The 50435-nt window shown below is 30.5% G+C and carries 49 protein-coding genes and 1 pseudogene (1 of these 50 only partly in view); 8 read left to right on the forward strand and 42 right to left on the reverse strand.

Annotation, left to right across the window (positions count from 1 at the left end; translation table 11 throughout):
• The 30 genes from ACJDTP_RS14125 to ACJDTP_RS14270 all read right to left on the reverse strand — a co-directional run.
• A protein-coding gene (locus ACJDTP_RS14125) for a sensor histidine kinase (protein WP_406761574.1) crosses the window boundary here: on the reverse strand, positions 1 to 170 show its beginning. It extends 1204 nt beyond the left edge of the window; 170 of the gene's 1374 nt are visible here — the first part of the coding sequence; the start codon lies at positions 168 to 170; its stop codon lies beyond the left edge, outside the window.
• Positions 167 to 850 (reverse strand): response regulator transcription factor, encoded by a 684-nt coding sequence (locus ACJDTP_RS14130; protein ID WP_406761575.1) that lies wholly within the window; start codon positions 848 to 850, stop codon positions 167 to 169. The genes ACJDTP_RS14125 and ACJDTP_RS14130 overlap by 4 nt, the downstream gene beginning before the upstream one ends.
• Before the next feature lie 371 nt (positions 851 to 1221).
• Positions 1222 to 2625: an NADH-quinone oxidoreductase subunit N gene (locus ACJDTP_RS14135; RefSeq protein WP_406761576.1), complete on the reverse strand. Its 1404-nt coding sequence runs from the start codon at positions 2623 to 2625 to the stop codon at positions 1222 to 1224.
• A gap of 2 nt (positions 2626 to 2627) precedes the next feature.
• Positions 2628 to 4151 carry a complex I subunit 4 family protein gene (locus ACJDTP_RS14140; protein ID WP_406761577.1) on the reverse strand — a complete coding sequence of 508 codons (1524 nt, stop codon included), beginning with the start codon at positions 4149 to 4151 and terminating at the stop codon, positions 2628 to 2630.
• Positions 4152 to 6005: an NADH-quinone oxidoreductase subunit L gene (nuoL, locus tag ACJDTP_RS14145; protein ID WP_406761578.1), complete on the reverse strand. Its 1854-nt coding sequence runs from the start codon at positions 6003 to 6005 to the stop codon at positions 4152 to 4154.
• 8 nt (positions 6006 to 6013) lie between these two features.
• Positions 6014 to 6322 carry an NADH-quinone oxidoreductase subunit NuoK gene (gene nuoK, locus ACJDTP_RS14150; protein WP_173707850.1) on the reverse strand — a complete coding sequence of 103 codons (309 nt, stop codon included), beginning with the start codon at positions 6320 to 6322 and terminating at the stop codon, positions 6014 to 6016.
• Positions 6323 to 6814, reverse strand: a complete 492-nt coding sequence (locus ACJDTP_RS14155; RefSeq protein ID WP_406761579.1) for an NADH-quinone oxidoreductase subunit J family protein — start codon at positions 6812 to 6814, stop codon at positions 6323 to 6325.
• A complete protein-coding gene (locus tag ACJDTP_RS14160) occupies positions 6811 to 7200 on the reverse strand; it encodes a NuoI/complex I 23 kDa subunit family protein (RefSeq protein ID WP_406761580.1) in 390 nt (129 codons plus the stop codon). The genes ACJDTP_RS14155 and ACJDTP_RS14160 overlap by 4 nt, the downstream gene beginning before the upstream one ends.
• A 172-nt stretch (positions 7201 to 7372) precedes the next feature.
• Complete coding sequence (nuoH, locus tag ACJDTP_RS14165; RefSeq protein ID WP_012059184.1) at positions 7373 to 8407, reverse strand: NADH-quinone oxidoreductase subunit NuoH; 1035 nt, start codon at positions 8405 to 8407, stop codon at positions 7373 to 7375.
• A gap of 13 nt (positions 8408 to 8420) precedes the next feature.
• Complete coding sequence (locus tag ACJDTP_RS14170; protein ID WP_012059185.1) at positions 8421 to 9533, reverse strand: NADH-quinone oxidoreductase subunit D; 1113 nt, start codon at positions 9531 to 9533, stop codon at positions 8421 to 8423.
• Positions 9534 to 9551: 18 nt separating this feature from the next.
• On the reverse strand, positions 9552 to 9989 hold the full coding sequence (locus ACJDTP_RS14175) for an NADH-quinone oxidoreductase subunit C (protein WP_012059186.1): 438 nt from the start codon (positions 9987 to 9989) through the stop codon (positions 9552 to 9554).
• Complete coding sequence (locus ACJDTP_RS14180; protein WP_406761581.1) at positions 9982 to 10491, reverse strand: NADH-quinone oxidoreductase subunit B; 510 nt, start codon at positions 10489 to 10491, stop codon at positions 9982 to 9984. The genes ACJDTP_RS14175 and ACJDTP_RS14180 overlap by 8 nt, the downstream gene beginning before the upstream one ends.
• A complete protein-coding gene (locus ACJDTP_RS14185) occupies positions 10482 to 10838 on the reverse strand; it encodes an NADH-quinone oxidoreductase subunit A (RefSeq protein WP_012059188.1) in 357 nt (118 codons plus the stop codon). The genes ACJDTP_RS14180 and ACJDTP_RS14185 overlap by 10 nt, the downstream gene beginning before the upstream one ends.
• Positions 10839 to 11390: 552 nt before the next feature.
• Complete coding sequence (locus tag ACJDTP_RS14190; protein WP_077828919.1) at positions 11391 to 11597, reverse strand: SHOCT domain-containing protein; 207 nt, start codon at positions 11595 to 11597, stop codon at positions 11391 to 11393.
• A 68-nt stretch (positions 11598 to 11665) separates the two neighbouring features.
• Complete coding sequence (locus tag ACJDTP_RS14195) at positions 11666 to 12109, reverse strand: hypothetical protein (RefSeq protein ID WP_236897576.1); 444 nt, start codon at positions 12107 to 12109, stop codon at positions 11666 to 11668.
• Positions 12110 to 12338: 229 nt separating this feature from the next.
• Positions 12339 to 13226: a prenyltransferase gene (locus tag ACJDTP_RS14200; protein WP_406761582.1), complete on the reverse strand. Its 888-nt coding sequence runs from the start codon at positions 13224 to 13226 to the stop codon at positions 12339 to 12341.
• A gap of 497 nt (positions 13227 to 13723) precedes the next feature.
• Positions 13724 to 15424, reverse strand: coding sequence for an FAD-dependent oxidoreductase (locus tag ACJDTP_RS14205; protein WP_406761583.1), 1701 nt, complete (start codon positions 15422 to 15424; stop codon positions 13724 to 13726).
• Between the two features lie 339 nt (positions 15425 to 15763).
• Entirely contained in the window at positions 15764 to 16630 is an 867-nt protein-coding gene (locus tag ACJDTP_RS14210) for a 4Fe-4S binding protein (RefSeq protein ID WP_192898346.1), read from the reverse strand.
• 121 nt (positions 16631 to 16751) lie between these two features.
• Entirely contained in the window at positions 16752 to 17570 is an 819-nt protein-coding gene (locus ACJDTP_RS14215; RefSeq protein WP_012059194.1) for a sulfite exporter TauE/SafE family protein, read from the reverse strand.
• Positions 17571 to 18131: 561 nt separating this feature from the next.
• On the reverse strand, positions 18132 to 18914 hold the full coding sequence (gene lgt / locus ACJDTP_RS14220; protein WP_078116256.1) for a prolipoprotein diacylglyceryl transferase: 783 nt from the start codon (positions 18912 to 18914) through the stop codon (positions 18132 to 18134).
• A 19-nt stretch (positions 18915 to 18933) separates the two neighbouring features.
• Positions 18934 to 20067 (reverse strand): ROK family transcriptional regulator, encoded by a 1134-nt coding sequence (locus tag ACJDTP_RS14225; protein WP_406761584.1) that lies wholly within the window; start codon positions 20065 to 20067, stop codon positions 18934 to 18936.
• 166 nt (positions 20068 to 20233) lie between these two features.
• Positions 20234 to 21235 (reverse strand): hydrogenase expression/formation protein HypE, encoded by a 1002-nt coding sequence (gene hypE / locus ACJDTP_RS14230; protein WP_406761585.1) that lies wholly within the window; start codon positions 21233 to 21235, stop codon positions 20234 to 20236.
• On the reverse strand, positions 21236 to 22315 hold the full coding sequence (hypD, locus tag ACJDTP_RS14235) for a hydrogenase formation protein HypD (RefSeq protein WP_406761586.1): 1080 nt from the start codon (positions 22313 to 22315) through the stop codon (positions 21236 to 21238).
• Complete coding sequence (locus ACJDTP_RS14240; protein ID WP_017209200.1) at positions 22312 to 22539, reverse strand: HypC/HybG/HupF family hydrogenase formation chaperone; 228 nt, start codon at positions 22537 to 22539, stop codon at positions 22312 to 22314. Before ACJDTP_RS14240 ends, hypD begins: the two co-directional genes overlap by 4 nt.
• A 159-nt stretch (positions 22540 to 22698) precedes the next feature.
• Complete coding sequence (hypF, locus tag ACJDTP_RS14245) at positions 22699 to 24999, reverse strand: carbamoyltransferase HypF (protein WP_406761587.1); 2301 nt, start codon at positions 24997 to 24999, stop codon at positions 22699 to 22701.
• A 34-nt stretch (positions 25000 to 25033) separates the two neighbouring features.
• On the reverse strand, positions 25034 to 25306 hold the full coding sequence (locus ACJDTP_RS14250; RefSeq protein WP_238948350.1) for a hypothetical protein: 273 nt from the start codon (positions 25304 to 25306) through the stop codon (positions 25034 to 25036).
• Positions 25307 to 25322: 16 nt separating this feature from the next.
• Positions 25323 to 25796 (reverse strand): hydrogenase maturation protease, encoded by a 474-nt coding sequence (locus ACJDTP_RS14255; protein WP_406761588.1) that lies wholly within the window; start codon positions 25794 to 25796, stop codon positions 25323 to 25325.
• Between the two features lie 20 nt (positions 25797 to 25816).
• Entirely contained in the window at positions 25817 to 25963 is a 147-nt protein-coding gene (locus ACJDTP_RS14260; RefSeq protein WP_155715494.1) for a hypothetical protein, read from the reverse strand.
• Positions 25964 to 26117: 154 nt separating this feature from the next.
• Positions 26118 to 27509 carry a nickel-dependent hydrogenase large subunit gene (locus ACJDTP_RS14265; protein WP_406761589.1) on the reverse strand — a complete coding sequence of 464 codons (1392 nt, stop codon included), beginning with the start codon at positions 27507 to 27509 and terminating at the stop codon, positions 26118 to 26120.
• Between the two features lie 8 nt (positions 27510 to 27517).
• Positions 27518 to 28393, reverse strand: coding sequence for a hydrogenase small subunit (locus tag ACJDTP_RS14270; protein ID WP_406761590.1), 876 nt, complete (start codon positions 28391 to 28393; stop codon positions 27518 to 27520).
• 448 nt (positions 28394 to 28841) lie between these two features.
• On the opposite strand from ACJDTP_RS14270, the gene hcp reads away from it, so the two are divergent.
• Positions 28842 to 30488, forward strand: a complete 1647-nt coding sequence (gene hcp / locus ACJDTP_RS14275; RefSeq protein WP_406761591.1) for a hydroxylamine reductase — start codon at positions 28842 to 28844, stop codon at positions 30486 to 30488.
• A gap of 147 nt (positions 30489 to 30635) precedes the next feature.
• Here hcp and ACJDTP_RS14280 read toward each other — a convergent pair whose 3' ends face one another.
• Complete coding sequence (locus tag ACJDTP_RS14280) at positions 30636 to 31349, reverse strand: Crp/Fnr family transcriptional regulator (protein ID WP_406761592.1); 714 nt, start codon at positions 31347 to 31349, stop codon at positions 30636 to 30638.
• 270 nt (positions 31350 to 31619) lie between these two features.
• Between ACJDTP_RS14280 and ACJDTP_RS14285 the strand changes: the two genes are divergently transcribed.
• Positions 31620 to 32852: an FprA family A-type flavoprotein gene (locus tag ACJDTP_RS14285; protein ID WP_406761593.1), complete on the forward strand. Its 1233-nt coding sequence runs from the start codon at positions 31620 to 31622 to the stop codon at positions 32850 to 32852.
• Between the two features lie 195 nt (positions 32853 to 33047).
• Here ACJDTP_RS14285 and ACJDTP_RS14290 read toward each other — a convergent pair whose 3' ends face one another.
• Positions 33048 to 34238, reverse strand: coding sequence for an oxygen-binding di-iron domain-containing protein (locus ACJDTP_RS14290; protein ID WP_406761594.1), 1191 nt, complete (start codon positions 34236 to 34238; stop codon positions 33048 to 33050).
• A 421-nt stretch (positions 34239 to 34659) separates the two neighbouring features.
• On the opposite strand from ACJDTP_RS14290, the gene cooS reads away from it, so the two are divergent.
• Positions 34660 to 36588 (forward strand): anaerobic carbon-monoxide dehydrogenase catalytic subunit, encoded by a 1929-nt coding sequence (gene cooS, locus ACJDTP_RS14295; protein ID WP_406761595.1) that lies wholly within the window; start codon positions 34660 to 34662, stop codon positions 36586 to 36588.
• A gap of 157 nt (positions 36589 to 36745) precedes the next feature.
• Here cooS and ACJDTP_RS14300 read toward each other — a convergent pair whose 3' ends face one another.
• Entirely contained in the window at positions 36746 to 37501 is a 756-nt protein-coding gene (locus ACJDTP_RS14300; RefSeq protein ID WP_406761596.1) for a DUF438 domain-containing protein, read from the reverse strand.
• A gap of 284 nt (positions 37502 to 37785) precedes the next feature.
• Here ACJDTP_RS14300 and ACJDTP_RS14305 point away from each other — a divergent pair, with 284 nt between their 5' ends.
• Together ACJDTP_RS14305 and ACJDTP_RS14310 are read left to right on the forward strand one after the other, a co-directional pair.
• A complete protein-coding gene (locus tag ACJDTP_RS14305) occupies positions 37786 to 38331 on the forward strand; it encodes a flavin reductase family protein (RefSeq protein WP_023975469.1) in 546 nt (181 codons plus the stop codon).
• Between the two features lie 17 nt (positions 38332 to 38348).
• A complete protein-coding gene (locus ACJDTP_RS14310) occupies positions 38349 to 39938 on the forward strand; it encodes a nitrite/sulfite reductase (protein WP_406761597.1) in 1590 nt (529 codons plus the stop codon).
• A gap of 56 nt (positions 39939 to 39994) precedes the next feature.
• On the opposite strand, the pseudogene ACJDTP_RS14315 reads toward ACJDTP_RS14310, so the two are convergent.
• Positions 39995 to 40165 (reverse strand): annotated as a pseudogene (locus ACJDTP_RS14315) (nitroreductase family protein); the annotation flags it as partial.
• A 146-nt stretch (positions 40166 to 40311) separates the two neighbouring features.
• Here ACJDTP_RS14315 and ACJDTP_RS14320 point away from each other — a divergent pair.
• Complete coding sequence (locus ACJDTP_RS14320) at positions 40312 to 40839, forward strand: PadR family transcriptional regulator (protein ID WP_406761598.1); 528 nt, start codon at positions 40312 to 40314, stop codon at positions 40837 to 40839.
• A gap of 5 nt (positions 40840 to 40844) precedes the next feature.
• Positions 40845 to 42209 carry an MFS transporter gene (locus tag ACJDTP_RS14325; RefSeq protein ID WP_406761599.1) on the forward strand — a complete coding sequence of 455 codons (1365 nt, stop codon included), beginning with the start codon at positions 40845 to 40847 and terminating at the stop codon, positions 42207 to 42209.
• 230 nt (positions 42210 to 42439) lie between these two features.
• Here the strand turns inward: ACJDTP_RS14325 and ACJDTP_RS14330 are convergent, their stop codons facing one another.
• The 7 genes from ACJDTP_RS14330 to ACJDTP_RS14360 all read right to left on the reverse strand — a co-directional run bounded on the left by ACJDTP_RS14330 (position 42440) and on the right by ACJDTP_RS14360 (position 48452).
• Positions 42440 to 42790 (reverse strand): 1,4-dihydroxy-6-naphthoate synthase, encoded by a 351-nt coding sequence (locus ACJDTP_RS14330; protein ID WP_406761600.1) that lies wholly within the window; start codon positions 42788 to 42790, stop codon positions 42440 to 42442.
• 130 nt (positions 42791 to 42920) lie between these two features.
• The gene (locus ACJDTP_RS14335; protein WP_406761601.1) at positions 42921 to 44267 is read right to left on the reverse strand and encodes a B12-binding domain-containing radical SAM protein; all 1347 of its coding nucleotides are present in this window, start codon (positions 44265 to 44267) and stop codon (positions 42921 to 42923) included.
• Positions 44268 to 44484: 217 nt separating this feature from the next.
• On the reverse strand, positions 44485 to 44700 hold the full coding sequence (locus tag ACJDTP_RS14340; RefSeq protein WP_077307491.1) for a helix-turn-helix domain-containing protein: 216 nt from the start codon (positions 44698 to 44700) through the stop codon (positions 44485 to 44487).
• A gap of 55 nt (positions 44701 to 44755) precedes the next feature.
• Positions 44756 to 45232 (reverse strand): DUF2975 domain-containing protein, encoded by a 477-nt coding sequence (locus ACJDTP_RS14345; protein ID WP_406761602.1) that lies wholly within the window; start codon positions 45230 to 45232, stop codon positions 44756 to 44758.
• A 412-nt stretch (positions 45233 to 45644) separates the two neighbouring features.
• Complete coding sequence (locus ACJDTP_RS14350) at positions 45645 to 46940, reverse strand: IS30 family transposase (protein WP_406761603.1); 1296 nt, start codon at positions 46938 to 46940, stop codon at positions 45645 to 45647.
• A 355-nt stretch (positions 46941 to 47295) separates the two neighbouring features.
• Positions 47296 to 47994 carry a LiaF transmembrane domain-containing protein gene (locus tag ACJDTP_RS14355; protein ID WP_406761604.1) on the reverse strand — a complete coding sequence of 233 codons (699 nt, stop codon included), beginning with the start codon at positions 47992 to 47994 and terminating at the stop codon, positions 47296 to 47298.
• 2 nt (positions 47995 to 47996) lie between these two features.
• Positions 47997 to 48452, reverse strand: a complete 456-nt coding sequence (locus tag ACJDTP_RS14360; RefSeq protein ID WP_077837892.1) for a LytTR family DNA-binding domain-containing protein — start codon at positions 48450 to 48452, stop codon at positions 47997 to 47999.
• Between the two features lie 265 nt (positions 48453 to 48717).
• Between ACJDTP_RS14360 and ACJDTP_RS14365 the strand changes: the two genes are divergently transcribed.
• Entirely contained in the window at positions 48718 to 49182 is a 465-nt protein-coding gene (locus tag ACJDTP_RS14365; RefSeq protein WP_406761605.1) for a redoxin domain-containing protein, read from the forward strand.
• A 305-nt stretch (positions 49183 to 49487) separates the two neighbouring features.
• Here ACJDTP_RS14365 and ACJDTP_RS14370 read toward each other — a convergent pair whose 3' ends face one another.
• On the reverse strand, positions 49488 to 50165 hold the full coding sequence (locus ACJDTP_RS14370; RefSeq protein WP_406761606.1) for a cell wall-binding protein: 678 nt from the start codon (positions 50163 to 50165) through the stop codon (positions 49488 to 49490).
• Positions 50166 to 50435: the final 270 nt, after the last annotated feature.

Below are 50435 nucleotides of genomic sequence, written 5' to 3' on the forward strand. Positions count from 1 at the left end.
TGCTGAAAATACTCTACTAACCTTTCATTTCTTTGAGTTTGTATATTTTCCATATACCTATTAAATGTATCTGTTATAGTTTTATTTACAATTAAAGCTGATAATAATACGGTAGCTACTGCGCAAAATATTATAATAAAACTCAATCTCCCCCTAATACTTTGCTTCATACTTCATCACCAAATTTATAACCAATTTTTGTAACAGTAATTATATATCGAGGAGACTTGGTATCTTCTTCAATTTTCTTACGTAAATTTTTGATATGAACATCTATACTTCTATCTGAACCATCAAATTCGATTCCAAAAGCTCTCTCTATTATTGCTTCCCGTGTAAATACTTTTCCTTGATTTGAAGCTAAAATATATAATATATCAAATTCATTTGGAGTTAAACTTATTTCCTCTCCACTCAATTTAACTAATCTCTTATCAAAATCAATTATTAATTTGTTATTATTAAAAGAAAGTACATTTTCTTTTCTTGTTCTTACTCTTCTAAACAATGCATTTACACGCGCAGTAAGTTCTCTTGGACTTAATGGTTTTGTTAGGTATTCATCTGCTCCAATATTTAAGCCTTCAATTTTATCGCTTAATGTACTTTTAGCAGTTAGCATAAAAATATATACATCTGATATTTTTCTTAATATCCTACAAACTTCCTCACCATCAATATCTGGAAGCATTAAATCTAAAATTACAAGATCAATCTTTTCTTTTCTAAAAACTTCGATTCCATCTAATCCATTTTCGGTAGAATACACCCCATATCCTTCTCTTTCCAAATATGCTTTTACAACGTCTGATACGCTTTTTTCATCTTCAATTATTAAAATGTTGTTCATAATATTCCCCCCATATAGTTAATTTTAATATTACTTTATCATATATTTAATAATTTAACTAAAAATTATTCCTCCAATAAGTTCTTTTATTATTTTAAATTTCAAATTCTGTTACACTTAATAAAAGAAAGTACTTCAAAATGATAAAAAAATCATTTTGAAGTACATCCTTAATGGCAGCATCCTCCACCGCCTTTGAATACTCTAAAAACTATAAAAGCAACAACTGCAATTATTAATATTGTAGCAACCATTTTCCTCATCCTTCCTACTATCTATCATTTGAAAATGATTCTTATTGTACATTAAAATTATGTAGAAATTATGAAGATAATGATTATTACAAAATAGAATCTTTAGTAATTCTTATATTAGGATAAAAATGCTTTAGATACTGACAAAACTACATTTACTACTTGGCTAGGATAAATTCCAAGAATAACAAGTACTGTCATAGATATAGTTAATGCTAATTTTGTACTTATGGATACCGGAATTGATTCAAGTTTAGTAGGACTTTCCCCGAAATACATAACCTTAACAACTTTAAGATAATAATATACTGATACAACACTCATACCAATACTTAAAAATGCTAACCATACCTGTCCCTTTTCTATTATAGATAAAAATAAATAAAACTTACCTATAAATCCTGCTAAAGGAGGAATTCCTGCTAAAGAAAGTAACGATATAAGCATAACAGCTGCTAAGAAAGGTGATCTTTTAGCTAAATAAGAATAATCTTTAATTTCATCACTTCCTGTTGCCTTTGATACAGCAATTACAACTCCAAAGGCTCCCATGTTTGCAAATAGATAAAACAAACTATAAAGTAAAATTGATGCTACACCAAGACTTGAATTTGCAATAATCCCTAGTAAAAAATAACCTGCTTGAGAAATGCTTGAGTAAGCAAGCAATCTTTTAATATTAGTTTGAGGAATAGCAACTAAATTTCCAAGCACTAAAGTTATAACAGCTAAAACAATAAATAGTTCGATCCAATAGGTTGACACTGATGACATACCAATCATAAAAAGTCTTAATAGAACTGCTAGACCTGCAGTTTTAGATGCTACTGCTAAAAATACTGTAATTGAAGTGGGCGCCCCTTCATAAATATCTGGAGCCCACATATGAAAAGGAACAATGGCTATTTTAAAAGCAAAACCTGCAAGTAAAAATATCATGCCTATTATTTCTAATGGTGCTATCTGTCCTGTCCCCAGTACTTCTGCAATTTCTTTAATAGCCGTTGCTTGGGTAATCCCATATATTAAACTTAATCCATACAAAAAAATTGCAGAAGACATTGCACCTAAAATAATATACTTTAAACTTGCCTCTTTTGATTTTTCATCACCTTTATAAGCAATTAGAACACAAAAAGATATAGTCATTAATTCTAATCCTATATAGATGGTAATTAGTTCTCCAGAGGATACCATAACCATCATTCCTAGTAGTGCCGAAACAATTAATGCATAAAACTCACCCTGTTTAGAAACCAAATGATCCTTAGAAATTAACACTGTTAAAACAGCAGCTATTAAAAATAACTGTTTAAAAAAAGTACTAAATGAATCATTAACATAAGCTCCATCAAATAAAGTTTGCGGCTGACCTCCATTAAAAAAAGAAATTACTAAAATTATAAAAAGGCATATGCTTGTAAATAACCACAACTTTTCTTTACACTTCGGCAACGATAAACTTGATACTAAAAGTACAAGACATAATGCTGCAGTTAAAAGTTCAACTATATAACTCATAATTAAAATCCCCCCATAATCATTCCTATGTCTGATATCTTACCCATAAGTGACATTGCGCCACTATGAATAAGATCAATTAGTGGTGATGGGATTAAACCGAAAAATATTAATACACCTGCGAGCATCACTATAGGTATCATTTCTACTCCTTTTGCATCTTCTAAGTGATCCCATTCTTCTTTTCTTGGACCAAAGAAAGTATTTTGAATTACCTTCAATATGTAAGCAGCAGTTATAACAATTCCTAGAATAGCTATTATTGAGATTGCTTTAAAAGGTATTACTGAAAATAGTTTTCTTGGTTCATCATGAGATCCTAAAAATATTAGAAATTCAGCAACAAAATTAGCTAATCCCGGTAACCCTAATGATGCAAAACCAGCAATTATAAAACCAATAGCTACCCTTGGCATCTGGTGTATTAAACCACCAAATTTAGCAATTTCTCTTGTATTGGCCTGATAATAAATATTACCTATTAACGTAAAGAATAATGCAGTCATAATACCATGAGCAAACATCTGAGCTACTGCCCCGTCAATTCCTTCATAATTTAATGAAGCAATTCCAAGTAGCACATATCCCATATGGCTTACACTAGAATAACCAATTACAAATTTCAAATCCTTTTGGGCCATAGCAACCATAGCACCGTATACTATATTAGCTATAGATAATACTGCTATTAAAGGAACCCAGTACTTTGCACCTTCTGGAAAGAGAAATACACCTGCACGGATAATTCCATAACCACCAAGCTTCATTAAAACTCCTGCGTGAAGCATACTTACAGCTGTTGGTGCAGCTACGTGCCCGTCTGGAGACCATGTATGAAAAGGCCACATAGGTACTAATATACCAAAGCCTATTAGCATTAGGAAAAAAGCAAACTTTTGAAAACTTGAACTATATTGAATGGTACTTAGGGTTTGTATGTCAAAACTTCTTATTCCTAAATTATTAGCATATACAAAAGTTGCAATAATTCCAATTAGAATAAATGCACTTCCTACTAATAAATACAAAGTTAGTTTCATTGCTGCATAATCTTTTCTAGTACTTCCCCAAACTCCAATTAGTATATACATAGGAATAACAGCTATTTCAAAGAATAAATAGAAGAAAAATAAATCTCTTGAAATAAATACTCCAAAAACACCTGCAACTAGTAAAAGCAGGAAAATGAAAAATTCCTTTATTCTTTTTTCCATTTTCCATGATGAAAAAACACCTGCAAAAATAACGATAGCAGTAAGCAATATTAAAGGTATGCTTAAACCATCCGCACCAACAGAATAATTAATTCCAAAGGCAGGTATCCAAGAATAGGTTTCTTGAAATTGAAGTCCTCCCATTTCCTTATTGTAAGTAACAAAAGCTATAATCGAAAGCAACAATGAAATAAACGTGACAATTGCTGCTATAACTTTTATTTCTTTTTCCTTACTTTCTGGAAACAAAAGTATTATGATAATGCCCAAAATTGGTGCTAATAATATTGACGTTAATATCGGAAATTGCATCTACATCCCTCCTAAAATCGGTGCTGCAAGCCAAAGAATTATTACAGCAATTGCAATAAAAAAAATCAATGCGTAGTTTTGCACCCGTCCTGAATGAATAAGTCTAAGTTTAGCTCCCATTCTCCATATCAAAGAAGTAGTATTATCAAAAATTCCATCTACTATGTTACGATCACACCAATTAAATAATCTAGAAATATTTAAAATTACTCTTTCATATAACCAATGATAAAGTTCATCTAAATAATATTGATTAAAAAGAAATTGATGTATTGGTCTAAACTTTACACTAAGAGCTTCACTTGATATTACTTTTTTACCATAGATAAGCCATCCCAATACGATTCCACCAAAAGCTGCTGTTACTGATTCACCCATAACCATTAAATTTGCTTCAGGCATTTGAGGTGTTTGAAAGTATATATATGAAGAAAAAGGTTCATTTATAAAACCATAAACTACTGAAAAAACTGATAATATAATTAATGGCACAGTCATACACCAAGGACTTTTATGGACAGAATGTTTTTCTCTTTCCTCTCCAAAGAATACTATAAAAACCAAACGTGCCATATAAAAAGCTGTTAAGAATGCTGTAATCAAACCTAAATAATATAAAAATATATATCCACGTTCATAAGTTACAGTTAAAATTTCATCCTTACTGAAAAATCCTGATAGAGGTGGAATTCCAGCTAAAGATAAAGAGGCAATAATAAAAGTAATACTGGTGATCTTCATTTTTTTAATTAAACCACCCATTTTAAAAATGTCTTGTACGCCAATAGCATGAATAATACTGCCTGCACCTAAAAATAATAAAGCTTTAAAGAATGCGTGGCTTGTAAGATGAAACATTCCAGAAGTAAATCCACCTACTCCCATTGACATAACCATATACCCTAATTGACTCATAGTTGAAAAAGCTAAAATTCTCTTTAGATCTCTTTGCACTAAAGCAATAGTACCTGCCATAAATGCTGTTATTCCACCAATGTACGCAATTACTAAGCTTACTTCATGTAACGAAGAAAACAATATATAACCACGTGCTAAAAGATATACGCCAGCTGCAACCATAGTAGCTGCATGAATCAATGCACTTACTGGTGTTGGTCCTTCCATCGCATCTGGAAGCCAAACATGAAGTGGAAATTGAGCTGACTTTGCCATTGGTCCTGCAAAAATCAATAATGCTATAATCGTTAAATATACAGCATCTTGATAAGCCGGAATATTAGTAGCAAGTTCTCTAAAGTTAAAAGTTCCAAAAGCCATGAAAAGGCAAAGCATTCCAACTAAAAATCCAAAATCTCCAACTCTGTTAGCTACAAAAGCTTTCTTATTAGCTTTAACAGCAGAAGGTCTGTCATAATAAAAACCAATTAAAAGATATGAACATAACCCTACTAATTCCCAGAAAAAGAACATTTGAAAATAGTTATTAGAAATTACGAGTCCGAGCATTGAACTGCTAAATAATGATAAGTTCGCAAAAAATCTAGAAAAACCTTCTTCACCTTTCATGTATCCTAAAGAATATATTTCAACCAATAAACCTATAAAAGTCACGATTAAGAGCATAACTGCTGTAAGTGGATCAATTAACACTCCAGCTTCAATCTTAATTGGAACTGATAACCATGAAACAGCATACTCAACAGGTTGATTAATACTGACTTTTGAAGTAATAACCTCATAAATAACACCTAAAGAAAATATAAAAGATAGAACCATTCCGATTATTGCAATTGCTGAACTAATCCCTTTAGATTTTTTTGTAATAAATCCAGTAATTAAAAATGCAATTGCAGGAAATATAGGAATCATCCACGCTAAATCTATAAATCTCATCATAACACCTACCATTTTAAAATATTGAAATCTTCTACATTGGAAGTAGTATGACTGCGATAAATATTTAATATAATAGCTAGACCTACAGCAATTTCAGCTGCTGCAACTACAATAACAAATATAGCAAAAAGGTGTCCAGTAACCTTTTCTGGCGCTAAAAATTTATTGAAAGCTACTAAATTAATATTGACTGCATTCATCATAAGTTCCACAGACATTAATACACTTATAACATTTCTTTTTGTAAGAGCTCCGTAAAGACCGATGCAAAACAAAGCAGCTGCGAGTATTAAATAACCTTCTAAACCAACCATTTAATTTTTCACTCCTTTTGCTAAAATAATAGCGCCCACCAAAGCTATTAATAATAGTAATGCAGAAACTTCAAATGGAATCATATAATTTCCAAAGAATCCGTCTGCAATAGCACTAATGGTATTTTCTATACTTAAATTCTTATAAGTAAAGTTACTACGTAAAATTAAACGTGTAATAATCCCAAAGAATCCCAAACAAAATGCTAAACCTGTCCATCTTAATTTATTAAATGGATTACTATTTTTCATATCACTTTTGCGAGAAAGCATTATTGCAAACACAATTAAGATTGAAATAGCTCCAGCATAAATTAAAATCTGTGCTAATGCTAAAAAATCAGCTTCAAGTAAGACGAATACTACTGATATACCTATAAATGTTAAAATCATTGATAAAGCACTATGGATAATATTTTTTGAATGAACGACACCTATAGCAAAAGCTATAATTAAAAATGCTATTGGCCAAAAAACAAAAGCTGATATCATAGCAATTCCTCCTTATTAAATAGGGTTAACTTTGTTTCAGCCCTACTATAAGCACTTAATTCAAAATCTGAAGTAACCTGCAGAGCCTTACTTGGACAGCTTTCAACGCAGAGGCCACAAAAAAGGCAATATTCTAATTGCATTTCATATTTAGTTAAATGCTTTTTATTATTTTCATCGTTATAACTTTCTACATTAATAACTCTATTTGGGCAGCTCAAAGCACAAATGATGCATGAAATACATTTTTCTGAATCCAGTTTAAAAGAACAACGAGAACGTGATGGAAGCTTTGGATGTTCTTCTGGATACTGCTGAGTAATATTTTTTTCAAATAAATGTCCAAGTGTTACTCTAAGACCATTTAATAATCCTTTACCAAACATTAAATTCACCTCTTAACTAATTTTGGCATATTCAAGAAATAATAAGTCATCATGCTAGTCTATTTCTAGTCATACTACGTCAGCATTTTTACCTAATAGGCCCACTATGAGATAAAAATACTTCCTTGTCTGACTGAAAATATACATCGCATCATGGACTTATTATTTTCTTTCATATACCTAACTGAAATATTTTAATACCAATTCCAGTTAGTAAAATGTTTATTAGAGAAATAGGAATAAGATATTTCCAGTTTAAAGACATCATATGATCTAACCTAAACCTAGGAAAAGTCCAACGAACTAACATAAGCAGTAACACTATTAAGTAAGTTTTTAGGATAAACCAAATCCAAGAAGGTAATAACGGGCCACTAGCTCCTCCTAAGAATAAAGTAGCTGTAAGTGCTGAAGTAGCAAACATATTTGTATACTCAGCAAGATAAAAAAGAGCATATCTCATTCCGCTATATTCTGTAAATGGACCAGCTACTATTTCCTGTTCCCCTTCAGCTAAGTCAAAAGGAGCTCTATTTAACTCTGCAGTAGCGGCAATAAGATAAATAATAAATGCAACAGGCTGTAAAAAAATGAACCACACTTTATTTTGTGCTGTTATAATTTCTGTTAAGTTTAAAGAACCACTTATCATAACTACTCCAAGAAGAGAAAAAATCATAGGTATTTCATAACTTATCATTTGAGCAACTACTCTCATCCCACCTAAAAGGGAATACTTATTATTAGATCCCCAGCCTGCCATTAATATAGGTATTGAAGAAACTCCAGATATAGCTAAGAAATAAAGCAATCCTAAATTTAAATTTACAGCGACCATATTTTTTCCAAAAGGTAACACAGCATATATTAATAAAGCAGGAACCATAACTAACAATGATGCCATTACAAAAACTAATTTATCTGTTTTTTCTGGAATAATATCTTCTTTACCTAGAAGCTTAACAACGTCAGCTACACTTTGAAATATTCCTTGTGGCCCAAATCTATTAGGCCCTGGACGCTGCTGAAGATAACCACAAAATTTTCTTTCTAAATAAATCAAAAACATAGCATTTAATAAAACAAAAGCTACAATCCCAATAAAATAAACTAAGCTCATAATAATACTTACAAAGGCATTTGGTATTGCCAATGCCGAAGTTAAACCCTTAATCCAATTAGATATGTTTAAAAATATATTCTCCATTTCTACCTCCAAGCTACCTATCAATTTCGCCTAATATAGGATCAAGTGATGCGAGTATTGCAACAGCATCCTGAATAGTGCTTCCAGTCGCCATTTCAGGAAAGGCACCTATATTAACAAAAGATGGTCCATGAATGTGAATTCTATAAGGTTTATCACATCCATCACTTACTATGTAATAACCTAGCACACCTTTAGCTCCTTCAATTTGATGATAAATATCTCCTTTGGGTGGTTTTATTAGTCTTGGAACTTTAGCTAAAACTGGACCTTCTTTTATTTGCTCTAGCGCCTGTTTAATTATTTTTATACTCTCTTCCATTTCATCAATACGCATTATCCATCTTTCATAGCAATCGCCATCTTTACCGACAATCACTTTAAAATTGAAACGATCATAAATACCATATGGCGCATCACGTCTTAAATCTAAGTCTATACCAGAAGCCCTAAGGTTTGGACCTGTTAAACCATAAGCTAAAGCTTTTTCTCCACTAATTATTCCAACACCTTTAGTTCTTGCTTGAAATATTTCATTACCAGTGATGATTCGTTCATACTCTATAAAGCTCTTATCCATATCATTAAGAAAGCTTTTTAAGCTAGGCATAAATTCCTCAGGCAGATCATAGCTTACTCCACCGATACGCATATAATTTGTAGTCATTCTAGAACCACAAACCATCTCTAATAAATCCAAAACTTTTTCTCTATCTCTAAAGAAATACATCCAAGGGGTATGCCCATTTAAATCAAGAGCCATACTTCCTAAAAAAACTTGATGACTTGCTATTCTCTGCAATTCAGCCATTATTATACGAATGTATTCTGCTCTTTCTGGAACTTCAATCCCAGCAAGCTTCTCTACTGTTTGAACGTAACCTAACTCATTTAACATTCCAGATAAATAATCTAATCTATCAGTATAAGGTATAAATTGAGTATACGTTCTGGATTCAGCTAGCTTTTCCATACCTCTGTGCAAATAGCCTATGATATTTTCTACATTGACAATATGCTCACCATCTAAAGTAAAGATTGCTCTATATACACCATGGGTACTAGGATGCTGTGGTCCAAAATTTAAAGTCATTTCTTCAGTGTGCAACTCTCTGTCATATTCCATTCTCAAACTTCCTCCTTTCTACCTTCGCTTTTCAACCTTAAAATCTTTTCTAAGCGGATGTCCTACAAAATCATCAGGACATAATATCCTTTTTAAATCTGGATGGCCAATAAAATTAATTCCAAATAAATCATAAGCTTCTCTTTCCTGAACATTTGCTGCAAGCCAATATTTAGTTAATGATGGAATTTCAAGCTTTTCATTAAGTTTTACCTTAATTCTAATCAGCTCATGAGTAGTTAATGACATAAAATGATAAACGCAGCTTAATACATCATCTTCAATAGCTGTTAAATCAACTAAAAAATCAAATCCATATTGCTTTACCTTTTTTATAACGTCTAGAAATTTACTTGCTTCTGTGTGAATAGCAATCTGCGTATTTTCTATAATTTCAATATCTTGCTTATATTCTGCTTTCAGTTCCAAGATTAGATTTTCACAAGTTTTACTCACTTCTTCCCACCTCTTTCGGATGAATAATTTTTTCTTTTAAAGTTAAAAGCCCATGGATTAATGCTTCTGGCCGTGGAGGGCATCCTGGAATATAAACATCTACTGGTAAAAATGTGTCAGCACCTGGAACGACATTATAGGAATCTACAAACGGTCCCCCACTAGTTGCACAGCTTCCCATAGCAATTACCCATTTAGGTTCTGGCATTTGGTCATAAATCTTTTTAACTATAGGTGCCATTTTTTCAGTAATTGTTCCTGCAACAATCATCAAATCTGCTTGTCTTGGTGAAGCACGGAAAACTTCATATCCAAAACGTGCAATATCATAACGAGCACCCCCTGCTGCCATCATTTCAATAGCACAACATGCGAGTCCAAATGTTAACGGCCAAAAAGAATGTGCACGGAAATAATTTAAAGTATCATCTAATTTAGTTAAAATAATCTTTTTTTCTATTTGCTCTTGAATCTCTTTATCTTGTTTAAAATTTACTTCCACTCTAATGCCCCCTCTTTCCACGCATACCATAACCCAATGATTAAAATACCTATAAAAATAACCATTTCAAAAAGTGCGAATAATCCTAATGATTTAAATTTCACTGCCCATGGCAATAAAAATACTGTTTCAACATCAAAGAGTAGAAATACTAAGCCGTACATAAAGTAACTGACCTTAAATCTAATCCACGTTGAACCAGTAGTTTCAACACCACACTCATAAGTAGATAATTTTTCTTTATTTGGCTTCTTCGGTCTTACTAATGAAGCCGTTAATAAGACGACCATTCCAAAAATAAATGAAGCTATAAGAAAAATTCCAATAATCAAATAATCTTGTATCATTTTTATCCCCTTTCAATTTACTTTAAAATCAAAATCAACACGTTCAAACCTTCCTTCTACAGGTACAAAGTCTAAAAGTTATTAATAATTTTATATCTGCTCACATATTAACAAGTTTTTATGAAGTTATTATGTAGAAATCCTATAGGTTAACACATAATTTTCAAATTATTCCACATGTGCCGATGAAATCCGAGACATTATTGAAGTAAATTTAAAGAATTTTTTATTAAAGCCATTCATAATAAATATCAAAAAAACAGAGGTTTATAAAATACAAACTTCTGTTTTACTGCATTATTCCTATTAATAAGCGACTTATTACACATATTTAATTATTTAACTTTTATTTTTTATCATACAAAATATTTATAAAGATTTTATGTAGAAAAAATTTTCGTAAAGCTATAAATTATGCTCTTATTAAATCTGAAAATTAAAATTCTTACAAATCGATCAATATGTATTAAGATAACTCCTTTTCTCTATACAGAAAAAGTCATGTAAAAGAAGAGTTATCTATACTCCTTTTACATGACTTTTTACTGTTACCTATGATCTTAATGTACTTTTTATTCTATTATATTCATCTTCACTTATTTCTCCGCGAACAAATCTTTCATTTAGTATATTTAGAGAATTATCTCTAACACTGCAAACTTTAAGCTTTTTACTTTCTTCTTGATTGAAAATTAAATATATAACAGCAATAATTAAAATTATTGGTATAATCATCATTCCAGACCATCCTCCTATCATATCTAATTATCCTTCCATTCTCATATTATCATTCTAAATTTATTTCGATTTTTTAAAATTTAATAATACTAATTCCTCATCATGCTTTGATGAAGTTTTGCCATCTTTTCTTTTCCTACAGATTGCATCATATTTGCCATAGATCCATATCCGTTATTTTTCATTACATCAATCATCTTGTTATAATCCTCATCACTTATATTAGACATTAAATTTTTCATGGCATTAAAATCTCTATTTTCCATAGCATTTGCTTCATCATTAAAACCATTCTCTTTCATTAGTTCAATCATTTTATTGATATTATCATCTGATTGCGCCCCAGACCCCATCATGCTCATCATTGTTCCTCTATAATTTGATGATGATTTAACCTCACCATTTTGCACATTCATCATTTGTCCATTAAATTTATTAAACCTTGTATTATTTTTATCTGCCGCATATGCAAGTGATATTCCGCTTACAGTTAATATACCTGCTAATGCTAGAATCATAACTTTCTTTTTCATTGTGTATCACTCCTTTAATTTTCTTCTTAATTTATATGCTTATTTTACTACTCAATTATGGAGTAATTATGAAGATAATATATTTTAAAAAAATATTCTAATTATATATAATAAAAGTTTCAAGTACTATATTGCTTATAACACTTGAACCTTTTGCATATTCATAGAATTTTTATAATTTCAAATCAGACAGAATCTAAATTTTAATACATTACATCATAATAATTTTTTACATTATAATTGCAATTATCAATCCAATAACTACAGCCAAATGATATTTTAGACCAACCTGTCCTATAAGTCCCATACTCCTACCTTTTGTTTGAGCACTTTTTTCATATGAAAGAAAACTCCTAATTGATTTATAGGGATATATTAAAATTACAGGTAATAACACGACAATGGGATAAATGTGTATTAATACTAAACAGACTGTTAGTACAAGTAACATTATTATATTAAAAACCCAAAGCTTATTTGCATTTTTTTTACCTATCATAATAGGCAGTGTTTTTCTTCCAGATTCCCCATCCTCTTCCATATCACTCAAATTATTTGTTAGTAATATAGTACTAATAAATAATACTGTAGGGACTGCAACTAAGATTGTATTTATATTAAATATGCCTGATTGAATATAAATCACTGTAGTAGTTATACCAATCCCCATAGTAACTCCAGATATAATCTCTCCAAATGGCGTATATGAAATAGGTAAAGGACCAAAAGCATATAAAATTGAAATAAGACCTCCTATTACAGCGACTAGTAAAATGTAATAGCTTGTTTGGCTAGCTAAAAAAAGACCAATCATAAGAGCAATAAACTGATATAAGATTATTATAAATAATACTTGCTTAGATGTGATTTCACCACTAACTAGAGCTTTTTCATCTCCACTCTTATTACTGTCTGCTCCACGTTTATAGTCAAAGTAATCATTAATCATATTAGTAGCACTTTGAATCAATATCATAGCAATTGCTAATAATATAACATACAAAGCATTTAACTTTCCAAAAGCATACTTTGAATAAACTGAACCTAAAATTACAGGAATTAACCCTGCAACAAGGGTTTTTATATCCATAAGTTTTATTATTGTTTTAAATCCCATTGATCTCTTCTCCTTATCAAGATCTTTAATCTTTTTATTTTATAATACAAAATATTTGTAAAGATTTTATGAAGAAGTCGATGATAGTAATACAAATTATATTTTAATCTATTTTCTTAAAGGTTTAGTTCATAGTGATTCGATTTAATCTATTAGCTATTATAAATCAAATAACTTTACAGATAATTAAGTTTATTATTTATCACTAATATACATAAAAAGCCATGTAAAAAAGTATTAAATGTTTCTTTTCATATGACTATAATTTTATTATTCTACAATATTCTACCTATATCACTCTTTTAATTATCTTCTCTTTATATATTTATTTTACCGCTTAACTGTGGAGGAATTATGAAGATAACATATATCCAATGATTTTTTACATCTGAATTTAATAAAAGGTCCAAGTGCTATTCTTATTCAACACTTGAACCTTTTGAATATTATAATTTACTTACTTTTCCTTTTGCAACTAATAAATTTAATATGACAAATCACTTAAAATTATATTCAGTAACTATACTTTCCCTATTCTTAGTTTGGTCGTTAAAATATTCGTAAAATGATAGTGCTAAGAAGCTACCTGTAATATTATAAACATTATTAAAACCTAAGTTTTGTAGTGCTAATGTTGCATTATAACTTCTTTGACCAGTTCTACAATGTAAATATACTGGTTTATCTTTTGGTATCTCATTTATCCTTTGTCTAAGTTCACTTAATGGAATATTAATTGCGTTTTTAATATGTCCATTAGCATATTCTCCTCTTTCTCTAACGTCTATTATATAAGCATTACGTTCAGCAAGTCCTCTGACTAGATCTATATTAACCTGCTTAAAATCGCCATTTAAAAGATTAGAACCAACATAACCAGCATAATTAACAACGTCTTTTGCTGTAGCAAATGGTGGTGCATAACATAATTCTAAATCTTTTAAATCTTCTACTGTTCCACCAAACTTTATAGCAGTAGCAATTACATCAATTCTTTTTGTAACATCACCTTTACCTATAGCTTGAGCTCCTAAAATTTTTCCTGTTGGAACTTCATATAATAATTTTAAATGTACAGGCGATGAATTAGGCATTATTCCAACTTTATCTGTAAGTATTACTCTTACAACATCATACTGTATATTCATGTTGAGAACATTTATAAGTGCTTCATTTAACCCCGTTGATGCTCCATTATAATCAAAAACTTTTATAGCTGATGAACCTATATATCCTTTATTTAAGCCTTTCTTTCCATTTATATGATCTGCAACAGATCTTGCCTGCTTTTGAGCTGGGCCTGCAAGTGATAATTTCACATTAGAATGAGTTAATGAATTATAAACTTCTATGGCATCTCCTACTGCATATATACTATCATCATTAGTTTTGTAATTTGTATCTACTTTTATTGCTCCAGTTTCTCCAATATCTAACTCTGCTCCTTTTGCTAAGGCTGTTTCCGGTGATACTCCTATTGCCATTACAACAACCTTCGCACTAATTCTTTTGCCTGATGATAGTATCACCGTATCTTTTTCAAACTTTTCAACTTTATCTCCAACAATTAAATTTATACTATGATCATATAATTCTTTATGAAATATTTGAACCATATCATAATCAAAAGGTCTTAATATTTGATCAGTTGCCTCTATTAGGGATACATTATAACCAGCATCTCTTAAGTTTTCTGCTGCTTCAACTCCTATATATCCACCACCAATAACTGCAATATCCTGTTTATCAATTGATTTAACATATTTATTTAACTTATCTATATCAACAACATTTCTTATTGTAAAAATATTCACTTCTTCAATTCCGGGAATATTAGGTACAATTGGCTTAGCTCCTGGAGATAATACTAACTTATCATAGTTTTCTTTATATGTTTCACCATTTTCTAAGTTTTTAACTGTTATATACTTCTCCTCTTTATTTATTGATAAAACCTCATTGTTCACCCTTGCTTTAATATTATATTGAACAAGAAATTTTTCAGGACTCATTAGAACCAACCTATCAGCCTCGTCTATTATTCCACTTAAGTGATATGGGAGTGCACAATTTGAAAAAGATACATGAGGTCCTTTTTCAAACATTATTATTTCATCTTCTTCACTAAGTCTTCTAAGTCTTGCTCCGGCAGATGCTCCACCCGCAACTCCTCCAACTATTAATATTTTTTTCTTCATGACCATTTCCTCCTAACCTCAACTTATAATTTTAATATAAATCTCTATCAATTATGATTTTATACCTATTAAGCTCTATGTATTTTCTTTTTATACTTATTAGTATTCTGCTAATTAAGTTAATCACAATTATTGAAAATTCTGTTAAGTTGCCTTATGTCTATTTTCCACAATTACTTACCTATTTCCTTCTATGACTTTATTATATATAAATCTTTAGAAAATATAAGTGACATAGTCACATAAACAAATTATAACAAAAAAGAGAGATAAAACTAATTCATAGTCTTTCTCTCTATAACTAAGCTAAGGTTCATAAAGGACAACAAATAAAATGTCTTATTGTCTGCTTAATACTTCAGATATGAATTTTTCTTTTCCTACTCTATCCATTACTGTCGAGATTCTTTCTCCTTTTACTCCAATTTCTTTATAGCATTCCATAATCTTATCAACTACAAATACTATGTCTTTTTCTTTAAATATCTTTCCTAAAGAATCTCCTATTCTTATTCCTCGTCCAAATCTTCCACCAACAAAAATTTCTGCACCTTTTTCTTTAATACCAACTGCATTGGTTCTACATAATCTAAAACATTCACCGCAACTTACACATAATTCTTCATGATATACTACTTTTCTATTTACTACCTCTAATGCTTTTTGCCTGCAGCCTTTAACACAAATTCTACATCCAACACAGTTGTCCAAATTAAATTCTGGGATTGTCTTTCCCATTATTCCAATATCATTTATATTAGCTTTTGCACAATTATTTGCACAACCAACTATTCCTATTTTGCACTTGTGAGGAGTATCTGTCGCAAAATATTTTTCCTCTAGTCCTCTGCAGATTGCCTGAGTATCAATGTTACCATGAAGACATACGGTTCCTTTGCATGCAACTAATGGCCTTATTTTCTGACCAGTTCCACCATGACGTAGCCCCAAAGCTTTTGCTTCTTCCATTACTTTTTCTGCATCTTCATCTTTAATCCAAGGAACTTCAATTTGAAGTCTTGTTGTAAGTCCTGAATACCCTCGTCCATATTTTTTAGCAATCCCATTTATGTTGTTTAATTCTTCAACTGTAAAATTTCCTGCTCTACTTAAAAACCTTACTGCGTAATGTTCCCTATCATTTTGTAATAAAAAACCTAATGCCTTCATTTCTTTTTGTCTCTTCTCATTAACCATAATAATCATACATCTCCCTAACTATGAATTACTAATTCTTTCTCATTTTGTTTCAGTATAATAGATATATGATAATAAATAAAATATAAATACCTAATGATAACCATTAAAATATTTAATGATTCGAGATTTAAAATGCCATAATGAATATTCTTACCCCTACAATAGCTAACGCAACTGCAAGACTTCTAATTATCGCTACTCCGTGAATCTTTTTTGAAAGCGTCGCACCTAACTGCGCTCCAAATAATACACCTATAGATAATGCAGCTGTTTGGATAAAGCTTGACTGAAGCACTCCATTCACTATATGAACCATAGTTCCTGATAATGACATTACTGCTAGAACGAAATGCGAAGTAGCAGTTGCAATATGAACGGGGTAATTTAATATATTGACAAGTACTGGAACATGTATTATTCCTCCTCCTATACCTAAAAAACTAGACATAAAGCCAACAAAAATACTTACAACTATTCCAGTTACAGGATTATATGAAAATGTATGCTCTATCCCTTCAATATCTACCACTGTTCTTGTAATATAGCCATTCTTAACTACTAATCTATTTTCTGCTTTCTCATCCTTGGTCCTTAATATCAAGAATACGGATATAATAACCAGTAACACACCGAATATCCCATTAAAAAGCTGCCTTGGTACGTATGATGTTATCACTGATCCTAATATTGATCCTGGTAGAGTTGCTATTGCAAAAATTATTCCTGATTTATAATCAATACGTTTCATCCTCGAATAAGCAAAAGAGCCAGATAATGCATTAAAAAATACAACTGCTAAAGAAATACTCGTTATTGTATCTGGACTCTTATCTGGATATAACAATAATAAAATAGGTACCAATATAAATCCTCCTCCTGCACCTATTAGAGTTCCAAATGCTCCAACTAAAAATCCTAAAGGAGTTAACCATAAAAATTGTATCAAATTTAAAACCTTCTTCCATAACAATTATGCATTATAATTAAACAAGTTTCTAAAATTTAAAAACTATTAATTATATTAATATAACTCTCCTATATTATACACTACCTTTTAACCATTTTGGATATAAGTTTTAAATTTTATATTTCAAAACACAATTTTGTGCTTAGTTCCTTACTTTATAGTAATTTTATTATATCTAATTGCTTTTTTAGGGCATTCAATAACACACTTTCAACATTCAATACAATCCGGATGGCTTAGTTTAAAAGGCAACTAATCACTCTCCAACTAAACTTCTAACCTTACTTGTTTGGCTCTTTTTTATCTTATAAAATTGCTCTTCTATTACCAGTAACTTTATCACACTACAAAATAATATATTAGGGCAAAAAAATAAGCCGATATATCGTTAAAATATCAGCTTACCTTTTACTTAACATTGTTCTAACCTCATTAAGTTATTTGCAAAATTTCAGTTATTAAACAAATGCTATTTTAAAATATTATTAACAAAAGGAACTCTTAAATTGAGCTCCTTTATTATAGATAAAATTATAAAATTTACTCTTTATAAGTACTCCCTTTAGATTTGCTATTATAATAACTTGCAGCTATAAATATTATCCATACAATGACTCCTGCTAAACTTACCAATTGAGCCATTCTAAAACTTCCTATCATTAAACTATCTGTTCTCATTCCTTCAATTATGAATCTACCTATAGAATACAATCCTATATATGTAAAAAATACTATTCCATTTTTTTTGCATTTTCTGAGCATAATCATTAGTATTATAAATATAGTTAAATTCCAGAGAGATTCATATAAAAAAGTAGGATTATAATACAATCCATTTATATTCATCCCCTTTTGAATGAACATAGGAAAATGCTTAATAAATTCATAACTAACTACATCACCATGTGCCTCTTGATTAAAGAAATTTCCCCATCTTCCTAGAGCCTGAGCTAAAATAATTGAAGGTGCTGCCACATCTGCAAACTTAATAAAGCTTAATTTTTTAATTCTTGTATAAATTAATGCTGTTCCTAATGCAAAAATTAGCCCCCCATGGATCGCAAGTCCTCCATTTCTTATATTAAAAGCATTAATAATATTATCTTTATAGTTATCAAATTCAAATATTACATAATATAGTCTTGCACCTATTATACCAATTGGAATAGATAATAATACAATGTTTAGCAAATTATCATAATCGACTTCTCTCCACTTACAATTATATTGAGATATTAATATTCCAAGCATAATACCTGTTGCAATTAATATCCCATACCACCTAATATCAAATCCTCCAATTGAAAATGCCACTGGATTCATAATTTCACTTCCTTATCTTCTAATTTTGTATCCTTTGTATAACCATAGCACAAGCTCCTACAGCTATAGATTTATCTTCAAAATATCCACCCTTACTAAATTGAATATTATTATTTTTTATGTGACACTTTTGAAGAGCTATTTCTTTTGTAGTTTCATAAAACAACTTTGATTGCTGTATTAATGGACCACTTAAAATTATAAGCTCTGGATTAAATAACTTAATATAGTTTGAAAGTCCTATTCCAAAATATAAAGCCGAATCTTTTATAATACCCATAGCCGCTTCATTTTCTCTTTCTCCAAGGCTACAAACATCTATATAATTAATATCATTTAAATTTTTATTTAACCAAGATGATTTATTTTCTTTTATTTCATCTATAAACTTTTTTGTTATATTGGATATTGATACATAACTTTCTATACATCCATAATTTCCACAGGAGCACAATTCCCCGTCAGCATCAACAACCATATGTCCAAATGCATCTTCTACGTTGTTAATAGTTCGAATTATAACTCCGGATGATATAATCCCCGTTCTTATTCCTACACCGCAGTTAATATATGCAATATTCTTTTTACCTTTCCCAATTCCAAAGTTATATTCGCCTATAACAGCTGCATTAGCGCCATTATCTATACATATTATTGTATCAAATTCTCTTTTTAGTTCATCTTTTAATAGATCAGAATTAAATCCACCGACTATCCCTATTCCAATTCCAATAATTGATGATTTATGTATTTTTAATTTCATACAACATTCTTTTATAACATTAGGTATAATTTCAGATATTGTATTCATATCATATTCATGGCTTAATAATTTTTCTTCTAGTATTTTTAATTTCAGATTTGTTATAACTATTCTAGTATAAATTCTTGAAATATCAATTCCAATAATATAAAATTCACTATGATTTACATCATATAAACTAGGCTTTCTTCCCCCTGTAGATTCTCCAATATCACTTTCCACAATAATTTTTTCGTCAATTAATATTTTAAGATCTCTATTTAATGTAGTTAATTTTATATTAGTTATGTTTGCCAATTCATTTTTAGATATAGGACCATTTCCTTGTATAATTCGAAAGATATATCTACATCTATCATTTAATAATTCAAAACTTTTATATGCTTCCAAGAAACTCGCTCCCTTTCTCGTATTAGTATATCATCTTTTAGCCATTATGGATATAAGTTTTAATCTACTTTCAAATATAAGTTAGTTTTAACTCTCTGTATTTCATTTGACTATTAATTCTTTGATGGCGAATACATGATGATTTCACTTCTCTGTGCATATTACCTTAGCATATTCTAGGCAGCATACTTACCTCTAAAGGTGATACTACTCTCTTTCCACCAAATCCGTTTTCTATAAATATATTCTGATTAGAGTCTTTAATAAATTCACCTATAATTCTCGCTCCTTTTCCTTGATTAAGTGAACGAATTATATCAAGTACTTTTTTAGACTCGGTTTCTTTAACAACTAGTACCATTCTTCCCTCACAAGCCATATATAATGGATCTAATCCTAAAAGATTATTTATAGCCTTAACACTTTCACTAATTGGAATTTCCTTTTCTATTAGGTGTATCCCAAGCTTGCAAAGTGATGAAAATTCATGCAATACAGTGGCTAATCCGCCTCGAGTTGGATCCCTCATTATTTTTATTGAAGGAAACTGTTCCTTAAGTTCTTCTATAAACGGAAATAGTGGTGCACAATCACTTTTATAGTCTCCTTTTACTTTTAAGTTATATCTCTCTACTGCAATTGTTGTTCCGTGCTCGCCGATTCCACCAGTTATTATAATTCTATCTCCTTCTTCAATAGTTTTTACTTCATATCCGTTAATTATATATCCGATTCCGCTAGTATTAATGAATATTCCATCTACACTTCCCTTTTCAACTACCTTTGTATCTCCTGTTACTATCTTAGCCCCACATTCTAAACAGGTTTGCCCCATAGACTTAACAATTTCTTCAAGGCTCTGCATTGAAAATCCTTCTTCAATTATAAAACTCGAACTTAAATAAAATGGCTGTGCTCCAGATACAGCTAAATCATTAATAGTACCACAAACTGCAAGCTTTCCTATGTTTCCCCCAGAAAAAAACAGTGGCTTTACCACAAAAGAATCTGTGGTGAAAGCCATTTTTCCTTGTACTGCTGTAAATGTTGCTGAGTCTTGTTCTTGTAAAAGAATATTGTTATTAAAATATTTGTAAAAAAGCTGCTCAATTAATATTTTTGTATGCTTTCCTCCATCACCATGAATAATCTTAATCATTTCATTCATTTATTCCACTCCCCCATACTTATAAAAAATAGAGCAAGATCCCTCCGTAGATACCATACAAGGTCCTATTGGATGCTCTGGTGTACAACCTTTTCCAAAAAGCTCGCATTTATTAGGTAATTTCTTCCCCAATAAAATTTCACTGCATGCACAAGTTCTAATATAGTTTTTCTCAGAAGTCTTACTTAAATTTATTCCAAATCTTTCAGAAGCATCATATTTTTTATATTTCTCCCTCAAAGTAAATCCAGAATCTTTAATAACTCCTATTCCTCTCCATTCATGTTCGCAATATGTGAATACTTCACTTATTAATTCATTTGCTCTTTTGTTTCCTTCTTGGCTTACACAAGTTTTATATAAATTTTCAAATCTTTTTTCAGTTTTATTTTGTTGTTCCGTCAAAAAATATAAAGCACTAGCAATATCTAGAGCTTGAAAACCTGCAATTACTGCTGGAATATTATATTCCTCTACAATAAATTTAAAATAATCTGCTCCCTTTACTGCTGCTACATGTCCTGGACACATTAATCCATTTATATTGTGATTAGGCTGCTTAAGTATGTAATGGAGTATTGGCTCCATTCTTTTCATTCCTATTAAAAATGAAATATTTCTTATATTTTTTTCCTGTGCTATCTTTACAGCTAAAGCAATTATAGGAGTTGTAGTTTCAAAGCCTACTCCAAGAAAAACTATTTCCTTATCTTTATTTTCTTCTGCAAGTGTTATTGAATCCAGAGGTGAATATAATATTTTAATATTTTTTCCTTTTTCTCTTTGCTTAATTAAATTCTCTCTACTTCCATTTACTTTAATCATATCTCCAAAAGTACTTAAAATCACATTTGAATTCTTAAGTAATTCTATAGCTGCATCTATATAACCTTCTGGAGTAACACAAACTGGACACCCTGGTCCTGACAGTAAATTTATATTAGGATTAACCAATTGTCTAATTCCAAGTTTTGAAAGTTCCTGAGTATGAGTTCCACAAACTTCCATAACATTAAACTTTTTGACTTGAGACTTTTGAATTTCGTTAAGAATATTTTTAATCAAAATTTCTTTATTCATACTTTTTCCTCGCTATTAAGTATTGATTGAAATATACTTTGTAATTCTTCAAAATAATCCTTGTCAATCTTTTGAATAGCACAGCCTGCATGAACTAAAACATAATCTCCCACTTTTAGTTCTTCAATAAGCTGAATATTAATTCTACTCTCTAATCCCATAATATCCATTATTGCACTATAGTTATCTATGTTTCTAACTTGTGCTGGAATTGCAAGACACATAAACTTACCTTCCTTCTTTATTCACACTTATAAAAATCGTAAATCAATCTGACAACCTATTTTTCTAACATAACATTAGTAGATTAACTTAGTGAATACAATATGAATTCACTTTGCTTCTTAGTCTTATGAAAAATATACATAACAAATTTAAATATATTATTTCTTTTCAATAATTGCATTTGCCACATGGAGCTGGCCAAAAGAAATTCCCTCATCATTAGTTGGAATTTGTTCATTATAAAACACTTTAAATCCTTGCTTAATCAGATTTACATATATTCCTTTTAAAAGATAATGATTTTCAAAAACACCACCACTAAGAACAACTTTATCTATATGCTTCTTTTCTCTAAGCTTACAAACTAAATCACATGAAGCTTTAATAAGTGAGTTGTGAAATTTAGACGATATCTTAGAAATCAATTCCTTTTTCTCAATATCCCCCAAGATTCCTTCAATAATACTTTTGTATTGAATATTAAAGATGCCATTTTCCTCTTTAATATCGCATAAATAACTTTCTTTAATTTTATAATCAATAATATTTTCTAGTTCTATTGCTGCCTGTCCGTCATAAAATATACTATTTCTGATTCCGCATAAGGCTGCTACTGTATCAAACAATCTTCCAACACTTGAAGATACAAAACAATTTATTTTTGAATTTAAAGCTTGTTTAACTACTTTAATTTTTTCATTATCTACTCCTTGAATTATTTTTTCTGGATCATAACCTAAAGCATATAAATAACTTGAAGCACATCTCCAAGGTTCTTTTATAGCTTGTTCTCCTCCTTGGAGATTTACATATTTCAATTGCCCTGCTCTTTTAAATACTCTTCGATTTCCAACCAAAAATTCACCACCCCATACTGCGCCATCAAGTCCAAATCCAGTTCCATCGAATATAATTCCAATTACAGAATCATAAATAGAATGTTCAGCCATGCAACTAACCATATGAGCATGATGATGCTGTACTTCTATTTTTCTCATTTTCTTTTCCTTTGCATATTTAGTACTTGAGTATGCTGGATGCATATCGTACGCCAATACATCCGAATTAATATCAAATAAATTGCAAAAATGTTTTAGTGCATATTTAAAATTCTTATAACAATTAAATTCTCCTAAATCACCTAAATACTGACTCAAATATGCGTATCCATTTTTAGAAACACAAATAGTACTTTTCTGCTGTCCTCCAACCGCTATAATTTCATTTTTAACTCCTGCTTTTAATGAATAAGGTCTATATCCTCTTGAACCACGAATAACCTTTTCTACTTCACCTATGACTTTTACAACAGAATCATCAACCTGGACGTAAATCTCCCTGTCATTCATCAGAAAATAATCTGCCACTGTATTTAAATGTTTTAGTGCTTCTTCATTTTTATATTCCATTGGCATACTGCTTATATTTCCACTAGTCATAACTAAAAGATCTAACTTTTCATTAAATAATAGATAATTAAGGGGAGTATACGGAAGCATTACTCCTAAACTATTTTGCTTTGGTGCTATAGCCTCTGGTAATACAAAAGGATATTTCTTCTTTAAAATTACAATGGGTCTCTTATTACTGCTTATTACTTCCTCTTCTTTATCAGATATATAGCAAATCTCTTTAACAATTCCAATATCCTTTGCCATCAAAGCTAATGGTTTATCTTTCCTTTGTTTTCTACTTCTAAGCAAATTAATAGCTTGCTCATTTCTTCCATCACAAACCAGATGAAATCCTCCGATTCCCTTAATCGCCAATATTTTTCCTTCCTCAATAAGTGAAATAGTTTCTTTAATAGGATCTTCACACTTAATTTGTTCTCCATGATTATTTGTTAAAAAGAGTTTAGGTCCACAATTTTCACAGCAATTTGGCTGCGCATGAAATCTCCTACTGAGTGGATTTTCATATTCGTCTTTACATTCCTCGCACATATAAAATTCTTTCATAGTAGTATTCTGTCTGTCATATGGCAAAGCCTTGATAATTGAATACCTAGGTCCACACTGAGTGCAATTTGTGAAAGCATATTTATAACGAAGGTTTCCTTTACTTCGAATATCTTCTAAACATTCATCACAAACTGCTATATCAGGTGAAACAAATCTCATTCCATTCTTTTGTTCAGCGCTATCCTTAATAACAAATTTTTTATTATTATTTTCTTTAATTATGAATTTATTTTCATCTAAGCATGAAATAGTACTTAAATCTTTTTTAATTAAAGTACACTCAACTCTTTCTATTTTTGCAATACTCGGAGGTCTTTTTATAATATTAAACATAAACCGTTTTATGTTTTCCCTCTCACCTAAACAGTCAATTACTACGGCACCACCTATATTTTGAACAGATCCACGAATTTTAAAGTCCCTTGCCTTTTCATATACAAATGGACGGAATCCAACGCCCTGAACAATTCCGTAAATTTTTACTATATATCTCATATATTAAAGACCTTCTCTATTTATATGTTATGAGCTATCGTATTAAGTAATTTTCATTTTGTTCGCCTTGAATGCTTTTAAGAATTGCTGTTTGATCCTGTATATCTTCCCTCTGTACATTAATTTTTGTCCATTTTCCAACTAACTTTGAATTAAAATTCTGAAGATGTTCATAAAGATTCTCCTCATTAACATGACTTCTATGATTTACAATAACAGTGAATGTTTTAACTTTATTAATATTATTAGCTTCACATATATTCTTCAATTCTTCTGAAATCTTACTTAATAAAATAGTATCATGCATATTTTTCACTATCCCTTCATTTATTTTTTGACTGTAACTTAAGTACATATGTTTCTATTTCATCTAAAATCTTTTTAGAAATCCCTTCTAATTTCTCTTGTAATTCTTCGCTCAATCCCAAGCCAATTCCAACATCATTAACTTCGATTCCATAAATTTGCCCTTTAGCACTAGGATAAAAAAGTTTTAATAAATCCAAGAAATTATAACTATGCTGGGAATATCCCTTTTTCTTAGAAACAAAATCATCTAACTGCAAACAAGTGATTTCACCTGGACTCTTTCCATAATATGCAGCATCTAAAATAAAAATATAATCATCTTCTTTTACACTGGCAATACTGTATTGAACATCGGTTTCTCCATAAATAACTTTAATATTCTTTTCTAAAAGCTTCTTTTCTATCTTTTTTGCTACTTCAATTCCTATACCATCATCCCTCATTAAAACATTTCCAATCGCAATCACTTTAATATTAGAGTTTACCATAATATATATTTCTCCACTTTCTATAGATAAACGAATTTCGATCCAAATTTGTACTTTAAAATGTATTCCACACTAGAAAGAATGAATACTCTTTTGTGTAGTGTTGCATCTGAGAATATCGCTGTAGGTATTTCTTTAGCAGAAGTTGTTCCACTGTTGCTTGTCATGAGTTTCCCTCAGGAGCATGCAACAGTGGGTGCAACTTCTGCTATTAGAAATCCACAGCTGTATTCTCCAGTAACCGAAACAACAGAGTATTCATTCTTCCGGCGAGTTATCACATAAGTATGATTTTTAACTTATTTATCTATGCATATATTTTTACACCAAAACCTCTACTATTTCTGTATCACCTGCTGATCCAATCAAATGAGTTGCACAAGATACACATGGATCAAATGATCTTACAATACGACCGATTTCTATAGGCTCTCTAATATTGTTTAATTTAGTTCCAATCAAGGCTCCTTCTATAGTTCCAGGAAGATTTGACTCATCCTTAGGTGATAAATTCCATACGGTTGGTGTTATGATATTATAATGATTAATAACATTTTTATCTATTTCAATCCAATGACCAAGAGCACCTCTAGTAGTATCAGTTAAACCTGCACCATAAGCTTTTTCTGGAATATTATAAGCTTTTTGATTATTAGGTCTTAGTTCTACTCTTTCAATAAGCTTACTCATTATTCCTATAATCTTTTCTGTTTCCAATACCCTTGCTATATTTCTATCCATGCATGAATGTCCATTTGTGTATTGTCCACTCACTATTAACCTTGCTAAAGGACCAACTTCCATAGGAAGTCCTAAATAACGTGGAGCTTTTATAAAAGTGTACGCATCTAATTTAGATAAATCTACTTCTTCCAACCCTTCGTCCTTTTTATACCACGAATAATGGATTTGCTCTGTGATTTTATCTGGTTCCAAAGGATATTTTACATTATCCTTCATTACTCCTGGCTTAACATAAGTAATCTCAGGATCTTCATATTTATCAAATACTCCATAAGTCATAAAATATGGATAAGATTGTCCCTTTTTAAAATAGTCAGAATAATATTTAGAAATTATCTCTACATCTTCTTTCATTATGTTTTTTACAAAAGATTCTATTTTTCTAATAATACTCTTTACTTTTTCTAGCTTATAAGCATCTATATTCGTAGTAACTCCACCTACAAAAATCCCATGGTTATGGGGAGCTTTTCCTCCTAGAAGTGCTAATCCTTCATGAGCTAATCTACTGAGTTCAATACTTTTTACATAATCCTCTTCTATTTTTTTGTTTATTTTATCTGGTAGTCTATAATCAGTATATTGTTGTTCTTCTATTAATTTTATGTTTGATATTTTTACATAACTTGGCATAGATAGAAGATAAAAATGTCTCAAATGATTTTGTATAAATTCAAAGCCATGTAAAATATCTCGAATGTAATTATCATTTAAACTAACTGTTACTTTTAATGCATCTTCTAACGCTAAAGTAGAAGCCATTGAATGAGCAGTAGAGCATATTCCACAAATTCTCTCTGTAAAATATACAGCATCTAAAGGTGATCTTCCTATTAACATTTTTTCAAATCCCCTAAAGAGTAGTCCACTTGCATTTGCTTTAGCAATTGTATTTCCTTCTACTTCTGCTTTTATTTCCAAAAAGCCACTGATTCTTGTTACCGGATCTATAGTTATTGTTTTGCCCATAACTCCTCCTAATACTTTACGAAAGGTTCCATTCCATCTGGGAATTGTGCATTTGCACACCCAATACAATTTGTATTATCTCCAATAGGCCAGTTAACATATCCATTCCATTTTCTCCTTGGGCAATCAGTTTTTGTAACAGGCCCTTTACATCCTAGTTTGATCATGCAACCTTCATCTCCAAACTTTTGTGCAAATATACCTTGATCAAAAAATCCTCTCCTTGTACAATTATCATGAATCGTAACTCCATAAAAAAGTAGTGGCCTTCCCTCCCTATCTAATGCAGGTACACCATAACCAATCAAATGTGCTAAAGTCCCTACCACCCAATCTGGATGGCAAGGGCAACCTGGTAGTTTAATAACTTGGCGATTTAAAACTTCCTGTACACTTTTACTTTCTGAAGGGTTTGGTTTTGCAGCCGATATGCCCCCATGAGAGGCGCAAGTTCCTACTGCTACAACATACTTTGCTTTTCCTCCAGCTAATTGTATTGCCTCTAACGCTGTGATATTTGTCCCATTATAATTTGCTACAATGTTATAACGCCCCTTTTCTTTAGTTGAAACTGCCCCGTCAACTAATAATATGAACTCTGTATCTAACGTTTCTAAAAACTTTTCAAAAGCAAGCTGCCCTTCTAATCCCATAAGTGTGTTGTTATAAGTAAAATTCACCATGTCAGTTAAAATATCATAAAGCCCAGGATTTTCACTATTAAGTAAGGAAATTATATTTCCTGAACATCCTGTCACTTCAAGCCATATAGCATTCATCTTTTTATTCTTTTTATCTTTTAGCATTCCTACAACATCGTTTGCAAGTCTCTTTGACGTATGAATCTTAGCTTTTGTAAGTGGACATACTTTGCCACTGGTCAATTTAATTCCTCCATAATCTATTACTTCTTTCCACTTATTAAAAAATTATAACTTTTCATTTTCTATAATAATTATCATTAATATAAGCTAAATTATGTACTGGTTTTATATTGCAAATGCGTTCAATCATTTCTACAGCTAAAGTATATGATTATAATAATTTAAAAATGCTATACTCTATTTCCAATCCTTAACTTTATAAGATTTAATTCCTTTCGATACTATTATTATTTAAATAAATCACTTCGGAATTTCTCCTATAAGAATCAGCAAAACATTATACATATTTGTTAAATTATAATCAAAGTTTTGACAAAATTTTGTTATTTGTTGTGGTTATTTTTACATTTTTATGAAAATTATATTATTATATTTTATTTTTATCCAATTTTATTGTATAATATATCCGTAGGATTATATTATGTAAATATGAGAGGAGTTTTTATTTATGGTAGAAAAAATGTTTTGTTATCAATGTGAACAAACTGCTGGGGGTAAAGGATGTACTAAAATAGGTGTGTGTGGTAAAACACCTGAAATTGCGGCAATGCAAGATTTATTAATTTATCAATTGAAAGGAATAAGTGTGTATGCAAAAGAACTTTTAAACAAAAGCGAAAAGGTTGACACATCAGTAGCCGCTTTTGTTGAAGATTCTTTATTTATGACATTAACTAATGTTAATTTTGATCCTAAGGCTCACCTTATTCAACTTAAAAAATCTCAAGAAATTAAAGAGTCTTTAAGAGCAAAGGTTAAATCTGAAAATATTACCTCTCCTGAAGCATTGTACAACCTAAGTGATTCTAAAGAATCTATACTTGAAGATGCTGAAAAGGCTGGAATAATGTACGATGAAAACTTAGATCCAGATATTCGTTCTCTTAGAGAAACTATAAAATATGGTTTAAAAGGAATTGCTGCTTATTCACATCAAGCTAGATTTATAAAATATACTAGCGATGAAGTAAATGACTTCTATTTTAAGGCTTTAGCAGCTTTAACTGATGATAGTTTAAATCTTGAAGATTTGATTAAACTTGCAATGGAAACAGGTACTATGAGTGTTAAGATTATGGAAGTTTTAGATACTGCTAATAATACTACTTATAGTTCTCCATCACCTACAAAAGTTAATGTAAATATCAAAAAAGGTCCATTCATAGTAGTTTCTGGACATGATTTAAGAGATCTAGAAATGTTACTTGAACAAACTGAGGGTAAAGGAATAAATATTTATACTCATGGAGAAATGTTACCTTCACATGGATATCCTGAATTAAATAAATATCCTCATTTAGTAGGTAATTTCGGAAGTGCATGGCAAAATCAACAAAAAGAATTTGATAATATACCTGGTTGTATTTTAATGACAACAAACTGCTTAATGAGACCAAAAGATTCTTATATAGATAGAATATTCTCAACAAGTGTTGTTGGATTTGATGGTATTAAACATATTGAAAAAGATGAAAATGGATATAAGGATTTTTCTGAAATAATAAATAAAGCACTTGAACTTGGTGGCTTCACAGAAGACGAAGAAGTTAAAGAAATTTTAGTAGGCTTTGGGCATAAAGCAACATTAAGTCATGCTGAAACAATTATTAATGCAGTTAAAGACGGAAAAGTTAAGCACTTCTTCTTAATTGGTGGATGTGATGGTGCAAAGCCTGGAAGAAATTATTATACAGAGTTTGCCGAAAAAATTCCAAGTGACTGTATTATTCTTACTTTAGCATGCGGAAAGTATCGTTTCAACAAATTACAATTTGGTGAAGTTGCAGGACTTCCAAGATTGCTTGATGTTGGACAATGTAATGATGCATACTCAGCAGTTAGAATAGCTTTAGCTTTAGCTGATGCATTTAACTGTACAGTTAATGATTTACCTTTATCAATAGTATTGTCTTGGTATGAACAAAAAGCTGTATGTGATTTACTAGCATTACTTTCATTAGGCGTAAAAGGAATGTATATCGGGCCAAGCTTACCTGCTTTCTTAACTCCTAATGTATTAAATTTCTTAGTTGATAATTTCGATCTTAAACCAATCAGTACTCCTGATGAGGATTTAAAACAAATATTAGGCTAAACTTTAAAGTTGGACAAGAAATTTGTTCTATTGTAGAATGCATAAAACCACTGTATAAAATTAAAAGCCATGCAATAAGTGATATAAATCATCTTATTGCATGGTTTTTGTTATTCCTATTTTGCTATTAATTTTCTAAAACTTATGTTATATATAATTCCTCAAACCTTCCTCGTCTATAATAATTATTGTTTTTGTTCCTATTATTTTTATCAAATTTTCATCTTCTAATTTTTTTAATTTCCTGCTTATGGTTTCCCTCGTCACCCCAATAAAACTCGCCATATCTTCCCTTGATATAGGTAATTTTACAGAAATATTACCGTCAACATTTTCTCCATACTTCTCCATAAGCTCTATAATTAAATAAGCCATTCTTGAATCAACATCGTTAGTTGCTAAATTCTGAACAAGATTTTCAACTTTTGATAATCTTTCTCCTACTGTTTCTAATACCTTTATTCCAATCTCAGGATTCTTCATCATTATATCTTTCATTTCCTCCTTACTAAGAGTACATATTTTAACATCCTCTATAGCTTTTGAATTAAATCCATATTTAGATGGTTTTATAAGTTCTAATTCCCCAAAGAAATCTCCTTCTGAAAGTATATGTAGTATCTGTTCCTTACCATCCTTAGTATATTTATATAATTTTATTTTTCCTTCATTTATAAAATAAAGTGTATTAGCTATATTACCTTCAGTAAAAATAACATCGCCTTTACTAAATTCTTTATGATTAATTTTATTTACAATCTCCACTAATTCGTCTCTATTTAAATTTTCAAATATTGGAACCTTGCTAGCACAAAGTCCTCTCCTGCAATTATTGCAGCAATTACCACAGTGAATATTCATAACAAATCCTCCTATCTATAAGATATATCTACAAATAATATCTTACTTTAAGTTGTGTCCCATGTATATTTAATTCTAACTAAAACCACTCAAGTAATATTCTCCTTAGTATCATTATAATAAAAAACTCATGAAAACTTAATCTTAATATTTTGATTTGAATCATATTTTTATAATTGATATGGATATAAAATAAAATCATCGAAAGACAACAACTTAGAAAACTAATTGAAATATAAAAATAAATAAAAATTATGGAGGTTTTATATTATGGAACAAAACATTATGCTAGGTAAAAATATATTTTGGGTTGGTAAGGTGGATGATAGAGATGTGCCTTTTCATAGATTGACTTTAACTAAAGGAACTACTTATAACAGTTATTTATTAATGACAGAAAAGCCTACAGTAATTGATACTGTTGATATGAGTTTTGGAAAAGAATTTGTACAAAACTTAAATAATACGATTGAACTTAATAGAATTAAATATATTGTAATTAATCATACAGAACCTGATCATTCTGGTGCCCTTGGAAGCTTAGCAGCCAAAGCAAAAAATGCTGTAATTGTGTGCACAGAGCCGGCTGTAAATGAACTTAAAGAGATGTACAGGCTTCATGATAGAGAATTTTTGGTTGTAAGTGATGGTGATACTTTAGATATAGGAGGTAAAATTCTTAAATTTATACAAACACCATATCTTCATACTGAAGAAACTATGATAACTTATTGCGAAGATAATAAAATTTTATTCCCTTGTGATATTTTCAGTACTCATGTAGCCAATTATGAATACTTCAATGACTTAGCTCAAGTAGACATAAAGGAAGACTTTATTACTTATTATAAATTGATAATGCATCCTCACAGAAGATATGTTCAAGAAATGATTGAAAAAATCAAAGATTTAGATATAAAGATGATAGCTCCTTCTCATGGATTTATTATTAGAGATGAAGTCCAAAGCTTTATAGATATTTATGATAATATGAGCAAAAATACAGAGCTAGATAAAAAAGCACTTATTCTATACTCTACTATGACAGGTAATACAAAAAAGATTGCAGGCATTTTTAAAGAAAAGTTTGAAGAGCAAAATGTAACTTCAGAGCTTATTGATATAAATAAAGTTCCAATGGATAATATAATGAATTCTATTAATGAAGCTGACGCAATCTTTTTTGGCAGCTCAACTAAATATGGTGACATGATTGGAAATATGGAAGAGGTACTAAAAAATCTTAAAACTCTAAACTTAGAAAACAAGCTAGGCGCAGCATTTGGTTCTTATGGCTGGAGTGGAGAGGCTATAGAGGTTATACAAGACTATTTGAATAAAACTAATTTAAGATCATTAAATACTTCTGATATAATTAAATCTACTGGTATGACTGATATAGAATTACCTCTAAGAATTAGACTTTCATCAAAAGAAGACAACTTAAAGAGCATTGATAGAATAGTTACTTATACTAGTGATTTATTGTTTAGTACAATTTAAAATAAGGCGCATGAAAAGAAATAAATTGCCCAAAGTTGCCGTAGATATTTTTCATCTATAATCTACATCAAAAGGATCTTGTGAGATTAGGCATAAAACAGCCTTTCTTCCCTAAGATCCTTTTGATATTAAATATAACATTAATTTGCTTAGCATATGTGTCTCACCCACTATTTAAGCAAACTATTTTTATATTTAAGATTCTTCTAACACTTTCTGACCAAAATTCTTTCCAAAGGCTATGCACTCTTCAAGTTCGTCATCATTTGGCATATATTTAAACTTTAATCCATCTTCAACAACTTTAATTTTAGCCTTTGTTAAATAGTTTGTAAGAATATCTGTTGATTCTCCACCCCATCCATAGCTTCCAAAAGCTGCACCTACTTTCTCATTAAACTTCAATCCAATTAAGTCTTCAATAAGAGGTAATAAAGACGTTAAAATTCCATTATTAACTGTTGATGATCCTAGTATTATTCCCTTTGATTTAAAAACTTCAGCTAATATATCACTTTTATCTGAAGTAGCGACATTAAATATTTTATATTCTATCCCTGCTTCTCCTAGGCCTTTGCCTATAAATTCAGCCATTTTATGAGTAGCCCCCCACATTGAATTATATGCAACCACTACACTTTTATTTGATTTTCCAGCTGCCCACTCATAGTATTTTTCCACTATCATCATTGGATTTTTTCTCCAAATGATGCCATGAGCTGGAGCTATCATATCTACAGGTACTCCAAGTTTTTTAAGTTGATCTATTTTTTTTGTAACCAGTTTACTAAAAGGAGTAAGTATGTTTGCGTAATATTTAAGAGCTTCCTGATTAACTTCTGTTTCATCTACTTCATCATTAAAAATGCTCGAAGATGCATAATGCTGTCCAAATGCATCATTAGAGAACAATATATTTTCTCCAGAAAGATATGTAAACATACTATCAGGCCAGTGAAGCATAGGAGCTTCTATAAATACAAGATTATTTTTACCTATATTTATCTTCTCTCCTGTGGAAACGACCTTAAAATTCCACTCCTTATGATAATGCTTCTGTATTGACTCTAAACCTTTTTTCGAAACAAAAACTGTTGCATTAGGAATATGCTCCATTAATGCAGGTAACGCTCCTGAATGATCAGGTTCACCATGGTTCATAACAACATAATCAATCTTTGATATATCAGTTACCTCTCTCAAATTTTCAAGAAACATCTCTGTTAAAGGTTCCCATACAGTATCTATAAGAACAGTTTTTTCATCTTTAATAAGGTATGAATTATAAGTACTTCCTCTATGCGTAGATAATTCATTTCCATGAATATGTCTTACTTTCCAATCAGTGGCGCCAACCCAATATACTCCATCTCTAAGTTTTTTCATGCTGATTCCTCCCATTTGTTAAATTCTACTTCATGATTTCTACAAAATGTATAATTTAACCTTTAATATCCCCAGTTTTCTGGTAGGTTATACTTAGGACTTACATTACTTAAATTTTAAAATATAGTATTCTAATTATGAATTAGAATACTAATAAACTTAATTCTTAAATAATACTTTGTTTTAACTAAAGCAGAAGTAACTAGATTTCTAACTTCATTAACCTTATCACAAATTCCCCCACGCACACTTCCATCATTTTTTCTTTATATATATCCATAAACTGAAAAATTATATACATAATTAATTCCTAAATAGGAAAAGTTAATATCGATATTAATAGACGTTTGAAAGGAAATAATAGACTTGGTATTTCTATTAATTTTCTTTCATATAGGAAAGTTAAAGGAGTGAAATTTTAGTGAGTGAAAAAATGCTAGAAGAATTAGAAGGATTTAACGGAAGAGTAAGTTATCATGATTCTGTAGAGGAAATGGTAAAAAGAATAAGAGATGATAAATTATCAAATGTATTTGATAGATATGCTTCTCAAGAAAAGATAAGATGTTCGTTTTGTCTTAAAGGGGTAAGCTGTCAACTCTGTTCAAATGGTCCATGTAGAATTAATGAAAAAGGTGGTCAAGAAAAAGGTGTCTGCGGAATTGACCCTAATGCTATGGCAATGAGGAACTTTCTTCTAAAAAACATAATGGGTGCTGGTACATATAGCCATCATGCTTATGAAGCTTTTAGAACCCTAAAAGCTACTGGTGAAGGAAAAACTCCATTTAAAATTACTGATGTAGATAAACTTAAATGGATGTGTGAAAAAGTAGGAATTGATACAAATCAAGAAGTTAACAAAATGGCAATCGACTTAGCAGTATTGCTTGAAGATCAGCAAAAGATAGATGCAGAAGATAAAAATGTTATGGTAGAAGCTTTTGCCCCTAAGAAAAGAAAAGAAATATGGAAAAGATTAGCTATATATCCAGCAGGTACAGTACACGAAGAACAAAACTGTGTAGCCAGCTGTCTTACAAACGTAGATGGAAGTCATGTCTCACTTGCAATGAAAGCCCTTAGACTTGGTATAGCTACAATTTATAATACTCAAATAGGACTTGAGATGGTTCAAGATATACTATTTGGAACTCCTACTCCACATGAAGTTAACATGGATTTAGGAATTATGGACCCAGACTATGTAAATGTTGTATTTAACGGTCACCAACCTTGGCCTGGAGTTGCAACAATATTAAAAGCAAGAACAAAAGAAGTTCAAGATATGGCAAAAGCTGCAGGTGCAAAAGGTCTTAGAATAGTTGGTTCCATAGAAACAGGTCAAGAACTACTTCAAAGATTTGAAATGGATGAAGTTTTTGTAGGTCACATGGGTAATTGGCTTACTATAGAGCCATTACTTGCTACTGGTACTGTTGACGTATTTGCAATGGAAGAAAATTGTTCACCTCCAGCCATAGATATGTACGCGGAAAAATACCAAGTCACTTTAGTATCTGTAAGTACTATAATTGATTTACCTGGTATTGAACATAAGATTCCTTATGAACCTTCAGAAGTTGATAAAATGGCAGATAAATTAATTGAACTTGCTATTGAAAACTTTAAAAAGAGAAAAGAAAGAAAAATTGAACCATTAGTTCCAAAGAAAACTCAAAAAGCAATAGCTGGTTTTTCAACTGAAGCTGTTTTAGGTGCACTTGGAAATAAGCTTGATCCATTAGTGGATGTTATTGCTGCTGGAAAAATCAAAGGCGTTGTAGCTCTTGCAAATTGCTCAACTTTAAGAAACGGCCCTCAAGATTCTATGACTATAAACCTTACAAAAGAACTTATAAAACGCGATATATTAGTAGTTAGTGGCGGATGTGGAAACCATGCTCTTGAAGTAGCTGGACTATGTACTGTGGAAGCTGCAAATGAAATGGCTGGAGAAGGTTTAAAAGAAGTGTGTAACTTGCTAAAAATACCTCCAGTATTAAGTTTTGGTACTTGTACAGATACCGGAAGAATCTCTATGCTTGTAACTGCTCTTGCAGACCACTTAGATGTTGATGTAGCCGATCTTCCAATAGCTGTTACAGCTCCAGAATGGATGGAACAAAAAGCAACTATAGATGGAATTTTTGCACTAGCTTATGGTACTTACACTCATTTATCTCCTACTCCATTTATGACCGGTGCTCCTCAGTTAGTTGAACTTTTAACTGAGAAAGCAAAAGATGTAACTGGTGGTAAGATAGCTTTAGGTGATAACCCTGTTGAAGTAGCTGAAAATATTGAAGCTCATATTATTGCAAAAAGAAAAGGTATGGGATTAAGCTAATATATTCTGAAAATAAAATTCATCAAATTAATTATTAATCCTCTAAACTACACATAAGTAGAACGTTCTTTAACTATTTAAAATATTAAAAGAACGTTCTACTTGTTTAGTTTTTTATTATCAATATAATCTAAATTATGAAATATCACATAAAATATTACTCTTTAGGAGTAAAACTACAATATCCTATTTCATCGCATCTACTTCTCATATCATCCCATATTTCATTATCTTTTATAGCTTCTATTGCTGTAGGGTATAAAATATAATTTTCCTTAAATATGTGATCTCTTAAGTTAAATACTATATACTTTGATGTATCATCGACTTTTTCTTTTACTTCCTTAAACTCAGATTTAGAAGCATTTTCTGCTATTTCTTTTAAGAACTTCTTCTTCGCTCTTAAATCATCATGTTCCATTCTCATTATTCTAGTTGGACCAGTAATCTCTCTCTCTTCCATCTCTGAAAACAAAACTTGCTCTTCTCTTAAATGATGCTTTTCTGCATCCAAAATGTTATCAATAACAGTTTTCAATGAATCGAATTCTTTTGCGCAGCTATCATAATTATCTGATTTTTGAATTCTCGAATTAATCTCTTCAAGTTCTGTTAAAAATCCAAGAATTTTCTCATGCTCATTAATAAATGTATCAACAACATGTCCTGACTTAATTTTTGTTTTAATTTTATCAAGTTCATCCTTTAAAACTTCCATGTGGATATCGCAAAGATGCCTTAAATCTTGCGGATTCATTCCTTTTTCTATTAGATTTTGTTCTGCAATTGATAGCTCAATTGGATTTATATCTGAAACAATTTCTAAAGCTTCTTTTCTTAGTTCATCTGAAACTCCATGTCTGTTTAATTTTTCTAAAACATCTGTTAACTCTTTAATTTTTGTAGTATTCATTTTAAATTCCTCCTACATACCTTTATTATTTATATGTTCATTCTATAAGAATTTCATTTATAAACATGTGATTCAAATCAAAATTTGAAAATATTTTAATAGTGATTTAATTATATTAATTTAATATTTCCTATTTTAATAATATAATTCTTCATATTATATAGCCGTATAATAAATTACTTAAACAGCATCTTTAGTTGATAGTTAAGTGATTTATATCACGGCACTATTATCATTTATGTTATAAAGTTATATAAAACAAAGTTTTTAGGAGGAATATAGAAATGGAAAAAATAAATGTTAACTATGAAAAAATGTATTACGGATTTCCTGTAATTCTTATAAGTTTTTTTGATAAAAATGGTCTTCCAAATGTAACTACGCTTTCATCTTCCTATAGCCTTAAGGATATGGTAGTTCTTGGCTTTAGTAGCAAAGGATATGCAATTAATCAAATTAAAGAAGTTCGTGATTTTGTAATTAATATCCCTGACAGTTCACTTAGGAAAGAAATTAGCTTTTGCGGAACTAAATCTGGTCATGAAGTTCAAAAGTTTGACGCTACCAAATTAACTTATTCTAAATCTAAAATTGTAAACGCACCAATCATTGAAGAATGCCCAATTACTATAGAATGTACTTTAACAGATGTTATCGAAAAAGATGCCTATGCAGGTATTACTAATATTCTTGGAATTATAAAGGGCAGGCTTATTTCAAAGGAATATTTAGATGATGAAAACAGATTAAATATTTCAAAATTTGATAACCTTTTATATTTTGGGGATGGAATAAACAAAGGATATAGATATATTAAAAATGAGCAATAAGATAAGGAGGGAGCTATATGTCTTACGAAGCTATTTGGGCTAAAAATCAAAGACTAAATGACGTAGAAATTATAAAACTTGAAAAGGATGGCTTAGATGTAATTGAAACTATAATTGACAAATACTCGAAGGAAGGTTATGATTCAATAACGCCTAAAGATATGAATAGATTTAAATGGGCTGGCGTTTACGAACAAAAGCCAAGAGAGGGATACTTTATGATGAGAGTTCGTATTAATTCTGGAATAATGACTTCAGAGCAAGCAAAAGTTTTAGCAGGGATTGCTAAGGATTATGGACGTGGAATTGCAAACGTCTCTACAAGAGGAGCTATACAGTTTCACTGGGTTCAGGTAGAAGCTTTACCTTCTATTTATGAAAGATTAGAAGCTTGTGGCCTAAGTCCTTTTGAGGCTTGCGGAGATTGCCCTAGAACGATAGTTGGAAATCCTCTTGCTGGAATTGATAAAGATGAACTTATGGATACAACTGAACTTGTAGAACAAGTTAATAATTTCTTCTTATTAAACAAGGATTTTTCTAATCTGCCAAGAAAATTTAAAATATCAATATCAGCTAGTATACATAATGCAGCTCATGCACAAATTAATGATCTTGCCTTTACTCCAGCAACAAAAAAACTTGATAATCAAGACGTAATTGGTTTCCACGTATGGGTTGGAGGAGGACTTTCAGCAAGCCCTCATTTAGCACAAAAACTAGATATATTTGTTAAACCAGAAGACGTTCTAAAGGTTGCTGAAGGTGTATGTACTATTTTTAGAGATTATGGATATAGGGAAAAACGTACTCGTGCCCGCTTAAAATTTTTAGTAGCTGACTGGGGAGCAGAAAAATTCAAGAATAAATTATTAGAATTCACTGGGGATATGCCAAGCTCAGGTGATGATAAATTGATTTCATGGAATGCATCTTATTATTTTGGAGTACATTCCCAAAACGAAGATGGCAAAAGCTATATTGGTGTTAGTTTACCACTTGGAGAAATCACTTGTGATCAACTTTTAGAACTTGCCCATATTTCAGAAAAATACGGAGATAGAAAAATTAGAACTACACTATCACAAAATTTAATTATTACAGGTATAAGTGATGAAGAGATACCTTCTCTATTAAAAAAAGATGTATTTAAACAACTTTCTCCAAATCCAAGTATTTTTACAGGATACACAGTTTCTTGTACGGGTAAAGAATTCTGTAATTTAGCCATTGTTGAAACAAAAAAACGTGCTAAAGAAGTTATAAAATATCTTGATTCTAAAATTAAACTAGATACACCGTTGCGTATCCATTTTACAGGTTGTCCTAATTCTTGTGGACAAAAACATATAGCTGATATCAGCCTTCAAGGTGCGTTAATAAAAACTGAAGATAGCTGTGAGGAAGCCTTTACCATATGGCTTGGTGGTACACTAAACAATGGAGGGCAGTTTGCAGAAAATCTAAACTACCGTGTAAAATCTACTGAGGTTCATATAGTTCTAGAAAAAATAATAACTTTCTTTGAAAAAAGTAAGTTAGAGAATGAGACTTTTAATGAATTTATCGCAAGAGTAGGAATTAGTAAAATCACAGAAAACATATAAAAACCTAATTAAAACAGAACCAGTGAGATATGTTTATGTCCCACTGGTTTAACTTTTTATTCTTTCTTTTTTCCAACCGCTGCAAGATATATAATAAATTCTTCATCTCCATCTAGCCCCAAAAGTGTATCTATCATCTTTTGATCATAAATACCTATAGCACATGCTCCCGCTTTAATTGATTCACTTGCTAAATAAAGATTTTGGCATACATGGCCAACATCTATTTAAATCATATTAGCCTCTTCCTAAACAAGTCCCAGAACTTAATTCTTTCTAATCTTGAAATTTTTTTATAAAAATAACTTGCAATATATATCTTTTAGATATATATTGGATATATCTAAAAGATATATTGGAGGAAATAAAAATAATGAATGAACTTTTTATTTTAGGTGAATTAATGGAAGAACCACAAAGTGGTTATGATCTACGTAATGCCTTACAAGCTTCTTTAGGACGTCATCGTAAAGTCAGCTATGGAGTAATTTATCCATTGCTTGAAAAATTAGAGAATGATGGTTTTTTAGAAATAACTAACGTAGAATCACACGGAAAAAATAAGAAAATGGCTACAATTACGGAAAAAGGAAAAGAACGTTTTTTTGAGCTAATGAAAATGCCTGTTCCAAGTGGAGCCCATACTGCTGATATCTATTTAATAAAACTTGATGTAATGCAGCACCTTACAATAGACGAACAAATGCAACTATTGGATCAATTCGATCAAGAACAAAGAGATATAATTGAAGATACGCAATTTGCACTAAAAAAATTAGCTGAGGAAGATTCAAAAGATCACTGGTATGCAAGTAAAAGGTTTGAATTACGACTACAGCAGGCAAATATTGCAATTGATTGGATTAAAGAGTTTAAAGATGAACTGAAGAAAGAATGGTGATAAAAATGACAAAAGAAATAAAAGTAGCTTTATTAATGGCTGCTAGTCTCTTTATGGAGATTTTAGATGGAACAATAGTAACAACTGCACTACCTAAAATGGCCCAATATTTTCATACGGGGTCATCAACAATTGCTTTACTCGTTAGTGTGTATTTGATCACAGTTGCGATTTTTATTCCCCTAAGTGGATGGATGGCTAATCAATTTGGGAAAAAGAAAATTTGGATTATTGCTGTCATCCTCTTTACCATTAGCTCCTTAAGCAGTGCACTAGCGCCTAATTTCTCTTTCCTTTTGATAATGAGAATTATACAAGGTATTTCTGGTGCATTGATGACACCTACCGCAAGACTGATTGTGTTAGAAAAAACACCAGCTTCACAGCTATTAAAAATGATTAGTTACTTGATTTGGCCAGCACTCATCGCACCAGCAATAGCACCTTTAGTTGGTGGATTTATTGTTACCTACTGGAACTGGCAATGGATTTTTTTAATTAATGTACCAATAGGTTTAATTACAGCATTAATAGGAGCAAAATTAATTGATACTGATAAAGTAAAAAATAAAACTTCATTTGATCTTATAGGATTTATAGAAATTGCACTTTCATCTGGCATAATTTTAGTTGGAGCAGAAATAGCCACTCACGGAAAAGATTATTGGCTTAGCGCGCTAGGATTAGTAATTTTAGGAATAATATTTGGATTTATAGTTTTCAAGCACTTAAAAAAATCAGATAATCCACTATTTTCACTTGATTCGCTAAAAATAACTTCTTTTAGAATATTCCAGACAAGTGGATCTGTTCTATGGCTATGTGTTGGAGCATTACCGTATATATTAACAATTTTTTTACAAACAGTCTTTCAATGGTCAGCAGTAAAAGCAGGTAGTTATGTCTTATTTATTTTTCTTGGAAACATAGGAATCAAACCTTTTACTAACCCAATTATCCGTAAACTAGGTTATAAGGGCGCACTGTTATCATCATTTGGAATGGTGTTTGTTACATCAATTGGTTTAGCATTCATTCAAATTAATACTTTTCCTGCTTGGATAATGTTTCTTGCACTAGTTTCAGGTGTAGGACGTTCATTAGCCTTAACTGCTTACAATGGACTAAGCTTTTCTGAAATAGCCCCTAAAGATAGGAATAGTGCAAATACTTTGAATGCTGTCGTTTCAACATTAGCTCAAGGGATGGGGATATCAATTATTACAGTTATTGTTAATTTACTACAAATTTTCTTTTCAATTACTATCTCTTATAAATTAGGCTTTGTTTTCCTTGGTCTATTGATGTTATATCCAATAATTGAAGTAATATTTTTACCTAAAAACATTGGACATGCTACAATCAGCTAGTTTTATTTACAGTCTTCCCATTCAGAAAAACTCGGACTTTAAGTAAACTTGCTATCACATCATAAAATAGGCCGTTAGAATGTATGTTTTTCAAAAATTGTGTCAATAATTAAAATACGATTTCCTATTTTCAATAAATAAAGAGATAGCACTATTATCATTAACCTGATATTTCTGCTATCTCTTTCTATTTCACTAAAAGAACTAGTTAAATTAATTTACATATATCTTTATTTGGAAAGTTCATTTTGAAAATCACAAGAAGCAACAACCTTATATCCTAATGATCTTAGATTTTCCAGCAAGATTATTACTCCTGTAATATACTGTTCTTCCTTTATATCTTCTCCAGGCTCAATACCAAGATAATATTTTGAGTATAGAAAACCGTCTTCTTCTTTAACGCTTTTTTCTTCACTAAAATCTTCATTATTTATCAATTCTATTTTCATTAAATCTGAGATGATTGTCCATCTTTTTTTGCTACCCATTGTTATTTTTTCAATTAAACTCAATATAACTTCTTCTTCTTCATCAGTGTTGATGAAAATTTTACAGTACGAACTTCTATATTTACTCATATTATCACTCCCTCATAACAAAATATTATCTAATATGTACTCAATACAAGTATACATTAATAGATGGAATACGTAAATATTTTGAAATAAGGCTCTAATTATCCATTTAAGTACGTTATAATTAATATAACTATTTTATTCTATAAGCAACCCATCTTGAGAACCTTCCTATAACTTCAAATGAAACTATATTACATACCAACTCAGTTAGCTTTCCAAACTTCCTATAAAGCAAATTAAAAGCTAAAAATGGAATCCATTGTTTTTTAGATTTAGGCAGTCTTTTCATTATGTTTTTAAAAGTATACACTTCTTTATATATCCATAGATAGCCATTATATAATTCTTCTGCTGTCATATTCTTTGGTTTGTATACAACATGCGAAGTATTATAATTAGATAAATTATGATCTACTATTCTATTTTCCTTTAATAATGATGCGTATAACTTTGTGCCTGGATAAGGAGTCATTATATGAGACGTTACTGTCTCTATTTTATTTTTAACTATCCACTCTAATGTACTCTTAAATATTTCTGCATCATCTTCATCTAATCCAAAAACAAAGCTTGCATTTATCATTATCCCTCTTTTATGAATTTCATCAACAAGCTTCTCATATCTGCTTACACTATTTTGAATTTTATGTACGCTCTCTATTGATTTACCATTTATACTTTCAAAACCTATGAAAAGGCTTTGGCAGCCTGATTCTTTCATATCATCTAATAGTTCAGGCATGTCCACTATATTAGACGTAACTGCTGCATTCCATTTTAACTTTAGAGGTTTTATTTCCTTTAATAATTCCTTAGTCCATTTAGGATTTCCAATAAAATTATCATCAATAAACATAATATGTTTTGTTTTTAGTACTTTAATGTCTTTAATTACATCTTCTATAGGCCTATTAATATAAGTTTTAATGGAATTAGTGCAGCTATTATAGCAAAAATCACATTTAAAAGGACATCCCCTGCTTGTACTAATTATATTAGTATATAAATATTTCTTATTATCTATCATGCTATAATCAGGTGATACTATTTCATTTCCGCAAATATTTTTCATATCATAATATATCTTTTTAATTGAATTATTTTCTACATCCTTAAGAACCTTCTCCCAAACCCTCTCAGCCATTCCTATAATTATCGCATCAAAGCTGTTTACAGCTACTTCTGGATCTGCTGTTATATGTATACCTCCTGCAATTACTTTTACCCCACGCTTTTGGAATTCCTTTGATATTTCCACTGCCCTATTCATAACATCTACAGTAACAGTTATTGCAACTAAATCAACATTCTCATCAAAATCTATCTTATCAACATTTTCATTTTCAATAATAATCTCATGTTCTTTAGGCGTAAGATTTGCTATTGTGAGTAGAGCTAATGAAGGAGACATTCTTGTCTTTAATTTTGTATCCATAGGCCTTGGAAGCATTGCAGGTTGAATTAACTTAATCTTCATAGTATTTCCCCTTAAATTATTATATTGAAATTATTAATTTCAAAGCATTATGCTTATTGGATAAAATTATCAGATTTAACATATTGCACATAAACTATTATTAGAATAAAATATGTAATCTTGCTCATACTCTATAGAACTCTGATAAAAAAGAATCTACAAATTATAAATAATCTTTCTTTTACAAAATGAAAAACTAGTTATATTTATCTTATTTTTAAGTATCCACATCACTTCTATACTCTAATATATCGCCTGGCTGACAATCTAAGGCTTTGCATATTGCCTCTAAAGTTGAAAATCTAATAGCTTTTGCCTTGCCATTTTTGAGTATAGAAAGATTAGCCATTGTTATTCCAACTTTCTCAGTGAGCTCCGTCACACTCATTTTTCTTTTAGCAAGCATGACATCAATATTAATTATAATCGCCATATTATTTCCTCCTGTATTCTTCATTGTGTATATCTAGACTATCGAACTTGATGATTTACACTGTTAAATCATTTTCTGATTTTATGTCTATGGCTTCTTTTAGAAGTCTTTGAAGAACAGCTGAAAAAACTGAAATTACTAACGAAGCAAAAATAGGTGTCATTCCAATTATTATGAGACCTGGGGCATCGTCTTTCTCTGCTAACAAGTAAACAAATGGAATTACTACCACATATAATGCAGATATTATAACTGCACAGTATTTTATATTCTTTAAAGCCTTTACAGATAACTCAGAAAACGCTATGTTTTTATCAATATACCCTAAAAGCTTTAAAGCCTGATACAATGCAACAAAGAACGGAACAACTGATACAAACATCCCTATTAAAATTGGATATATCATATTTGTATAGTCTGTATTCACTGGATTATTAGTTAACTGAACTGCTCCAAATATGCATAAAGCAAGAACTGGAACTCCAATAAGAATAACAGCTATCTTTAAAAAAATCGTTGAATATCGTTTCATAAAAAGCACCTCACTTTTAAATTCTATATATAAGATATCACACCTTTTATCGTTTATCAATAAATTTTTATTATATTTCATATATTATTTATTTTTAGACAAGAAGATATTGATTAATTGGGTTAATCGAAAGACCAGATGCCACTTTGTAAAACTAAAAGCTATATTTGTAAGTGAGAACTTAATCTTTGTAAATGAAACGCAGTTTTTGTAACCCAAAATCCAGTTTTGTAAATGAAAAGCCACATTTATAATCCAAATACAGTTTGATTTCATCTCATTTCTGGTGTATGATTGTGAAAAATGAGCATGCCAAAGGGAGGTCGACTCGCTCTCGATTTTTTTGTAATCGGAGAATCCACCCCTGAATTTTTGTTGAAATGATATGTTGACGGCACTGCTTATTTAAAGGTTACTTTTTGAGAAGGGCTGGTTTTAGCATGATGTCTCCGGCGGCAACCGGATTGCATTCAAGTTTATGCAAAACCTCTTCTCCGTGATAAAAGCTGAATGTTTCGTATGGGCTACGGTTGTTCAGCTTTTTTCTTTTGTAAGAATTAATATGATTCATCATTAGATTAATATCATCTTGAGTCAGATTATTAAAGCTACTTCCTTTTGGAAGAATCCGACGAATCAATTCATGGTTTACTTCGATAGCCCCTTTCTGATAAGGACTACTCGCATCACAGTAGAATACACGAGTACGCAAAAGGGGATGTGTGCTCCGATATTCAATCGCTTTTGGATTGGAGAACTCACTTCCGTTATCTGTAAGAATTACAGGAAATAACTCCCAAAATAATTCTTTACCAAGTACCTTATCAAGATGATTAAACACATCCGTAACAGATTTTGAAGTATTAGCATCACGAAGAAATGCAAGCATCAGACTACATTCTACAAAGTGGATAGTCAAAAGGCATTTACCACCTTTGATACCGATGACAGAATCCATCTGCACTATTGTAATGTCTGGATTCTTGTTAATAAAGACTTCAAAATCTTTGTAATTGCGGTCTATACGACAGCCCTTATCCACCTTGAACTCTGGCTTTTTATAGCGTTCACGGAACTTTACTTTTCGCGGAAGGTCGATATTCCTAACATCAAAAAGACAGGCATCAATATAGTTGTAAATGGTCTTTTCGCTACACATGAGTTCATCCTGATGATTTATGTAAATTTGATTTACAGACTGCCCATTTTTAACGAGTGGTGAAATGATGCGATTTAGTCTGTTGATTTCATCTTCTGAAACACAAAGACCACTCCTAGAATCAGAAATCTTCTCGTGAGCTTTAATATGAGCACGTTCAGCATCATAGACATTTTTCATGAGAGTACATTTGCTAAGAGTTTCGCATCCATTGCAGACATAAGGAACATGGTATTTTGCGGTACAGATTTCTTCTATGTAATTTTGGCAGTTCGGGTTACAGGAAGGGCATAGTTTACAATAGATTGAAGATTTCCTGCTACAGTCCTTGCCACAGATATTTTTAAATCTGCAATTAAATCGATTCCGGCAAGCGTTAAATGGAAATCCAGGATAGCCTGTTGCTACTTCATAACTGTATTTGCGAACTTCTCTGGAAATAGTGGTTGGATCCTTTGCCATACGGCGAGCGATTTCTTTAAATGAGAGACTTTCCTTTAGATACTTTTGTAAATCCAGTCTCTGTTCATAAGTAAAAAATTTAGACATATATCCTCCATTCTGCCGCCAACGTTTTAAGGATAAATGTCTGATAAAAACAAAGCAACAAAAAAGACTGGCTCATCACCAATCTTTTTGTAATCCAAGACGCAACCTATTGGTATATTTATTTTATTTAAGAATTATAACTCAATCTAAAATTGGAAGGATTGCAGTTCGATTTACAATTGAGGTATTGATTAATTGTGTTAGTTTAAAAACGAGCTGAAAAATCCTGATAGCAGATTTGGACACAAAAAAGAACTACATCCTTTGTGAATGCTTTGCCTTCATGTGTAGTTCCTAAACAAAAAAAGTGCTATATCTCATGATATTTAGCACTTTCTCTGTAACATCTTCTTATTTATATATAAATTATTTCTACTCCTGAAAAACTAACATCTCCAACTAATGTTAATGTATTTGTCGATCTCTCATTGTTTCTATTTTTTTCATCAACAGAACCCAAAAATACATTAGTCTTATTATCAACCTTCCAAGTTCTTGGTATATATAACTCTACTCCTGAAAAAGAAGCATTAACTCTTACTATAGCATTTTCGCTACTCATAACTGCATTATCAAAATACACCTTCATAGCTCCAAATGAGCAGTTAAGATCAGCTTGTTCAAATTCATTTGTATTTATATATTTAATACAAGCTCCAAATGAATTTCTAAATATAATATTGCCTTCATCTTCTATGTCAATTTTTTCGAATTTATAATCCTCATGAACATGATTATGATGAATCCAGTTAACATTTTTATGAAAAATCATGGAAAGGCCGATGCTGCCAAATAGTGCTGCCATAAGCACAGTCCAAGGGGTAATAGCTGTAATTCCTAATTGTCTAGCATAGATTATACAAATAAATGCAATTGGAAATAGAATACCTGAAAAGTTAAGATGAGGTATACTTTTTGCTATGATCACTACTAAAAAAACTGTTAATATTAAACTAAATGCATTTATATCTGGGAAGTATCCAAGTTTACTTATAACCATAAAGATCCCTGCTAGTATAAATAAAATTCCCCAGAAGACTCTTTCTTTTTTCATCATTATTTCCTCTTTTCTAATAATTTAATTTTTAATGGCTTGTAATAATATCTTGAGACATACACCTGTTTGTGAGTATTTTGAAATTCAACTCTGCTTGATGATGATATACTTTTTGTTATGGAGTAAATATGATTTGTATTTAGTATTGTTGATTTTGAAACTCTCATAAAATATCCTGGCAATAATTCCTCGAGTTCATATAGCTTATACTTTACGTTATATATATTATCAATGGTGTGTGCACAAATACCGCTTTCTTCAGTTTCAAAAAACAAAATTTCTTCCAGTGAAAGATAATACTCTGTTTCTCCTTTGTAAAAGGTTATATGCTTTTTTTGCGATAGCAGCTCACCAAGCACAATTTGAATATTTCTAACCTCTTCATTTAATTCATTACATTTAATAATAACTTCATTTTCTTTAATTTCATTATCAAGTTCAACCCGTATTTTCATATTTTCACTCCCCACATCTTTATTATATTTGCTGACTTTTACGTTGTAAACACGATAGCAGTAAGTGGTTAGTTATCACTTGTAAGTGGTATATTTTTATATACTTTGTTCATGATCTTTGATTTTTCTAAAGCTTCACTTATTATTTATCTAGAATAATCTTTAGAAAAAATAACTCTTTTATACTTTTTCTTCTTAATTTTCATAAAAACTATCGTTTAGGGAATTCTATATTAAGAGAATTTAAATAGAAAGGAAGATTATAATGACTCCAATTACAATAGGTGCAGATGCACCAGATTTTAAGGCAAAGGATAATAAAAAACAGGATATAAAGTTATCTGATTTTAAAGGAAAAAAAGTACTTCTTTCCTGGCATCCTCTAGCTTGGACACCAGTATGTACAGATCAAATGCGAGCATTAGAAACTAATTTCGAGAAATTTCAAAATCTCAACACTGTTCCACTTGGATTTAGTGTAGATTCTCAGCCTTGCAAAGAAGCATGGGCAACTGTTCTCCAAATTAAAAAGGTTAGTCTTCCATCAGATTTTTGGCCTCATGGTAAAATAGCTTCTGACTATGGAATATTTGATGAAACTAAGGGCATATCCGCCCGTGCCAACATAATCATAAATGAAGATGGTAAAGTACAATGGATAAAAGTTTACCCATCAGAACAACTTCCAGATATAAATGAAGTTTTACAGGTTTTATCCAATAACCAATAACATATTAATAGAATGATTAAATGACTTGTTTATGATTTAATAATTTTGTAATTGCATTTATAATTCATGCTTAGCATATTTTCTAAGCATGAATTATAAAATTGTACATATATATGTTGCAATTCACAATGCACATTTCACAATTCACAATTACAGCTAAAATTCTTACAATATTTTTAGAATTATGATGAAGAATTATTTTTGCAATATATATACTTAAAAATCCAAGGTTAATACAACCTTGGATTTTTATAATATCAACTTATATATAAACTCTTCACTGTAAAAACCAACTTTATTTAAAACTATTTATCTTTGTCTAGATTACGCCAGTTACCATCATATCCATAGCTATCAAGCCACTTATAAGTTTTTACTATTTCATTATTCTTTATTTGGTATATTGAAAGTCCGCCTTGATGTGGTACGCAATATACATTTTTAGTTGTCTTCCCAACCATGTATCCACAGAATTCTGAATCATGAGAGCTTGTAAGGGTAAAAACATATACTTCCTCTACTGGTAGATTCCATTTATCGCTGGCTATGAACTTCTTAATATTCCCTTCAAAATATCTTTTGGTCAGCTTAGCTCCGTAATCATCATTCATTTTTGAAATGTAATTACTATCTTCTTTTAATATTAAATTTCTTGCTTCTTCAGCTTCCTTGGATGGTTTAATCCAAGTTCCATCTTCATCTAGTTCATATCCATCAATTACAGTACCATGTGCCATAGCTCCATCTTGATAAAAATAATGCCAAGTCTCATAATAATTATCTTGCACCCATCCAGTTTTCATATATCCATTTGAATCAAAATAATACGTCTTTTCATTAATATCTCTCCATCCCTTAGCATATAAATTTCCTTCTGAGTACCACCATCCACTATTATCTTGTCTCCATTCAGCACTGGCTCCGATTGGGCTTAAAACTAATACTGAAATTACTACTAACGCACCAGATATTAACTTTCTCATTTTATTTCCCCCATATTTATTTATAACATGATTTTATGTTATTTATATTTATAAAATACTACTAATTATATTTTATGAATATATAGTGAAATTTATGAGCTTAAACTGGTTATTAAGATAATTATCGTTGCTTTATTTTGATTTCATTATGCATTCCTCTATGATTGGCATTATTGCAGCATATTCTTAAGAATAGGTTGTTGAGTAAACAAAATTTGTAAAAAATAAATAAGCCATTCCTTTGTGATATAATAATTTCGCTAAAAACCA

This window comes from Candidatus Clostridium helianthi, assembly GCF_045310795.1.
GTDB lineage: Bacteria > Bacillota > Clostridia > Clostridiales > Clostridiaceae > Clostridium > Clostridium helianthi.

Bases quoted from the DNA above. Each gene is read 5' to 3' on its own strand.
- ACJDTP_RS14300 (WP_406761596.1), bottom strand. From the start codon at position 37,501: ATGAATACTACAAAAATTAAAGAGTTAACAGATGTTTTAGAAAAATTA.
- ACJDTP_RS14370 (WP_406761606.1), bottom strand. From the start codon at position 50,165: ATGAGAAAGTTAATATCTGGTGCGTTAGTAGTAATTTCAGTATTAGTT.
- nuoK (WP_173707850.1), bottom strand. From the start codon at position 6,322: ATGGTTGGTTTAGAAGGTTATTTAATACTCGCAGCTGCTTTGTTTTGC.
- hcp (WP_406761591.1), top strand. From the start codon at position 28,842: ATGGTAGAAAAAATGTTTTGTTATCAATGTGAACAAACTGCTGGGGGT.
- ACJDTP_RS14350 (WP_406761603.1), bottom strand. From the start codon at position 46,940: ATGTCTAAATTTTTTACTTATGAACAGAGACTGGATTTACAAAAGTAT.
- ACJDTP_RS14290 (WP_406761594.1), bottom strand. From the start codon at position 34,238: ATGAAAAAACTTAGAGATGGAGTATATTGGGTTGGCGCCACTGATTGG.
- ACJDTP_RS14360 (WP_077837892.1), bottom strand. From the start codon at position 48,452: ATGAAAATACGGGTTGAACTTGATAATGAAATTAAAGAAAATGAAGTT.
- ACJDTP_RS14320 (WP_406761598.1), top strand. From the start codon at position 40,312: ATGAATGAACTTTTTATTTTAGGTGAATTAATGGAAGAACCACAAAGT.
- hypD (WP_406761586.1), bottom strand. From the start codon at position 22,315: ATGAATAAAGAAATTTTGATTAAAAATATTCTTAACGAAATTCAAAAG.
- ACJDTP_RS14340 (WP_077307491.1), bottom strand. From the start codon at position 44,700: ATGGCGATTATAATTAATATTGATGTCATGCTTGCTAAAAGAAAAATG.
- ACJDTP_RS14310 (WP_406761597.1), top strand. From the start codon at position 38,349: ATGTCTTACGAAGCTATTTGGGCTAAAAATCAAAGACTAAATGACGTA.
- ACJDTP_RS14130 (WP_406761575.1), bottom strand. From the start codon at position 850: ATGAACAACATTTTAATAATTGAAGATGAAAAAAGCGTATCAGACGTT.
- ACJDTP_RS14135 (WP_406761576.1), bottom strand. From the start codon at position 2,625: ATGAGTTATATAGTTGAACTTTTAACTGCAGCATTATGTCTTGTACTT.
- ACJDTP_RS14185 (WP_012059188.1), bottom strand. From the start codon at position 10,838: ATGATACAAGATTATTTGATTATTGGAATTTTTCTTATAGCTTCATTT.
- ACJDTP_RS14195 (WP_236897576.1), bottom strand. From the start codon at position 12,109: ATGAAAAAGAAAGTTATGATTCTAGCATTAGCAGGTATATTAACTGTA.
- ACJDTP_RS14285 (WP_406761593.1), top strand. From the start codon at position 31,620: ATGGAACAAAACATTATGCTAGGTAAAAATATATTTTGGGTTGGTAAG.
- ACJDTP_RS14255 (WP_406761588.1), bottom strand. From the start codon at position 25,796: ATGGTAAACTCTAATATTAAAGTGATTGCGATTGGAAATGTTTTAATG.
- ACJDTP_RS14155 (WP_406761579.1), bottom strand. From the start codon at position 6,814: ATGATATCAGCTTTTGTTTTTTGGCCAATAGCATTTTTAATTATAGCT.
- ACJDTP_RS14365 (WP_406761605.1), top strand. From the start codon at position 48,718: ATGACTCCAATTACAATAGGTGCAGATGCACCAGATTTTAAGGCAAAG.
- ACJDTP_RS14140 (WP_406761577.1), bottom strand. From the start codon at position 4,151: ATGCAATTTCCGATATTAACGTCAATATTATTAGCACCAATTTTGGGC.
- ACJDTP_RS14250 (WP_238948350.1), bottom strand. From the start codon at position 25,306: ATGCATGATACTATTTTATTAAGTAAGATTTCAGAAGAATTGAAGAAT.
- ACJDTP_RS14240 (WP_017209200.1), bottom strand. From the start codon at position 22,539: ATGTGTCTTGCAATTCCAGCACAAGTTAGAAACATAGATAACTATAGT.
- ACJDTP_RS14330 (WP_406761600.1), bottom strand. From the start codon at position 42,790: ATGAGTAAATATAGAAGTTCGTACTGTAAAATTTTCATCAACACTGAT.
- nuoL (WP_406761578.1), bottom strand. From the start codon at position 6,005: ATGAGATTTATAGATTTAGCGTGGATGATTCCTATATTTCCTGCAATT.
- ACJDTP_RS14280 (WP_406761592.1), bottom strand. From the start codon at position 31,349: ATGAATATTCACTGTGGTAATTGCTGCAATAATTGCAGGAGAGGACTT.
- ACJDTP_RS14170 (WP_012059185.1), bottom strand. From the start codon at position 9,533: ATGGAATATGACAGAGAGTTGCACACTGAAGAAATGACTTTAAATTTT.
- ACJDTP_RS14190 (WP_077828919.1), bottom strand. From the start codon at position 11,597: ATGATAGGAGGATGGTCTGGAATGATGATTATACCAATAATTTTAATT.
- ACJDTP_RS14160 (WP_406761580.1), bottom strand. From the start codon at position 7,200: ATGTTTGGTAAAGGATTATTAAATGGTCTTAGAGTAACACTTGGACAT.
- hypE (WP_406761585.1), bottom strand. From the start codon at position 21,235: ATGAATGAAATGATTAAGATTATTCATGGTGATGGAGGAAAGCATACA.
- ACJDTP_RS14345 (WP_406761602.1), bottom strand. From the start codon at position 45,232: ATGAAACGATATTCAACGATTTTTTTAAAGATAGCTGTTATTCTTATT.
- ACJDTP_RS14305 (WP_023975469.1), top strand. From the start codon at position 37,786: ATGGAAAAAATAAATGTTAACTATGAAAAAATGTATTACGGATTTCCT.
- ACJDTP_RS14335 (WP_406761601.1), bottom strand. From the start codon at position 44,267: ATGAAGATTAAGTTAATTCAACCTGCAATGCTTCCAAGGCCTATGGAT.
- ACJDTP_RS14355 (WP_406761604.1), bottom strand. From the start codon at position 47,994: ATGAAAAAAGAAAGAGTCTTCTGGGGAATTTTATTTATACTAGCAGGG.
- hypF (WP_406761587.1), bottom strand. From the start codon at position 24,999: ATGAGATATATAGTAAAAATTTACGGAATTGTTCAGGGCGTTGGATTC.
- ACJDTP_RS14205 (WP_406761583.1), bottom strand. From the start codon at position 15,424: ATGAAGAAAAAAATATTAATAGTTGGAGGAGTTGCGGGTGGAGCATCT.
- nuoH (WP_012059184.1), bottom strand. From the start codon at position 8,407: ATGGAGAATATATTTTTAAACATATCTAATTGGATTAAGGGTTTAACT.
- ACJDTP_RS14325 (WP_406761599.1), top strand. From the start codon at position 40,845: ATGACAAAAGAAATAAAAGTAGCTTTATTAATGGCTGCTAGTCTCTTT.
- ACJDTP_RS14210 (WP_192898346.1), bottom strand. From the start codon at position 16,630: ATGATTATTATGGTTAATGAGAAGAGACAAAAAGAAATGAAGGCATTA.
- lgt (WP_078116256.1), bottom strand. From the start codon at position 18,914: ATGAATCCAGTGGCATTTTCAATTGGAGGATTTGATATTAGGTGGTAT.
- ACJDTP_RS14260 (WP_155715494.1), bottom strand. From the start codon at position 25,963: ATGACAAGCAACAGTGGAACAACTTCTGCTAAAGAAATACCTACAGCG.
- ACJDTP_RS14265 (WP_406761589.1), bottom strand. From the start codon at position 27,509: ATGGGCAAAACAATAACTATAGATCCGGTAACAAGAATCAGTGGCTTT.
- ACJDTP_RS14200 (WP_406761582.1), bottom strand. From the start codon at position 13,226: ATGGGATTTAAAACAATAATAAAACTTATGGATATAAAAACCCTTGTT.